This window comes from Jannaschia seosinensis, assembly GCF_001408515.1.
GTDB lineage: Bacteria > Pseudomonadota > Alphaproteobacteria > Rhodobacterales > Rhodobacteraceae > Jannaschia > Jannaschia seosinensis.
Genome location: NZ_CYPR01000240.1, coordinates 1 through 45,937 on the forward strand (window position 1 = coordinate 1; position 45,937 = coordinate 45,937).

41 protein-coding genes and 1 pseudogene are annotated in these 45,937 nt (G+C 66.9%); 14 read left to right on the forward strand and 28 right to left on the reverse strand.

Annotated elements, in window-relative coordinates; all coding sequences use genetic code 11:
* Together JSE7799_RS18155 and JSE7799_RS18160 are read right to left on the reverse strand one after the other, a co-directional pair.
* Positions 1-306 (reverse strand): annotated as a pseudogene (locus JSE7799_RS18155) (IS21 family transposase); the annotation flags it as partial.
* A 199-nt stretch (positions 307-505) separates the two neighbouring features.
* Positions 506-1,114, reverse strand: a complete 609-nt coding sequence (locus JSE7799_RS18160) for a thiamine phosphate synthase (RefSeq protein ID WP_055664872.1) — start codon at positions 1,112-1,114, stop codon at positions 506-508.
* An 83-nt stretch (positions 1,115-1,197) separates the two neighbouring features.
* On the opposite strand from JSE7799_RS18160, the gene JSE7799_RS18165 reads away from it, so the two are divergent.
* From JSE7799_RS18165 to JSE7799_RS18175, 3 genes are all read left to right on the forward strand, one after another.
* Entirely contained in the window at positions 1,198-1,932 is a 735-nt protein-coding gene (locus JSE7799_RS18165) for an RNA methyltransferase (protein WP_055664873.1), read from the forward strand.
* Positions 1,933-2,067: 135 nt separating this feature from the next.
* Positions 2,068-3,198: a heme A synthase gene (ctaA, locus tag JSE7799_RS18170; protein WP_055664874.1), complete on the forward strand. Its 1,131-nt coding sequence runs from the start codon at positions 2,068-2,070 to the stop codon at positions 3,196-3,198.
* Between the two features lies 1 nt (position 3,199).
* Positions 3,200-4,666 (forward strand): carboxypeptidase M32, encoded by a 1,467-nt coding sequence (locus tag JSE7799_RS18175; RefSeq protein WP_055664875.1) that lies wholly within the window; start codon positions 3,200-3,202, stop codon positions 4,664-4,666.
* Positions 4,667-4,703: 37 nt separating this feature from the next.
* Here JSE7799_RS18175 and JSE7799_RS18180 read toward each other — a convergent pair whose 3' ends face one another.
* From JSE7799_RS18180 to JSE7799_RS18215, 8 genes are all read right to left on the reverse strand, one after another.
* A complete protein-coding gene (locus JSE7799_RS18180) occupies positions 4,704-5,588 on the reverse strand; it encodes a dimethyl sulfoxide reductase anchor subunit family protein (RefSeq protein WP_055664876.1) in 885 nt (294 codons plus the stop codon).
* A 1-nt stretch (position 5,589) separates the two neighbouring features.
* Positions 5,590-6,366: a 4Fe-4S dicluster domain-containing protein gene (locus tag JSE7799_RS18185; protein ID WP_055664877.1), complete on the reverse strand. Its 777-nt coding sequence runs from the start codon at positions 6,364-6,366 to the stop codon at positions 5,590-5,592.
* 16 nt (positions 6,367-6,382) lie between these two features.
* Positions 6,383-9,187, reverse strand: a complete 2,805-nt coding sequence (locus JSE7799_RS18190) for a molybdopterin oxidoreductase family protein (protein ID WP_055664878.1) — start codon at positions 9,185-9,187, stop codon at positions 6,383-6,385.
* Positions 9,188-9,291: 104 nt separating this feature from the next.
* Positions 9,292-10,356 carry an acetate/propionate family kinase gene (locus tag JSE7799_RS18195; protein ID WP_055664879.1) on the reverse strand — a complete coding sequence of 355 codons (1,065 nt, stop codon included), beginning with the start codon at positions 10,354-10,356 and terminating at the stop codon, positions 9,292-9,294.
* Positions 10,353-11,282: a phosphate acyltransferase gene (locus JSE7799_RS18200; protein ID WP_055664880.1), complete on the reverse strand. Its 930-nt coding sequence runs from the start codon at positions 11,280-11,282 to the stop codon at positions 10,353-10,355. Before JSE7799_RS18200 ends, JSE7799_RS18195 begins: the two co-directional genes overlap by 4 nt.
* A gap of 47 nt (positions 11,283-11,329) precedes the next feature.
* Positions 11,330-13,102 (reverse strand): sulfoacetaldehyde acetyltransferase, encoded by a 1,773-nt coding sequence (gene xsc, locus JSE7799_RS18205; RefSeq protein ID WP_055664881.1) that lies wholly within the window; start codon positions 13,100-13,102, stop codon positions 11,330-11,332.
* An 88-nt stretch (positions 13,103-13,190) separates the two neighbouring features.
* Complete coding sequence (locus JSE7799_RS18210) at positions 13,191-13,409, reverse strand: hypothetical protein (RefSeq protein ID WP_055664882.1); 219 nt, start codon at positions 13,407-13,409, stop codon at positions 13,191-13,193.
* A gap of 39 nt (positions 13,410-13,448) precedes the next feature.
* On the reverse strand, positions 13,449-14,831 hold the full coding sequence (locus JSE7799_RS18215) for an aminotransferase family protein (protein WP_055664883.1): 1,383 nt from the start codon (positions 14,829-14,831) through the stop codon (positions 13,449-13,451).
* Between the two features lie 169 nt (positions 14,832-15,000).
* On the opposite strand from JSE7799_RS18215, the gene JSE7799_RS18220 reads away from it, so the two are divergent.
* From JSE7799_RS18220 to JSE7799_RS18230, 3 genes are all read left to right on the forward strand, one after another.
* The gene (locus tag JSE7799_RS18220; protein ID WP_055664884.1) at positions 15,001-16,002 is read left to right on the forward strand and encodes a taurine ABC transporter substrate-binding protein; all 1,002 of its coding nucleotides are present in this window, start codon (positions 15,001-15,003) and stop codon (positions 16,000-16,002) included.
* A gap of 79 nt (positions 16,003-16,081) precedes the next feature.
* Positions 16,082-16,885, forward strand: a complete 804-nt coding sequence (locus tag JSE7799_RS18225; protein WP_055664885.1) for a taurine ABC transporter ATP-binding protein — start codon at positions 16,082-16,084, stop codon at positions 16,883-16,885.
* 1 nt (position 16,886) lies between these two features.
* A complete protein-coding gene (locus tag JSE7799_RS18230) occupies positions 16,887-18,143 on the forward strand; it encodes an ABC transporter permease (protein WP_055664886.1) in 1,257 nt (418 codons plus the stop codon).
* On the opposite strand, the gene JSE7799_RS18235 is transcribed toward JSE7799_RS18230, so the two are convergent.
* The 3 genes from JSE7799_RS18235 to cobA all read right to left on the reverse strand — a co-directional run bounded on the left by JSE7799_RS18235 (position 18,140) and on the right by cobA (position 21,573).
* Positions 18,140-19,360, reverse strand: a complete 1,221-nt coding sequence (locus JSE7799_RS18235; protein WP_055664887.1) for an MFS transporter — start codon at positions 19,358-19,360, stop codon at positions 18,140-18,142. The genes JSE7799_RS18230 and JSE7799_RS18235 overlap by 4 nt on opposite strands.
* A gap of 52 nt (positions 19,361-19,412) precedes the next feature.
* Positions 19,413-20,657 carry a cobyrinic acid a,c-diamide synthase CobB gene (locus JSE7799_RS18240; RefSeq protein ID WP_055664888.1) on the reverse strand — a complete coding sequence of 415 codons (1,245 nt, stop codon included), beginning with the start codon at positions 20,655-20,657 and terminating at the stop codon, positions 19,413-19,415.
* Between the two features lie 67 nt (positions 20,658-20,724).
* The gene (gene cobA, locus JSE7799_RS18245) at positions 20,725-21,573 is read right to left on the reverse strand and encodes a uroporphyrinogen-III C-methyltransferase (protein WP_055664909.1); all 849 of its coding nucleotides are present in this window, start codon (positions 21,571-21,573) and stop codon (positions 20,725-20,727) included.
* Positions 21,574-21,658: 85 nt separating this feature from the next.
* Here cobA and JSE7799_RS18250 point away from each other — a divergent pair, with 85 nt between their 5' ends.
* The 5 genes from JSE7799_RS18250 (at position 21,659) to JSE7799_RS18270 (ending at position 25,489) form a co-directional block, all read left to right on the forward strand.
* Positions 21,659-22,690, forward strand: a complete 1,032-nt coding sequence (locus JSE7799_RS18250) for a cobalt-precorrin-5B (C(1))-methyltransferase (RefSeq protein ID WP_055664889.1) — start codon at positions 21,659-21,661, stop codon at positions 22,688-22,690.
* Complete coding sequence (locus JSE7799_RS18255) at positions 22,687-23,406, forward strand: precorrin-6A/cobalt-precorrin-6A reductase (protein ID WP_055664890.1); 720 nt, start codon at positions 22,687-22,689, stop codon at positions 23,404-23,406. Before JSE7799_RS18250 ends, JSE7799_RS18255 begins: the two co-directional genes overlap by 4 nt.
* Positions 23,381-24,004 carry a DNA-3-methyladenine glycosylase family protein gene (locus tag JSE7799_RS18260; RefSeq protein ID WP_144431809.1) on the forward strand — a complete coding sequence of 208 codons (624 nt, stop codon included), beginning with the start codon at positions 23,381-23,383 and terminating at the stop codon, positions 24,002-24,004. The genes JSE7799_RS18255 and JSE7799_RS18260 overlap by 26 nt, the downstream gene beginning before the upstream one ends.
* Positions 24,001-24,657, forward strand: coding sequence for an alpha/beta hydrolase (locus JSE7799_RS18265; protein WP_055664892.1), 657 nt, complete (start codon positions 24,001-24,003; stop codon positions 24,655-24,657). Before JSE7799_RS18260 ends, JSE7799_RS18265 begins: the two co-directional genes overlap by 4 nt.
* A 214-nt stretch (positions 24,658-24,871) precedes the next feature.
* The gene (locus JSE7799_RS18270) at positions 24,872-25,489 is read left to right on the forward strand and encodes an HNH endonuclease (protein WP_055664893.1); all 618 of its coding nucleotides are present in this window, start codon (positions 24,872-24,874) and stop codon (positions 25,487-25,489) included.
* A 58-nt stretch (positions 25,490-25,547) separates the two neighbouring features.
* Here JSE7799_RS18270 and JSE7799_RS18275 read toward each other — a convergent pair whose 3' ends face one another.
* From JSE7799_RS18275 to cysP, 14 genes are all read right to left on the reverse strand, one after another.
* Positions 25,548-26,483 (reverse strand): DMT family transporter, encoded by a 936-nt coding sequence (locus JSE7799_RS18275; RefSeq protein WP_083480677.1) that lies wholly within the window; start codon positions 26,481-26,483, stop codon positions 25,548-25,550.
* The gene (locus JSE7799_RS18280) at positions 26,480-27,769 is read right to left on the reverse strand and encodes a sensor histidine kinase (protein ID WP_055664894.1); all 1,290 of its coding nucleotides are present in this window, start codon (positions 27,767-27,769) and stop codon (positions 26,480-26,482) included. Before JSE7799_RS18280 ends, JSE7799_RS18275 begins: the two co-directional genes overlap by 4 nt.
* A gap of 108 nt (positions 27,770-27,877) precedes the next feature.
* Positions 27,878-29,155 carry a phosphopyruvate hydratase gene (gene eno, locus JSE7799_RS18285; RefSeq protein WP_055664895.1) on the reverse strand — a complete coding sequence of 426 codons (1,278 nt, stop codon included), beginning with the start codon at positions 29,153-29,155 and terminating at the stop codon, positions 27,878-27,880.
* Positions 29,156-29,213: 58 nt separating this feature from the next.
* Positions 29,214-30,092, reverse strand: a complete 879-nt coding sequence (locus JSE7799_RS20745; RefSeq protein WP_055664896.1) for a DMT family transporter — start codon at positions 30,090-30,092, stop codon at positions 29,214-29,216.
* A gap of 19 nt (positions 30,093-30,111) precedes the next feature.
* On the reverse strand, positions 30,112-30,393 hold the full coding sequence (locus tag JSE7799_RS18295; protein ID WP_083480679.1) for a PilZ domain-containing protein: 282 nt from the start codon (positions 30,391-30,393) through the stop codon (positions 30,112-30,114).
* A gap of 87 nt (positions 30,394-30,480) precedes the next feature.
* On the reverse strand, positions 30,481-30,888 hold the full coding sequence (locus JSE7799_RS18300) for a Fur family transcriptional regulator (protein ID WP_055664898.1): 408 nt from the start codon (positions 30,886-30,888) through the stop codon (positions 30,481-30,483).
* 35 nt (positions 30,889-30,923) lie between these two features.
* The gene (locus JSE7799_RS18305) at positions 30,924-32,312 is read right to left on the reverse strand and encodes a protein adenylyltransferase SelO (RefSeq protein WP_055664899.1); all 1,389 of its coding nucleotides are present in this window, start codon (positions 32,310-32,312) and stop codon (positions 30,924-30,926) included.
* Between the two features lie 53 nt (positions 32,313-32,365).
* Positions 32,366-33,301 (reverse strand): nucleoside hydrolase, encoded by a 936-nt coding sequence (locus JSE7799_RS18310; protein WP_055664900.1) that lies wholly within the window; start codon positions 33,299-33,301, stop codon positions 32,366-32,368.
* Positions 33,302-33,524: 223 nt separating this feature from the next.
* Positions 33,525-34,319, reverse strand: a complete 795-nt coding sequence (locus tag JSE7799_RS18315; protein WP_055664901.1) for a metallophosphoesterase family protein — start codon at positions 34,317-34,319, stop codon at positions 33,525-33,527.
* Entirely contained in the window at positions 34,319-35,251 is a 933-nt protein-coding gene (locus JSE7799_RS18320) for a diacylglycerol/lipid kinase family protein (RefSeq protein WP_055664902.1), read from the reverse strand. Before JSE7799_RS18320 ends, JSE7799_RS18315 begins: the two co-directional genes overlap by 1 nt.
* A gap of 155 nt (positions 35,252-35,406) precedes the next feature.
* Positions 35,407-36,129, reverse strand: coding sequence for an ABC transporter ATP-binding protein (locus JSE7799_RS18325; RefSeq protein WP_055664903.1), 723 nt, complete (start codon positions 36,127-36,129; stop codon positions 35,407-35,409).
* On the reverse strand, positions 36,126-36,929 hold the full coding sequence (gene cysW, locus JSE7799_RS18330) for a sulfate ABC transporter permease subunit CysW (RefSeq protein ID WP_055664904.1): 804 nt from the start codon (positions 36,927-36,929) through the stop codon (positions 36,126-36,128). The genes JSE7799_RS18325 and cysW overlap by 4 nt, the downstream gene beginning before the upstream one ends.
* Positions 36,926-37,789, reverse strand: a complete 864-nt coding sequence (cysT, locus tag JSE7799_RS18335) for a sulfate ABC transporter permease subunit CysT (RefSeq protein ID WP_370736669.1) — start codon at positions 37,787-37,789, stop codon at positions 36,926-36,928. Before cysT ends, cysW begins: the two co-directional genes overlap by 4 nt.
* 89 nt (positions 37,790-37,878) lie before the next feature.
* On the reverse strand, positions 37,879-38,862 hold the full coding sequence (gene cysP / locus JSE7799_RS18340) for a thiosulfate ABC transporter substrate-binding protein CysP (RefSeq protein ID WP_186202004.1): 984 nt from the start codon (positions 38,860-38,862) through the stop codon (positions 37,879-37,881).
* A gap of 356 nt (positions 38,863-39,218) precedes the next feature.
* On the opposite strand from cysP, the gene JSE7799_RS18345 reads away from it, so the two are divergent.
* The 3 genes from JSE7799_RS18345 (at position 39,219) to JSE7799_RS18355 (ending at position 43,474) form a co-directional block, all read left to right on the forward strand.
* Positions 39,219-41,018 (forward strand): cation:proton antiporter, encoded by a 1,800-nt coding sequence (locus tag JSE7799_RS18345; protein ID WP_055664905.1) that lies wholly within the window; start codon positions 39,219-39,221, stop codon positions 41,016-41,018.
* 261 nt (positions 41,019-41,279) lie between these two features.
* On the forward strand, positions 41,280-42,695 hold the full coding sequence (locus tag JSE7799_RS18350; protein ID WP_055664906.1) for a hypothetical protein: 1,416 nt from the start codon (positions 41,280-41,282) through the stop codon (positions 42,693-42,695).
* Complete coding sequence (locus tag JSE7799_RS18355; RefSeq protein WP_055664907.1) at positions 42,692-43,474, forward strand: alpha/beta fold hydrolase; 783 nt, start codon at positions 42,692-42,694, stop codon at positions 43,472-43,474. The genes JSE7799_RS18350 and JSE7799_RS18355 overlap by 4 nt, the downstream gene beginning before the upstream one ends.
* A 1,051-nt stretch (positions 43,475-44,525) precedes the next feature.
* Here JSE7799_RS18355 and JSE7799_RS18360 read toward each other — a convergent pair.
* Positions 44,526-45,722, reverse strand: coding sequence for an IS256 family transposase (locus tag JSE7799_RS18360; protein WP_055664908.1), 1,197 nt, complete (start codon positions 45,720-45,722; stop codon positions 44,526-44,528).
* Positions 45,723-45,937 lie beyond the last annotated feature (215 nt).

Consider the following 45,937-nt stretch of genomic DNA (forward strand, 5'->3'; position numbering starts at 1 on the left):
GTAGTCCTTCACGATCGTATAGCCGCCGGTGAAACCATGCTCATCGCGGAGCCGTTCGAACAACCGCTTCGCCGTGTGCCGCTGCTTGCGATGGACCTCGCGATCGCCATCCAGCCAGCCGTCGATGATCCCGGTGAACCCGTCCAGCTTCGGCCGCTTCACGGGCGCCGTTCGCCGGTATCCTGGAGGAATCGAGAACGCCAACATCTTCTGAACGCTGTCGCGCGAAATCCCGAAGTGATGCGCCGCCGCCCGCTGGCTCATGCCCTCCGCACAGGCCAATCGCACCTTACGATACAAGTCCACGGTGAAAATCCTCCCGCCCTCCCTGCCGCCAGAGAGGGTAAAGGTGGACGACTTTTACGCCGCCCGCAGCAGGCTCATCCCGCCGCTACCGTGGCAGACTTTTGCACCGCCGTTCTCACGAGGGACGGCACTCAGATGGCCCGTTTCCACAAAGCTAACGCGCTATCCGCCGTTCACACTTCAGCCAAAAAGCAATCGATCAGGAGAGGCTCCCGACCAGCCGCTTCAATTCCGCAGCGGCATCGTCATGGCGCCAGATCTCCTCGCCCAGTGCCACGAAATCTGCGACCGGAGACAGCGCCGCAAGCGTTTCCGCGTCGAGCGCGCCCTCGGCCACGACCGGCAGTTCGATCATCTCCGACCACCATGCGAACAGTTCCGGCTCCGCCCGCTCGCCGCTTCCCAACGCTGTCGCACCCGCAGGACCGAACGCCACGTAATCCGCTCCCGCGTCGCCCGCATTCATCCCGTCATGCCGCGACGTGCCGCAGAAGGCACCGATGATCGGATCCGGTCCCCAATCCGCACGAAGTTTGCGTAGCGGGCGCGTGTCGGTCAGGTGCACGCCGTCGAGGCCCAGCCGCTCCACCAGCGCCGGATGGTCCGCGATGACGAGGGGCACGTCGAACCGGTGCGCAACCTCGCGGCAGGCATCGGCGGCCCGGATCAGCTTGTCCTCGTCGCGGGTCGCGAGGTCGAGGCGCAGGCAGGCGACGGCGGTGGTGTCGAGCGCGGCGGCAAGACGTTCGGGAAAGGCCGCGTCGATCTCGGGCGGGGTGACAAGGTAGATTTGCGGCGTGTCGGTCATGATGTGGTCGTCCCCCGTCTTACGTCTGCGGCATATCTGCGGGCGGATTGCGCCGCAAGCGGACGCGGGGTAGGGCGCGCGGAATGAAAAATATCCCTGATTTCGTCCTGGTCCGCCCGCAGATGGGCGAGAATATCGGCGCCGCGGCGCGCGCGATGCTGAACTTCGGTCTCGACCGGATGTCGGTGGTTGCCCCCCGCGACGGTTGGCCCAACGAACGGGCCGTGGCGATGGCCTCCGGCGCGGGTCGCGTGCTCGATGGCGCCCGACTGTCGGCGACGACGGCGGAGGCGGTGGCCGATTGCGCGATGGTCTTCGCCACCACCGCGCGCGACCGCGACCTGACCAAGCCGGTCTACTCCCCAGAGGCCGCGATGATCGAGGCCCGCGACCGGATCGCACGCGGAGAGCGTGTGGCAATCCTCTTCGGGCCGGAGCGGACTGGGCTGGAGAACGACGATGTGGCACGCGCGAATGCCATCGTGTCGGTGCCGACCAATCCGGATTTCCCGTCGCTCAACCTCGCACAATGCGTGCTGCTGATGGGCTACGAATGGCGCCGCGCGATCGCGGCTCCCGCGGCGCAAACGATGGAGATGGCGGGCACCGACTTCGCCAATCATGCGGAGTTGGAGGCGCTGGCAGCCCATTACGAGGAGCGCCTCGACACCGCCGGCTTTTTCTTCCCCGAGGGCAAGGCGCCCGCGATGAAGCGGCATCTGCGCAATCTCTGGAGCCGGATGCCCCTGACACGCGCGGATGTGCAGACGTTCCACGGAATGATGCGCCAGATGGTCCGGTGGAAGGAGCGGGGATGATCCCCTCTGCCGATCGCAGGGCCGATGCCCCGCAATCCGGGCGGCGCCGCGATCCGCGCGGATGCGGCATTCCGGGGGGATGCGCACGGGCGCGGAATCTCCTAAATCATCGCTGACGCAGCGAGAGGACGGCACATGGCGAAACGCGCGATCTTCGAAGAGGTCGGCTCCACCGAGCGGCCCGCGACCCGGACCGGTGTGATCGACTCCGCCCGGCGCGGCGCACGTGGCGCGGTGCGGATATGGATGGCCATCCTCTTCGCGCTGGTCGTCGTGATAATTGCCGTGGGCGGGCTGACGCGGCTGACGGATTCCGGATTGTCGATCACCGAATGGCGCCCTCTGACTGGCGCCCTGCCGCCCCTGTCGGCCGAGGCGTGGGACCGGGAGTTCGAGCTCTATCGCGCGATTCCGGAATATCAGCTTCAGAACCGCGGCATGTCGCTGTCGGAGTTTCAATTCATCTACTGGTGGGAATGGGGGCATCGGCAGCTTGGCCGCGTGATCGGGCTGATCTGGGCGCTCGGCTTCGCGGGCTTCCTTATCACCCGCAGGATGCCGCCCGGCTGGACGGGGCGGTTGCTGCTTCTCGGCGCGCTCGGCGGGCTGCAGGGGGCGATCGGCTGGTGGATGGTGGCATCGGGCCTATCGGGAACGATGCTCGACGTGGCATCCTACCGGCTGGCGACGCATCTGGGCTTGGCCTTCGTGATCCTGTCGCTCATCGCGTGGTACATGCTGTCGCTGTCACGTCCCGAGGGCGCGCTGCTTCAAGCCCGGCGGCTATCCGATCGCCGCCTCATGACGGCGGGCAACTGGTTGATCGCGCTGATCTTCGTGCAGATTCTGCTCGGTGCACTGGTCGCGGGGATCGACGCGGGGCGCAACTACACGGACTGGCCCCTCATGGCCGGTGGCCTGACCCCGCCCGGCATGTGGGAGATCACGCCGTGGTGGCGCAACCTGTTCGAGAATGACGGCACGGTGCAGTTCTTCCATCGCGTCTGGGGCTACATCCTGTTCGCGGTGATCGTCGCCGTCTGGTGGCGTGCGCGCCACGCCGCGAACCGTGCCACCTCCGCGGCCTTCACCGCCGTCTTGGCGATGGCCGTGCTGCAGATGCTTCTAGGGATCGTTACGGTGATGCATTCCTCGCCGTGGTACCTCGCCCTCCTGCACCAATTTGGGGCCGTCGTCCTGATCGTCCTGGCGGTGCGCGCGCGCCATCGCGCCGGCTATCCCCTCATCCAGTCGCTCAGGACCTGACATGCCCGCATATGACGATCTGATGGCGTTCCAGCGCACGACCGAGGCGTTGGCGCAGGTGGCCGGGCGCACCGGCTGGGATCAGGAGACCTTCATGCCGAAGGGCGCCGCGCCCCAGCGGGCCGAGGAGATGGCCGCGCTGGAGGAGGTTCTGCATGCGCGCCGCACCGACCCGCGCCTTGGTGACTGGCTTGAGGAGGCGCATGCGCTCGATGCCGTGGCCGACGCCAATATTCGCGAGATCCGGCGCAATTATGAGCGCAATCGCAAGGTGCCCGCCCGCCTCGCCGCCGAACTGGCGCGCGTCACGTCGCTGGCACAGGGCCATTGGGCCGCGGCCCGCGCGTCCGAGGACGCAGCCGCCTTCCGGCCCGTCTTGGCGGAGGTGATCCGCCTGCGACGCGAGGAGGGGGCGGCGCTGGCCGACGGGGCCGATCCCTACGACGCGCTGATGCAGGATTACGAGCCCGGCGGGAACGCGGCAGAGATGGCCGCCATGTTCGACGCAATGCGCCCCCGCCTCGTGGCGCTGCGCGAACGCGCATTGGACAGCGAACCCGCGCCCACGATTTCCGGCACCTTTCCGGCGGCGGCCCAAATCGCGCTCGCGGCCGAAATTGCCGGACGGTTCGGCTACGACTTCCAGCGCGGGCGGCTCGATCTCGCCGTGCACCCGTTCTCCTCGGGCTCCGGCATCGATGTCCGCATCACCACCCGCGTGGACGAGGCGGACCCGTTCAACTGCCTGTATTCGACCATCCACGAGGTCGGGCACGCAAGTTACGAGCAGAATGTCGACCCCGTGCACCTCCTGACCCCGATCGGGCAAGGTGCTTCGATGGGGGTGCACGAAAGCCAGTCGCGCAGCTACGAAAACCAGATGGGCCGGTCCGAAGCCTTCTGTGGCTGGCTCTACGGGCGGATGCGCGACACGTTCGGCGATCTCGGCATCGGGTCCGAGCGGGACTTCTACCGTGCCGTCAACGCCGTCCGGTCGGGCCATATCCGCACCGAAGCCGATGAGCTGCACTATAACCTGCACATCATGTTGCGCTTCGACCTAGAGCGCGCGCTGATCCACGGTACGCTGGAGGTGGACGACCTCGAAGCCGCCTGGAACGAACGCTTCGCCCACGATTTCGGAGTTCCCGTGGACAGGCCGTCCAATGGCTTCATGCAGGACGTCCATTGGTCGATCGGACTGATGGGCTATTTTCCGACCTACTCGCTTGGCAACCTCTATGCAGGCTGCCTGATGCAAGCGGCGCGGGCGGCCGTGCCCGGAATCGACGACGCGCTGGCCGCGGGCGACCCGTCCCCGGCAACGGGCTGGATGCGCAACAACGTCCACCAATTTGGTGCGCTGCGCCGACCGGCGGACACGATCGCGCATGCCACCGGCGCGGCGCCCTCGGCCGGTCCGCTCCTCGACTATCTGGAGGCAAAATTCGGGGATCTGTACCCGTAAGAAGGCGCGCGTCCCGGAACGCCTTGGGCAGAGAAGGTCAGGCGTCCCGCCGCTGGTGCGCACCGTAATAGAGGCCGACGACATGCTCGGCCTCCGCAAAGAACAGCCAGCGCTGCACGCCGACGCCGATCAGATGCGACAGAACCGCGAGCGCGGCGGGAATGTGATGCGGCCCGCCGATGAGCAGGACCGCGATCGGCAGAACGCTCATCAGCGTCAGCGCAATCACGCGGAGCTTGACCACGTGCTTGCGGGCAATGCGAAAGACCATCTCCCGCGTGAGGTAATTGTCGCCGGTATGCGGTCGCTCCCAAAGGGTGACGCGGCCGTTCAGCCGGGTCGCGGTCTCTGCTGTGGTGCCCGAATGCGCGAGGCGACAATCACCGGACCACCAATGAAAACAGACTGTTGCGGCAAGAAGCGCAAGTAGCCACAGCGCCGGCGTGACCTGACCGGCCAAAAGCGCGCCGCCCGCCAATGCCGCGACGATATAGGTCGCAGGCGTGGCCGGCTGGTTCCATCGCGGGACGGCGCGAAGCTGCGCGTAGATCATCGACGTGGTGAACACGGTCAGAAGCGACAGGGCCGCGCCAAGCCACCCAACCGGTGCGACCCGAAGACCGGCAAAGACCTGCAACGCCGCATAGAGCGCCATGACGAGGAGCGCCGCGACCGCCGCCCACATCTCGCGCGACAACCACGACGTGCGCCATTCGCGGTAGGCTTTCCAAGCGTTTCTCTTGTTCTTCAAATGGAAGAAGGCTGAAAACAGCCCGCCAACGGCAAGCATGTAGGCGATCACGTAGAAGACGAAGGCGACCCAGCCGATAACGTCCGGCGCTCCGATGCCAAGGAAGAAGAGCAGGCCGAACCCCGCACCGGAGAGCGTCGAGAACAGGATGACAGAAGGCGCCGGGTGCATGTCAGAGACGGTCCAGCGCGCGGTCGAGCCACCCGAGAAAGCCGCCGGGCTCTTCGGTGACGGGCGCGAGGAATGGGGCCAGAACGTCCTCCTCCCCAGCGATGTCAGCACCTTGCAGCGTGTCCTTCACGCGCGGCGGCAGGTATTTGTTGACCGGGCGCGTCCCCTGTTCGGGCATGAGGTCGACGCCACCGCGTTCCGCGACCAAGCGGCTCACCGCGCTGTCCGGGTCGGCGACGTCGCCGAAATGGCGAGCCCCGGCGGGACAGGTGCGAACGCAGGCGGGCTGGCGCTCCTCCTCGGGGCGGGTCTCGTCGTGAATACGGTCCACACAAAGGGTGCATTTCTTCATGATCCCGGCGGCTTCATCGACTTCCCGCGCGCCATAGGGACAGGCCCAGGCGCACAGGCCGCAGCCCATGCAATCGTTCTCGTTGACCAAGACGATCCCGTCCTCGGCACGCTTGAAGCTTGCCCCGGTGGGGCAGACCGTGACGCAGGGCGCGTCGTCGCAATGCAGGCAGGATTTCGGGAAATGCACGGTCTGAGGCAATCCCGCAGCGCCGCCCGGACGCTCCGGCGTCACCTGAAAACTGTGGATCCGGTTGAGGAAGGTGCCGGAGGCGTCGCCGTAGGGGTCCTGGTCTGACAGGGGCGCGTTGGTCCCTTGCGTGTTCCACCCCTTGCACGCGATGACGCAGGCGTGACAGCCGACGCAGGTGTCGAGGTCGATGACGAGGCCGAGCTTGACCTTCGGCTCGGGGGGAAGCGCGGTCATCGGATGCTCCTGTCCATCACGTCACCTTCCAGCGCAGAAGCCGGGGACCGGTGCCGACCGGCGTGGCTTGCGCCGCCGGGGCGGGGCGGCTGCGGCCATCCTTCGGGGGCGCCACACGCTCGATCCTGACCTTCAGGTCGAACCACGCGGCCTGGCCCGTGATCGGGTCGGAGTTCGACCAGCGCATCCCGTCTCCCTTCGGCGGCAAAAGCTCGTGGATCAGGTGGTTCACCAGAAACCCCTCGTTCGATTCCGGCGCATCGTCCCGCAACGCCCAGGCGCCGCGCCGCTTTCCCACGGCGTTCCACGTCCAGACCGTGTTGGCGTTCAGCGCCGGCATATGCGCGACGGGCACCGTGATCTCCCCGTGCGGCGAGGTCACGCGCGCCCAGTCATCCTCCGCAAAACCGTGCCGCTCCCACAAGGCGGTCGGCAGGTAGAGCGGGTTGTACCCGTGGATCTGGCGCAGCCATGCATTCTGCCCGCCCCAGGAATGGTACATCGCCGCCGGCCGCTGCGTCAGGGCGGTGATGTCAAAGCCGCCCGCGGTATGCGCCTCGGAGGCATCCCACCAGATCGGCAGCGGGTCGAAGGTCGCACGGATCCGGTCGCGCAGGTGATCGGGCGGCTGCCGCGTGCCATGCCCCTCGGCGGCAAGCTGGAACCGGCGGAGCGGCTCGCACCACAGCGTCAGGAGGTAGGGCGTCGGGCGATCGTAGAGGCCCAACTCCACGGCCCAATCCTGATAGGCCATGTTCCACGGCTTCATGAACTGCGCATCCTCGGGAATATGCGCCGTGCAGAAGCCGCCATTCTCGATATACCGGTCGATCTGCGCGGAATTTGGAGCCCCGCGCCCGGTCTCCTCGCCGTCGCCGCGCCACCCCATCAGCGGCCCGATGCCCGGCCGACGCTCGTGGTTCACCATGTAATCGGCATAGTCGGAATAACGCGGCGCCCCGTCGTCGCGCAGGAAACCGGGCAGGCCGAGCCGCGCGCCAAGCTGGATCAGCGTTGTCTGAAAGCTCTGCACGTCGCGATCCGGCGCGACCACCGGCCAGCGGATCGCGTCCGCCGCCGCCTCCGCCTCGCTGATCGGCCGGTCGAGGAGCGAGATGCAATCGTGACGCTCCAGATACGTCGTGTCGGGCAGGATGAGGTCGGCGAAGGCCACCATCTCCGAGGAATAGGCATCGGAATAGATGATGTGCGGAATAACATAGGATCCGTCGGGCTTCGTATCCGCCAGCATCGCCATCGTGCCGGTCGTGTTCATCGACGAATTCCACGCCATGTTCGCCATGTAGAAGAACAGCGTGTCGATCTCGTAGGGATCGCCCGCATGGGCGTTCGAGACGACCATGTGCATCAGACCATGCGCGGACATGGGATTTTCCCAGGTGAACGCCTTGTCGATGCGGGCGGGCGTGCCGTCAACGTTCAGGCAGAGATCGTCGGGCCCGTGCACGAAACCCAGATGCGGACCGTCGAGCGGCGCGCCGGGCGTCACCTTGCAGTGGGGCTTCGGGTGGGCCGTGGCGGGTTTGGGGTAGGGCGGTTTGAAGCGGAAGCCGCCCGGCGTCTCGACCGCGCCCAGCAGGATCTGCAGCATATGGAGCGCGCGACAGGTCTGGAACCCGTTGGCATGAGCGGAGATGCCGCGCATGGCATGAAAGCTGACCGGGCGGCCCGTCATCGTAGCGTGGCGGCGGCCGCGGAAATCGGTCCATTCGCGCTGGAGGGTGATCTCCTCCTCGAAAGCCACGCGCGCGATCTCGGCGGCCAGCGCGCGAATGCGGGGGGCGGAAATGCCCGTCCGCTCCGCCACGGCCTCGGGCGCATAAGCGGGGTCGAGGTACTTGTCGATCATATGCGCAAAGACGGTGCGATGCGTGACGTCGCCCACCTCCCAAGTCCCGGCAAGGTCGGGATCGACGTCATGCGCGTCGAAGCAGCGCGGCTTCTGCTGGTCGCGACACCACACCAGAGCGTGTCCATCATCGTCGCGCAGCGCGAGGCCCTGACCCGGACCGGGCCGCGCATCGATCAGGACGGGCGCATCGGTGAAGTCGCGCAGATAGGCGAGGTCGATCTTCCCGGCCTTCATCAGGCAATGCACGAGGGACAGAATCAGAAGCCCGTCCGTGCCCGGCGTGATCCCGAACCAGTCATCGGCCACGGCGTTGTATCCCGACCGGATCGGGTTGATGCCGACCACCCGCGCACCACGCTCCTTGAGCCGGCCGAGGCCCATCTTGATCGGATTGCTGTCGTGATCCTCCGCCACGCCGAAGAGGAGAAACAGCTTCGTGCGCTCCCAATCCGGCTGGCCGAATTCCCAGAACGCGCCGCCCATCGTGTAGATGCCCGCAGCCGCCATGTTGACCGAGCAGAACCCGCCATGGGCGGCGTAGTTCGGCGTGCCGAAGGCCTGCGCCCACCACGAGGTGAAGGACTGGCTCTGGTCGCGGCCCGTGAAGAAGGCAAGCTTCTCGGGCGCGGCGTCGCGGATGGGGCCAAGCCAGGAGACGGCGAGGTCCAGCGCCTCGTCCCACGTGATCTCCTCGAACTGCCCGGAGCCGCGCGGACCTGTCCGCTTCATCGGCGCGCGCAGGCGGGCGGGCGAGTTGTGCGTCATGATCCCTGCAGCGCCCTTGGCGCAAAGGACGCCGCGATTGACCGGGTGGTCGCGGTTGCCCTCGATATAGGCGGCGCGGCCGTTCTTCATGTGCACGTCGATCCCGCAGCGGCAGGCGCACTGGTAGCAGGTCGTCTTGCGCACCTCGTCGAAGGACGGGGGGATCGGATCCTGTCGCGTCACATGACCTCCGCATTCTGCCGCGCCCCGCCGCCGTCGCGCGGCGAGCCCCGATACGAAGTAACCGTAGCCGGGCGATCCCTTCGTGGATAGGGCAGTCTGGAACTTTACCGCGCCAGAAGCCGCGCGGCATCTCGGGCGAGCGTCCGTTCCTCCTCGGCCGGAACGACGTGGACCGGGACGTGCCCGGCCCAGAGCAGGCCATCGACGATGCGGTCGCGGATGCCGGTGTCGTTCTCGCCGATGCCGCCGGTAAAGGCGATCGCGTCGAGCCCGCCCATCGCTGCGATGGCGCTGCCGGCATGGCGGACGGCCCAATAGGCGAAGTGTTCGCGGGCAAAGCGGGCGGCGTCGGTCTCCCGTGCGGCCAAATCGCGCATGTCCGACGCCCCGCCAAGCGCGCGCAGCCCCGAGGCGCGGTTCAGGCGGTCCGCCGCGCCGTCGATCCCGTGACGGCGCGCCATGTCGAGAACGGCCATCGGGTCCACGTCCCCCGACCGCGTGCCCATGGTCAGACCCGCGACCGGCGAATAGCCCATCGAGGTCGCCACCGACCGGCCGTCGCGGATCGCGCAGAGCGACGCGCCGTTGCCCAGATGCAGCGCCAGCAGCCGGTCCGGCAGGTCGCCGCGCGCCCGCAACGTCTCCGTCAGCCCGGCATAGGAGATACCGTGAAACCCATAGCGCCGCAGGCCCGCCGCGCGATCCGCCTCGGGCAGGGCATAGGTCGTGGCGAGGTCGGGCATCGTCGCGTGAAAGGCGGTGTCGAAGCTCGCCACCTGCGGCAGGTCGGGCGCCCGTGCGGCCAGCGCCCGGATCGGGGCGAGGTTGTGGGGGTTGTGCAGGGGGGCGAGCGGCACCTGCGCCTCGATCCCGGCGATGACGTCGGGCGTGACGCGGACCGTGCCGCCGAAGGCCGCGCCGCCATGCACGACGCGGTGCGCGGCGGCTGTCAAGGCATCCGCCGGATGACCCCGCTCCCGCAGGGCGTTCAGCACGAGATCGGTCGCCGCATCGTGATCGGACGCCTCGGCGGACGCCTCGGTGCCGTCGATCCCGAACCGTGCCGCGCCGCCGATCTCGGAAACCTGTCCCGACAGAACCTCCTGCAGGTCGCCATCGAACAGCGCGAATTTCAAGCTGCTGGACCCGGCATTGACGACGAGCATCATCGGTCTGCCGCCACGATCATGCCGAGCGCCGCCGAGGCCAGCCGCGCGGGCTCCTTCTGCGCCCGGCTCGTCAGCAGGATCGGCACGCGCGCGCCCATCACCACCCCGCCCGCGCAGGCGCCCATGCCGAAGGCGAGCGTCTTGAACAGGACGTTGCCGGTCGTGATTGCCGGCGCCACGAGGATGTCGGCCCGGCCCGCCACGGGATGGTCCCAGTGCTTGATCCGCGCGGCCTCCTCCGACAGCGCAAGGTCCATCGCCACCGGCCCGGCCACATCCGCCTCGGGCAGGGCGGTCGCGGCCCATTCGGCAATCTCCTGCGATTCTAGGGTGTTCGGGATGGACGGGATCGGATCCTCCGTCGCCCCCAGAAGTGCGGCACGCGGCCGCGCGACGCCCACCAGCCGCGCCAGCCGTACGGCATGGGCGAGACAGGCCTTCCGCGTGGCCACGTCCGGCTGCACGTTGAGCGCCGCATCGGTCAGCAGAAGCGGGCGCGGGTCGCCGGGCAAAGTGATGTGAAAGACATGACCGCACCGCACCGCCGGATCGCGCAGCCCCGCCTTGGAGGGCAAGAGCCCCATCAGGAAGGTCGAGGTGTGGATCTGCCCCTTCATGATCGCGTCCACCTCGCCGTCGCGCGCCAGCTTCGCGGCCGCGGGCGATGCCGTGTCGCCCGGCGCCTCGACGAAGCGGTAGGGCCGGATGTCCCATTCCATCTCGGCGGCGGCGGCGTCGATCTTGGCCCGGTCACCGATCAGGATCGGCTCCGCCATGCCCATTTCGCAGGCTTCGCGAATCCCCGCCAACGCGGTGACGGATCCCGCATTGACCAAGGCCACCCGCGGCGTGGGCAGCGCGCGCGCCCGGTCGAGAAGGGGATGCGGCACTTCGGCGGCGCGGGTGGACAGGAACGGATGGGTCATGGAGGTCTCCTACGTGGCGGTCCCGGTGCAACGCAGCAGGACGCGGATTATTCCACCGCCATGTCGGCCCGGTCGATCCCCGCCACGCGCACCGGCTTTTTCATCGCGTCGCGGCGGAACGGCTCGCCCAACTCCTGGTTCAGCATCACCTCGATCAGCGTCGTCCGTTTGTCCTGCATCTGGGTGCGGATCGCCTCCGACAGGGCGTCGGTCAGGGCCTCCATCGTGCGCACCTGCACGCCGAGCAGACCGCAGGCCTGGGCGATGCCGGCATAGCTGACCCTGGTGTCCAACTCCGTCCCGACAAAATTGTCGTCGAACCAGAGCGTCGAATTCCGCTTCTCCGCGCCCCATTGGTAATTGCGAAAGACGATCTGCGTGATGGCGGGCCATTCGTCGCGGCCGATCGCGGTGAGTTCGGTCACCGCGATGCCGAACGCGCCGTCGCCCGCGAACCCCACCACCGGCAGGTCGGGCCGCCCGATCTTGGCGCCGACGATCGACGGCAGGCCGTAGCCGCAGGGGCCGAACAGCCCGGGCGCAAGGTAATGCCGCCCCTCGTCGAAATCGGGATATGCGTTGCCGATGGCGCAGTTGTTGCCGATATCCGACGAGATGATCGCCTCGCGCGGAAGGGCCGATTGAATCGCGCGCCACGCCATGCGTGGGCTCATCCAGTCGGGCTTGTCGGCGCGGGCGCGCTCGTTCCAGGTCGTCCCGTCATCGTCCTCCTCATGATCGAGCGAGGAGAGCTCCTGCGCCCAGGCCGACTTGACCTGCGCGATACGGTCGGCGCGGGCCTCCCTGCCGTGGTCGCCGGCCGTGTCGGAGAGGTCCGCGAGGATGCCGCGCGCCACCTTGGCGGCGTCGCCGACGATGCCGACGCTGACCTTTTTCGTCAGGCCAATCCGGTCGGGATTGATGTCCACCTGGATCAGCTTCGCATCCGCCGGCCAGTATTCCAGCCCGTAGCCCGGCAGCGTCGAGAACGGATTGAGCCGCGTGCCCAGCGCCAGCACCACATCCGCCTCGGAGATCAGGCGCATCGCCGCCTTGGACCCGTTATATCCCAGCGGACCGGCAAAGAGCGGGTGCCCCCCCGGAAAGGCGTCGTTGTGCTGATATCCCACGCAGACCGGCGCGCCGAGCCGTTCGGCCAACGCCATCGACGCCGCGATCCCACCCTCCGACAGGACCACGCCCGCCCCGTTGAGGATCACCGGATTCTTCGCGCCGTCAAGGAGTTGCGCGGCGGCCTTTACGCTGTTCTCGCCGCCGGGCGAGACCTCCAGCACGACCGGATCGGGCAGGGCGACGTCGATCTCCTGCGTCCAGAAATCGCGCGGGACGTTGATCTGCGCCGGGCCCGACAGGCGTCTCGCCTTGGCGATCACCCGGGTCAGCACCTCGGCGATGCGGGACGGGTCGCGGACCTCCTCCTGATAGGCGACCATGTCCTCGAACAGCTTCATCTGCTCGACTTCCTGAAAGCCGCCCTGACCGATGGTCTTGTTGGCGGCCTGCGGCGTCACGAGGAGGAGCGGCGTGTGGTTCCAGTAGGCGGTCTTGACTGCGGTGACGAAGTTGGTGATTCCGGGGCCGTTCTGGGCGATCATCATGCTCATCTCGCCCGTGGCGCGGGTATAGCCGTCGGCCATGAACCCCGCCGATCCCTCATGCGCGGCGTCCCAGAAGGTGATGCCGGCGGCCGGAAAGATGTCGGAGATGGGCATCATCGCGCTGCCGATGATTCCGAAGGCGTGGCGGATGCCATGCCGCTGCAGCACCTTCACGAAGGCTTCCTCGGTGGTCATCCGCATGGGGGTTCCTTCCCTGATGTCCCGCGAAGGTGTCCGGCAGCGGGCCGCCCGGGTCAAGCCCGGCGGCGCCTTGTCATCTTCGGGAGCTTCAGTCCGCGCCGCGGGCCAGCAGGATCAGCGTCCCGAACGGCGTGGTCAGGATCGTCAGGTGAACCCAGATCAGCGTCAGGGGAAGGATGCCCAACGCCTCCAGCGCGCTGCCGGTGCCGCGCACGTCGAGGATCAGGATCGCCTCCAGCAGCACCGTGGACGCCACGATGCCGATGGCGAGACTGTCGAGCATGAGCTGGAGCGGACCGTCCTTCATTCCCGAAAGGTAGCGCGGTCCCCCCAGCCTGCAAAGGGCCTAGAAGACCCGGCCCAGCGCACGGTCGACGGAATCGGTGATCGCGTCGATATCGTCCGCCGTCGCGATCAGCGCCGGACTGAACAGCAGGGTGTTGTTGAAGCCGGGCATGGAGCGGTTGGACGCGCCGATGACAACGCCCTGTTCCATGCAATCGGCGACGACGGCCTTGACCCGCGCCTCCTCGGCGGGCGTGCGGTCGGTGCGGTCGGAAACCAGCTCCGCCCCGCAGAACAGCCCCTTGCCGCGCACGTCGCCGATCACCGCATGCCGCTCCGCCAGCTCGTGCAGGTTGCCCATGAGCCGCTCGCCCATCGCGGCGCAATTCGCCAGCAGGTCCTCGCGTTCGATGATCGCCATGTTCTCGAGCGCCGCCGCCGGACCCGCGGTGCAGCCGCCGAAGGTGGAGATGTCGCGGAAATAGCCCAGGTGATCGTCGGGCACGTCCTTGAACATCTCGAACACCCGCTCGGACGTGACCATGCAGGAGATCGCGGCATAGCCCGAGGCCACGCCCTTGGCCATCGTCACGAAATCGGGCTCGATCCCGTAATGCTGGTAGCCGAACCATTCGCCGGTCCGGCCCACGCCGCAGACGACCTCGTCGAGATGCAGGAGCAGATCGTATTTCCGCACGATCTCGCCCACCCGCTCCCAGTAGCCCGGCGGCGGAAGGATGACGCCGCCACCCGCCGTGATCGGCTCGAGGCAGAGCGCGCCGACCGTGTCGGGCCCCTCGCGCAGGATGACCTCCTCGATCGCGTCGGCGGCCCGGCGGCCGTAATCGGCGCCCGACACGTCATCCCATTGCTTGCGGTATTCCAGGCAATGCGGCACCCGCACGAATCCGGGCGTGAAGGGACCGTACTGGGCGTTGCGCTCATCCTGGCCGCCGGCGGACAGGTTGGCGATGGTCGTGCCGTGATAGTCGCGGTCGCGATAGAGGATCTTGTACTTGCGGCCGCCATGCTGCCGGGCGGAGATCTGGCGGACCATCTTGAACGCCTTCTCGTTCGCCTCGGATCCGGAATTGGCGTAGAACACCCGGCTCATCCCCGGCATCTTGGCGATCAGCCGCTCGGCAAAGCGCGCGCCGGGAACGGAGCCCAGCGTCTGCGCGAAGTAGTTCATCTTCACCAGCTGATCGCGCACCGCATCGGCGATCTCGGTGCGCCCGTAGCCCACGTTGACGGTCCAGACCCCGCCCGACACGCCGTCGAGATGCTCCTTGCCGTGCTGGTCCCAGACGCGCATGCCCTTGCCCTCGACGATGATGCGCGGGTCGGTCGTCTCCAGCGATTTGTGCGGCATCAGGTGGTGCCAGATATGCGCCCGGTCGGCGGCGACGATATCGGACAGGTCGTTCATGTGCAGGTCGTCCATCGGGCCCTCCATTGGCGCAAGCGTTGTGCAGATGCTCATGCCAAAACCGCGACGAACGCAAGTTTTGCGTCCGCCGGTACGCTTTTTCTTGCCGTAGGGGCACGTATCTGGTCCGCTGCCGCAAACGGGACCAAATGACGCACGCGCCCATTCCGGCAGGAGAGACGACATGACGATCCGCAGAATACTGGCCTGCAGCGCCGCGCTGGCCCTGCCGCAGGCCGCGCTGGCCGAGGCGCATCTCGACGAGATCACGGTGGCGTATTTCCTCGAATGGCCGATGCCGTTCCAATACGCCAAGGCCCAGGGCACCTACGAGGAGGAGTTGGGCGTCGACATCAACTGGGTCGCCTTCGACACCGGCACCGCGATGTCCGCCGCGATGGCGTCGCGCGACGTGCAGATCGCCGTGAGCCAGGGCGTGCCGCCCTTCGTGGTCGCCACATCGGCGGGGCAGGACCTCAAGATCGTGGACGTCGCGGTCAGCTATTCCGACAATGACAACTGCGTCGTGGCCGACACGCTCGAAATCGACCGGGACACCGCCGATGAACTCGCGGGGCTGCGCGTTGGCGTGCCGATCGGGACGGCGGCGCATTACGGCTTTCTCAGCCAGATGAACCATTTCGGCGTCGATCCCGCCTCGATGCAGATCGTGGACATGGCCCCCGCCGACGGCGCGGCGGCCTTCGCGCAGGGCTCGCTCGACATGGTGTGCGGCTGGGGCGGAGCGCTGCGGCGGATGAAGGAATACGGCAACGTCCTGCTGACGGGTGCGGAGAAGGAGGAGCTGGGCATCCTCGTCTTCGACGTCACCTCGGCCCCCGCCGAGTTCGTGGCCGATGCGCCGGGGCTTCTGGCCGACTTTCTGCGCGTCACCGCCGAGGCGAACGCGCGCTGGAATTCCGGCGAGGCCGCGCAGGCGGAAATGCTCCCCGTCATCGCACAGGATGCGGGCATGGATCTCGACGCCGCGCGCGAGACGATCGCCACCTTCGTCTTCCCCTCAGCCGAAGCGCAGCTCGAGGAGAAGTGGCTGGGCGGCGGGGCGCAGGATTTCATGAAGGGTATGGCCGGCGTGTTCACCGAAGCCGGCTCCATCTCCTCGGCCCTCGACACCTATGCCGACACCGTCGATGTCGGCCCCCTGAGGGAGGCGGTCGGCCGCTGACCCGCCGGAGCGCAGCCGCTTTGCAACCTTGGGAACGGGCGCCGCATCGCGGCCCGTCCCTTCGCGCGATGGGGGATTGATGTCCGGACTGAAGATCGAGCATGTCTCGATGCGCTTCGACCTGCCGGGCGGGGGGCATGTGCAGGCGTTGCAGGACGTCACGCTCGACCTCGCGGACGGGGAACTCGTCTCCGTCCTCGGCCCGTCCGGCTGCGGCAAGACGACGCTTCTGAACATCGCGGCCGGCTTCCTCGCGCCGACGGCGGGGCAGGTCACGCTGGACGGCGCGCGCGTGCGCGGCCCCTCGGCGGAGCGGGGGATGGTGTTTCAGCAAGGCGCCCTGTTCGAGTGGATGAGCGTGCGCGAGAACGTTGAATTCGGCCCCCGGATGAAGGGCATGCCGCGGGCCGAGCGGGCGGAGAAGGCAGATCATCTGCTCGATGTGACCGGCCTCGGCGACTTCAAGGAGAAGGCGATCTACGAACTCTCCGGCGGCATGCAGCAGCGCGTCGCGCTGGCGCGGTGTCTGGCCAACGATCCGGACGTGATCCTGATGGATGAGCCTCTCGGCGCGCTCGACGCGCTGACCCGCGAGAAGATGCAGGGGCTTGTGCTGCGGCTCTGGCGCGAGACGGGCAAGACCATCATCCTCATCACCCACTCGGTGGAGGAGGCGCTGCTGCTCGGCGAACGCCTCGTCGTCATGGCGCCGCGGCCCGGACGGATCCACCGCGAATACCGTCTGCCCTTTGCCGCCGCGGGCGTCGATGCCGATCTGCGCGAGATCAAGCGCGATCCCGAATTCGGCACCCGGCGCGACGAGATCCTGTCGATGATCTGGGAGATGGAGGAAGAGATCATGGGCCGGACGGAGCGCGCGTGACATGACCGGCCTCATCCTTCTGGCGCTCTACGTCGCGCTGTTCGTCGCGGCGATGACGATTGCCGGGATGTTCACCCGGCGGCGGCGCAACGACCTGACCGCGCTCAAGACCGTGACCTTCGGCGACGAAAGTGCGGTGCGCCCGAACCGGGTCGCCTCGGTCGTCTCGGTGCTGGTGCTGTTTCTGCTCTGGGGCGCGTTCACCGGTTCGGCATGGGCGCCGGTGCATGTGCCGGGGCCGTTCCTCGGGCAGGGAAGCTTTACCTACACCGCGCGCGACGCAACCGGCGCGACGGACGAGGCCGAGGTGGTCTTCGTCGTGCACGAGGTCGGCACCGAGGCCGAGGCCCCCGAAATCCCCGAAGGCGAGGGCCTCGCGCTCAACGACACCGGCACGATCGGCGCCTACCGCTCCAAGCTCTTCCGGGTGACCCGCAACGACGCCCCGGGGGTAGAGGTCGTCGCGGTCGATGGCCAGCCGATCGCGCCCGGCGGAGTTGTCGCCATCGAGGGCGGCACCGTGTCGATGACGCCGAAGGGCACGCTGCACGTGACCCCCGCCACCGGCTACCGGATGGAGTCGATCTGGCTACCTGCGCCCGAGGAGGTCGTCGGCGCCTTCATCGACATCTCGCAAAACGGCTTCCAGAACTACACGCTGATCGAACATCTGGGCTGGTCGCTGATCCGCGTGCTGGCGGGCTTTGCCATCGGGGCCGCCGTGGGAATCCCGCTGGGCTATGCGATGGGCCTGTCTGGCTGGTTCCGCGGCTGGTTCGATCCGATCGTCGAGTTCATGCGCCCGGTGCCGCCGCTGGCGCTCATCCCCCTCGTCATCATCTGGTTCGGCATCTGGGAGACGGGGAAGATCGTGCTTCTGTTTCTTGCCGCGCTTTGGATCATGGCGATTGCGGCGCGGGCGGGCGTGTCGGGCGTGAACATCGCCAAGATCCACGCGGCCTATTCGCTCGGCGCGAATCGGTGGCAGATCCTGCGCCATGTGATCATCCCGAACTCCCTGCCCGAGATCTTCACCGGCGCGCGGGTCGCGATGGGCGTCTGCTGGGGCACGGTCGTCGCGGCCGAACTGGTCGCGGCGCAGAAGGGGGCCGGCATGATGATCATCGCCGCCTCCAAGTTCCAGCTGACCCAGATCGTTATCATGGGGATCATCCTGATCGGGTTGGTCGGCTACGGTATCGATATCCTGATGCGCAAGGCGGAGACCTGGCTGGTGCCGTGGCGGGGGCGGAGCTAGACCTCCCGCCGACCGACCCGCAACCAGATCAGCGCGGCACCCGCCAGCGTCAGGAACGGCACCATCGCGACGTTCACCGCGGTCCAGCCCGTCACCGCATCCGCCGCCGATCCCATCAATCCGCCCGAGCTGAGCGAGGCGAGTGTCACGAGGCCGAAGACCAGCGTGTCGTTCAGGCCCTGCGCCGTGCCCCGCTCATGCGGCGCGTGATGCGCCGTCAGCATCGAGGTCGCGCCGATGAAGCCGAAGTTCCACCCCACGCCCAGCAGGACCAGCGCGAGGTAGAAATTCACCAGCGCGATGCCCGACAGCGCCGTCACTCCCGCCAGCGCAAGGAGGACGAGCCCCGCCCCGATAATCTTTACCGCGCCGAAGCGGGCGACGAGATGGCCGGTGAAGAAGCTCGGCCCATACATGGCGACGACGTGGAACATCACGATGTTGGACGCATCCGACACCGCAAACCCGCAGCCGACCACCGCCAGCGGCGTCGACGTCATCACGAGGTTCATCAGCGCATAGGCCACCATCGCGCAGATGATCGAGACGAGGATTGCCGGGTCGCGCAGAAGTTCCGCGCGTGTCCGTCCGCGCGGCGCGTCGGCGGCGGGTGCGACAGGGCGCGGAATGTCCAGAAGCGCGAACAGCCAGACCGCCCCGAGATTGATCAACAGGATCGCCGCATAGGTGCCGAGGAACGGGATCACCGTCGCCGTCTCGGTCGAGGTCACGACCGTTCGCGCGATGAGGGCCGAGACCAGACCGCCCGCCATCACGTAGCTGATCGCCTTGGGGCGGAACGCGTCGGAGGCGGTATCGGTCGCCGCGAAACGGTAGAAGCCCAGCGAGGACATGAAGATGCCCGTCATGTAGGCTCCCGCCAGGAACAGCGCGAAGATCCCGGTCACCAGCGCCACCATCGACATCGCCGCCCCCGCCGCCCCGGCTAGTGCGCCGATGACGAAGCCGAGGCGCCGGCCGCGCCGCTGCATCAGCGGGCTGAGCCACGGCGCCGTCGTCATTGAGCCGAACACGATCAGCGAGATCGGCAGCGTCGCCAGAAGCGGTGTCGGCGCAAGCGTCAGTCCGATCAGCCCCGCCACGGTGAAGCTGATGGGAAGCTGCGAGCCCAGGATCGCCTGCGCGGCGACGAGGACGGCGACGTTACGCTTGGCGCGGGAATCGTCGAACGGGGCGGTATCGGTGAGACTGGTCATGGAGACACGACTACGCCTGTCGGTTCCGCCGGGGAAGCACGGGATTGTGTCGCTACGATCGGGTGATGAGGTGGAGGAAGGATCCCGACGCCGCACCTTGCCGCAGCCCGGCCGGCGCGAGGGCGGTGCCCTCGGCATCCGTGACCTGCGTGAAGAGTGGTGCGCCCTCCTCGCGGGTGACGGTGGCATAGTGGAATTCGTGCGCCGCCCAGCACCCGCCCATCGGACCGGTCTCGGCCCATGCGCGGCGGTAGCCCAGATGCAGGCGACGCGCGGCAAAGCTCGTCTCCAGCCGCAGCAAGCCCGCCATCGCATGCCTGTGGCCGTCGGCATCCACCACCCCGTCGCCCATCACCATGTAACCGCCGCATTCGCCGAAGACCGGACGGTCGCGCAACGAGGCGAGAAACGTGCCATTCGCCGCGATCCGGCCGGCGTGAAGCTCGGGATAGCCACCGGGCAGGAGGACGAGGTCGGCCGCCGGCGCGGGGTCGTCGGCCAGAGGGGAGAAGGTGCGGATCTCCGCACCCGCACGGTGCCAGCCGTCGAGCAGGTGGGGATAGGCGAAGGCGAAGGCCGCGTCGCGGGCCAGCGCGATCCGTTGCGCGGGCGGATCGATACGCGGCGGCGGCGCATCCGGCAGGGGCGCAGCATGACCCGCCAGCGCGTCGAGGTCTACGTGGTCGGCCATGACGCGCCCGGCATGGGTGAGGAAGGCATCGAGATCGGAATGCTCCTCCGCCTGGACGAGGCCGAGATGGCGCGATGGCGTCACGAGTTGAGCATCGCGCGGCACGGAACCCAGCACGGGAAGCGGGCAGGCCCGGCGCAACATCGCCTCGTGTCGGGCGGAGCCGACGCGGTTCAGGATCACCCCCGCGACGCGCACATCCGGGTCGTGCCCGGCAAAGCCTGCAACGAGAGGGGCGACGGATTGCGCCATCCGCGCCGCATCCACGATCAGAATGACGGGCAGCGAGAGCATGCGCGCGAGGTCCGCCCCCGCGCCGCGCCCGTCGGGCGGCGCGCCGTCGAACAGGCCCATGGCCCCCTCGATCAGCAGAAGGCCCGGACCGGCGGCAAGGCCCCCGATGGTTTCGGGCGCCATGGCCCAGGCGTCGAGATTCGGGCAGGGGGCGCCGGATGCGGCCTCGTGGAAGCGGGGATCGATGTAGTCCGGGCCGGATTTCGCACCGCGCACGGGCGTGCCCCGGTCGCGAAGCGCCCGCAGCAGGCCCAGCGTCACCGTCGTCTTGCCCGCGCCCGAGGACGGCGCGGCGAGGATCAGGCCGGGCATCGGGGCGGGCAATTACCCATGGGTAATTGGTGCAAGTCATGGAAATCGTGGCAGGAAAAAATGAGGATCACCCGGTTTCAGCTGGCCGCCGGAGGCCCAGCGGGTCGAGATCGCGCGGCACGGCCCCCTCCGCATAGGCCCGCCAGTCGAGCGCCTGACGCAGCGCCACGGCCATGCCGATGCAGATGATTGCCGGCGGCTCCAGCCCCGCCGCGGCGATGTCCGCCGCGACGCGTTCGAGCGTCGTTTCGATCGTGCGCTGATCTTCGAGGGTGGCGGTGGTGGTGACGGCGACAGGCTCCGTCGGCGCGCGCCCGGCGGCGATGAGCTTGCCGGCGATTTCGCCGATATGCTTCATGCCCATATACATCACGATGACCTGGCTGCCCCGCGCGATGCCGGCCCAGTCGAGGGCCGTCGGCGTCAGCCCCGCCCGGTCGTGACCGGTGACGAAGGTGACCGACTGGTTCACGTCGCGATGCGTGACCGGGATGCCCGCATAGGCCAGACCGGCGATGCCGGCGGTGATGCCCGGCACGATGCGGATGGGGATGCCGTGCTGCACCAGTGTCTGCGCCTCTTCGCCGCCGCGCCCGAAGACAAAGGGGTCGCCGCCCTTGAGCCGCAACACGCGCCGCCCCGCGCGGGCGAGGTCCACCAGCCGCAGCGAGATGTCGCGCTGCTTGGCCGAGGGTTTGCCGCCGCGCTTGCCGGCATAGATCCGCTCCGCCTGCGGCGCCCAGTCGAGGATCCCCTCATGCACGAGCGCATCGTAGACGATCACGTCCGCCTGCCGCAGCGCGTTGAGCGCGTGGAGTGTCAGCAAACCCGGGTCGCCCGGCCCCGCACCGCACAGCCAGACCCAGCCGGGCATCAGCTCGGGCCAGTCATGGGAGGTGGGGAGTCGGGCATCCATGACCCCTCTATGCCGCGTGCGCGCGCCGCGCGAAAGCCGGGAGGCGACCATTGGCGGCGCGGAGCCGTCGTGCGATGGATTGCAGATGGACGAGACTCCGAAGCTTCGCCGCGGCTGGACCACGGGCGCCTGCGCGACGGCCGCGTGCAAGGCGGCGCTGGAGGGCTTGTGGGGCGGGACGATTCCGGACCTGGTGACGATCCGCCTGCCGCGTGGCGAGACGCCGACATTCGCGCTGTCTCACGCGGTGGGCGGGGCCGACTGGGCCGAGGCGGGAATCGTCAAGGATGCCGGTGACGATCCGGACGTGACGCACGGGGCGGAGATCCGGGTGCGGGTGTCGGCCTCCTCCGGTGGCGTTGTGTTCCGCGCGGGCGAGGGGGTCGGAATCGTGACGAAACCCGGGCTGCCGATCGCCGTGGGCGAACCCGCGATCAACCCGGTGCCCCGTGCGATGATCGACGAGGTGGTGGCCGAGGCGGCGGGCGAATTCGGGCGCGCACCCGACGTGACGGTGACGGTGTCGGTGCCCGGCGGGGCGGCCTTGGCGGCGAAGACCTGGAACCCCCGGTTGGGGATCGAGGGCGGCCTGTCGATTCTCGGAACGACGGGGATCGTGCGGCCGTTTTCCTGTGCGGCCTGGATCGCGTCGATCCATCGCGGGGTGGATGTCGCGCGGGCGAGCGGCCTGACCCATGTGGCGGGCTGCACCGGGGCGACGAGCGAGCGGGTGGTGCAGGCGCTGCATGGCCTGCCGGATCACGCGATGCTCGACATGGGGGATTTCGCGGGGGGGATGCTGAAATATCTCGCACGCCATCCGGTGCCGCGCATCACGCTGGGCGGCGGGATCGGCAAGCTCACCAAGTTCGCGCAGGGTGCGATGGACCTGCATTCCGGACGGAGCCAAGTCGATTTCGCCGTGCTCTCGGATTGGGCCGGGATCGACCTGACCGGGTGCAACACGGCTCTGGAGGCGGTGGGGCGTGTCCCCGCGCTGGCGGACCGTGTGGCCGAGGCTGCGCGCGCGCGGGTGTGCGGGATGTTAAAGGCGGAGGTGGACGTCGTCGTCATCGACCGGGCGGGCGCCGTGCTGGCCCATGCGCGGACTCGGTGAAGGGGCGCGTTCTGATCCTTGGCGGAACGGCGCCGGCGCGGCTGGTTTGTGCGGAGGTGTCAGGGCTCGATGTGGTTGCGTCGCTGGCCGGGGTGACGGACGCGCCGGCGCGGCTGGCCGTGCCCGTGCGGATCGGGGGCTTCGGCGGCGAGGCAGGATTTCGTGCCGCCCTCGGCGGCGTGTCGGCGGTGCTGGACGCGACACACCCGTTCGCGGCGCGGATCTCGGCGCGTGCGGTGCGGGTCTGCGGTGAGATGGGGCTGCCCTACCTGCGGCTGACGCGCCCGCCTTGGCCCACGCGGGCCGGCTGGCGGCACCATGCGGATGGCGAGGCCGCTGCGGCGGCGATCGCTGCGGGGGCCCGCGTGTTTCTATCGACCGGGCCGGGGTCGTTGCCAGCCTTCGAGGAGCGCAGGCTGGACATTACCTGCCGGCGCATCGATCCGGCGCCGGAGCGGGCGGGCGTGCGATGGATCCTTGGGCGCCCGCCCTTCACGCTGGAGGCGGAGACGGCGCTGTTCGCCACGCTGGGCATTACCGATCTGGTGACGAAGAATGCCGGCGGGCCGGCGCCAAAGCTCGACGCGGCCGGGGTGCTCGGGCTACGGGTGCACGTAATCGACCGGCCACGGGGGCTGGGGGGAGAGGAAACGCATGACATCGACCGCGCCATCGCCTTCGTCCGCACCCATGCGGCGGATCGAAACCGAGGCTGACGTGGCCGAGGGCGCGGCATGGCTCGCCGCGCGGGATCCCCGTTTCGCCGTCGCGCTGGAGACGGTCGGGCCGCTGCCGCTGCGCCGCCGGGAGGACGGGTTTCGCGCGCTTCTGGGTGCGATCGTGAGCCAGCAGGTCAGCGTCGCCTCCGCCAATGCCATCGTCGCGCGCTGCGAGGCGGGCGGGCTGCACGATCCCGCGATTGTGGTGGCGGCCGAGGATGAAGTCATGCGCGAGGCTGGCCTGAGCCGGCAGAAAATCCGCTATATCCGTGCGCTGGCGGCGGCGGGGATCGACTACGACAGGCTGCGGAAGGCCTCGACGGAGGAGGTCGTCGCGACTCTGACCGAGGTGCCCGGCATCGGTCGCTGGACCGCGGAGATCTATGCGATGTTCTCGCTCGGCCATGCGGATGTCTTCGCGCCGAACGATCTGGCCCTGCAGGAGGGGGCGCGATTGCTCCTCGACCTGCCGGAGCGACCGAAGGAGCGGGCCCTGCGCGAAATCGCCGAAGCCTGGAGCCCGTGGCGTGCGGTTGCGGCGCGGCTGCTCTGGGCCTACTACGCTCACGTCAAGACGCGCGAGGGGATCCGATGACGCTTCGACACGAACGGCTCGGGCCGGAAAATCCGGATCGGCTGGTGATCTTTCTGCACGGTTACGGTGCGAACGCGGCCGACCTGATGGCGCTGGCGGAGCCGTTGACGCCGCATCTGCCGGGGACGGCGTTTCTTGCGCCCGACGCGCCCGAGGCGTTGCCGGGGATGGCGGACGGTTTCCAGTGGTTTCCGATTCCATGGATCGACGGCTCCTCCGAGGAGGTGGCGCAGGCGGGGATGGCGCGGGCGGTCGACGACCTTGATGCGTGGCTCGAGGAGGTGATCGCGGCCGAAGGCGTGACGCCGGCGAACGTCGTCCTGTTCGGGTTCAGCCAAGGCACGATGATGGCGCTTCACGTCGCGCCCCGTCGGGCGGAGCAGATGGCGGGGGTGGTCGCCTTTTCCGGGCGTCTTCTGTCGCCCGAGACGCTGGCCGAGGAGGGCGTGTCGCGGCCGCCCGTGCTTCTGGTCCACGGGGATGCCGACGAGGTCGTCCCGGTCCAGCACCTGCCCGAGGCGGCAGAGGCGCTGGAGGCGGCGGGATTCGAGCGCGTCTATGCCCATATTATGAAGGAGACCGGCCACGGCATCGCGCCCGACGGTCTTCAGGTGGCGCTGGCCTTCATGCGCGACGTCTTCGGAATGGAGTAGCCGCCACCGACGCGCGCGTTCTCGCAAAATCGGCACGATAACCCGGCAAGTCCGGCGGGCGCGGATTGCCGCGTCGCAAAACCGTCACGACCGCGTGGCAGGCAAGCTTCATCTGGAGCCTTGCTGTTCTTTCAGGCCAAGATATAGTCAAACTTGAATGGGGCCGCGCGCCCGGTCGGTTCGGGCGTGCCGCCTCGGTGAGAGGTCGCGAGAGATGTCTGCCCTGATCGACATTTCAGAGACGGCGCCCGGAGGAAATTTCCGGACCGCCTTTACCCGCGCACCGGCGGGGCTGAAACAATTTCCGGCGCTGGTTTTGAACGCCGATTACCGTCCGCTGAGCTATTACCCCCTGTCATTGTGGTCTTGGCAGGATGCGGTGAAGGCGGCGTTCCTGGACCGCGTGGACATTGTCGCGGAATACGACGACGTCGTCCGCTCGCCCACCACGGTGATCCGAATCCCGTCGGTGGTGGTGCTGCGGGATTACGTGGCGCCGCGCAAATCGGCGGCTTTCACGCGGTTCAACCTGTTCCTGCGCGACGAATTCACCTGCCAGTATTGCGGGGCGAAGGGCGATCTGACCTTCGACCACGTGGTGCCGCGTGCGCGTGGCGGCGTGACCTCGTGGGAGAACGTTGTGGCGGCCTGCGGGCGCTGCAATCTGCGCAAGGGGTCGAAATCTCTCAAGCAGGTGGGGTTCACGCTCCGCAAGGCGCCCCGGCGGCCGTCGGCGCCGCAATTGATGAACTTGGGACGGAAGTTTCCGCCAAACCACCTTCACGACAGCTGGATGGACTTCCTTTACTGGGACGCTGAGCTGGAGGCGTAAAGTTCAAGGGTGGCTCCGGGTGAAGCCGAGCGCGGCATGGCGACGGCGTCGCGCGCGTTCAGGCCCGGCTTTCCCGCCAGAGCACGTAGAGCCCGGCCGCGACGGTCACCGCGATACCGAGAAGCGCGACGGGATCGGGCACGTCGTCGAAGACCATGAGCCCGATCAGCGCGGCAACCGGGATCTCTACGTATTGCAGCGGCGCGAGCGTGGCGGCGGGCGCGTGGCGCAGTGACCACGTCATCATCAGGTGCCCGCCGGTGCCGAGAGCCCCCATCAGCAGCATCAGCGGCCAGAGATCGCCGGGAGCGACGAGGGCCATTGGCCCGTGCCGCGGCAGGACGACATAGGCGGCGACCAGCGCGAGCAGGCCGATCAGGCCCGATGCGGCCTGCATCGTGATCGGATCGGCCTCGCGCGCCAGACGCCGCGTCACGAGGATGAAGATCGCGAAGACGAAGGCGACGGCGAGCGGGTAGATCACCGGCCAGCCGACCGTGATGAGATTCGGCTGCATCACGAGGAGTGTGCCCCCGAACCCCACGCCGCAGGCGATGAGACGGCGCGGGCCGACCGTCTCGCCCAAGACGACGGCGCCCAGAAGCAGCAGGATGAACGGCATCACGAAGGCTATCGCGATCGCATCCGCCAGTGGCAGGTGGATCAGCGCCATCGTCATCAAGTAGATCCCCGCAATCTGCAGGGCCGTGCGCAGGAGCGTCAGGCGCCAGCCAAGGGCCGACATCCGCCAGTCGCGCCCCATTGCCGCGACCAGCGGAACCAGCATCGACGCCTGGACCGCGAATCGTATCGCGACGAGTTGCAGGACCGGGATCGTCATGGCCAACGCCTTTGCCGTCGCGTCGGACGCGGGGGCAAGCACGCAGAAGCCCAGCATCAGCACGAGGCCCAGCACGGGCCGGTCGACTTGGCCGGGCAGGGGGGCGGCGATGGGCGCCGGGCCGGGGGCCGCCGCAGGGCCTGGTCGCGTCATCCGCGCAGGCGCAGCTTGGCCGTCGTCCCGTGACCGGGCGCGCTTTCGAGTTCGAACCGGCCGCCGGATTGTTCGGCAAAGGTACGCACCATGGCAAGGCCGAGGCCCGTGCCCTTGCCTTCGGGCTTGGTCGTCACGAACGCCTCGGTGGCGTGTCGGAGGACCTCGGGCGTCATGCCCGGCCCGTCATCGGTGACGGTGATGATGATCTCGCCAAGCGTCTGTTGGTCGCCGGAGCTGACACGTTGCGCGGTGATCGAGACGATTCCGCCGGAAGGCATCGCGTCCTTGGCATTGACGATCAGGTTCAGGAGCGCCGCCTCCAGTTGCGCGGGATCGGTGCGCAGGCTGAGCCGGGGTTCGGAATTGACGTCGAGAACGACATTCGCCGGCAGAACGCGCCGGGCGAAGGTGATGAGCCCGGCGAAGAACTCGTCGAGCAGGACGATCTCCGGATCGGTCGGTCTCCGGCGGCTTGTGGCAAGAAGCTGCCCCACCAGCTTGCCGCCGCGATCGGTCGCCGCGCCGATCTCGCGCAGGAGCGGGCCGCGCTCCGCCTCGGGAACTTCGGGAAGCAGGTCGATATTGCCGCGCATGACGGTCAGCAGGTTGTTGAAATCATGCGCGATCCCGCTGGTCAGGCGACCGACCGCCTCGCCCTTCTGCGCATGGGCCAACTCCTCGGTGCGGCGCGACAGCCGGGCGCGATCATCGGCCGTCGTCAAGGCGACGCGCGCGAAGTAGATCGTCACGAGCCCGGCCGCCATGTGCAGGAAGATCCGGCTGGGATCGTCGTAGCCGCTCATCAGGCCGACGCCGAAGGTCACCGCCTGCGCACCGGAGCCGACGATGATGACGCCGATCCGCGTCGCATCCACGGAGCGGGTGTCGTAGCCGATGCAATTGAGCGCCTGGCCGAATGTCAGGACCATCGCGGCCCAGGCGCCCAGGAACAGGGGAGAAAACGCGCTGATGATCGGGAGGGCGATGAAGGCCGAGATCGTTATCGCGTGATGTGCGAGAAGCCAGCCCAGCATCGGCCGGGTGATGTGCTGCTTCTGCGAAACGCGACGGGCGTGGGAGATATAGGTGAGATCGGAAACGAAATAGACGGCCAGCGGCAGCAGCAGCCACGGCGTCATGCCATAGGCCAGCATGAGCGTGACGCCGGCGCCGACCATGCCGAGACGGAGCGGACGATCCTGCGTCTGCTTCGTCTCGATGGCAAGAAAGGCGGAAACCCGGTGCCGAAATTGCAGATCCGCTTGGGTTGGGAGATACATCATGCGAACGCTCCGTTGGCGTTCACGCTATAGATAAGCGAAAAATCGCACAAGCAGACTCCGCCGCGGCAAAGACGCGCCCCGATGAGGCGCGCCCGCACACGATTACGATCACGATCGCAGGATCGACCGGCCAGCATAGATCGCGGTCTCGCCCAACATCTCTTCGATGCGGATAAGTTGGTTGTATTTGGCCAGCCGATCCGAACGCGCCAGCGAGCCGGTCTTGATCTGCCCGCAATTCGTGGCGACGGCGAGATCGGCGATCGTTGCGTCCTCGGTCTCGCCGGAGCGGTGCGACATCACGCAGGTCATGCGGTTGCGGTGGGCGAGGCTGACCGCTTCGAGCGTCTCCGAGAGGGTGCCGATCTGGTTCACCTTTACGAGGAGCGAGTTCGCCGCGCCCTTGTCGATGCCGTCGGCCAGGCGCGACGGGTTCGTCACGAAAAGGTCGTCGCCCACGAGTTGCACCTTGTGGCCCAGCGCCTCGGTCAGGCGAACCCAGCCGTCCCAGTCATCCTCGGCCATGCCATCCTCGATCGACAGGATCGGGTAGTCGCGCACCAGCGCGGCGAGGTATTCGACGTTCTCTTCGGAGGAGAGGACTTTTCCTTCTCCGGCAAGATGGTACGCGCCGTCCTTGAAGTATTCGGTGGCCGCGCAATCGAGGGCGAGCATCATGTCCTCGCCCGGCTGGTAGCCGGCCTTTTCGATGGCCTTGAGGATGAAATCGAGCGCATCGCGCGTGCCGGGCAAGTCGGGTGCGAAGCCGCCCTCATCTCCGAGCCCCGTCGACAGGCCCGCCGCCGAAAGCTCTCCCTTGAGTGTGTGGAATACCTCGGAGCCCATGCGGACGGCCTCGGCAATCGAGTCGGCGGCCACCGGCATGATCATGAATTCCTGGATGTCGATCGGATTGTCGGCATGTTCGCCGCCATTGACGATGTTCATCATCGGTACCGGCAGGACGCGCGCGGCGGTGCCGCCGACGTAACGGAACAGGGGCAGGGCGCTGGCCTCCGCGGCGGCCTTGGCGACCGCCATCGAGATGCCGAGAATCGCATTCGCGCCCAGCCGGCCCTTGTTGTCGGTGCCGTCGAGTTCGATCATCGCGGCATCGATCGCCTCCTGCTCGGTCGCATCGAACCCGACGAGCGCATCGGCCAGTTCGCCGTTCACCGCGGCGACCGCCTCGAGCACGCCTTTGCCCTTGTAGCGCGACTTGTCGCCGTCGCGCCGCTCCACCGCCTCATAGGCGCCGGTCGATGCGCCCGAAGGGACGGCCGCGCGGCCCATCGTGCCGTCTTCCAGGTAGACATCGACCTCGACGGTTGGATTGCCCCGGCTGTCGAGAATCTCGCGGGCAAGGATGTCGGTGATCGGGAACATTTCAGGCCTCCGAGGGCGTTTTTCAGGTGATCGTGCACAGTCCCCTTAGCGCGCTCCGTCAGTCAAGGCCAGCGGTGCGCAGGCGCGCCTCACGGATCAGGGTGTAAAGGCCCGCCGCCACGACGATGGCCATACCGACGATCGTCGCCGCGTCCGGCCGTTCGTCGAAGACCGTTGCACCGACGATCAGCGCGAAGACCATCCGCGAATAGCGGAAGGAGGACACGACGGAGATGTCGCCCACCCGCGTCGCCGCGACGATGGAAAGATAAGCCAGCATACCGACCGCCACGCAGCAGGCGAGGATGGTGAATTGCGCCGCATCGGGCATGCGCAACGGCGCGTCCATCGCCGTCTGGAGGACAAGTCCGGCGGGGACGAGCGCGGCGAAGGCATGGAGGCTAAGTCGCGCGCCTGAGACGATGCCCGGCATGGTTCGCGTGATCAGATCGCGAGCGGCGAGCCCCAGCATCCCCGCCACGGCCAGCAGAACCGCCGGATCGAATTCGGTCGTTCCGGGGCGCACGATCAGCAGAACCCCCGCGAATCCCACCGAGATCGCCGCCCATCTGCGCCAGCCGACCGCCGCACCCAGAAACAACGCCGCCCCCATCGCCACGACGAGCGGCGTGGCCTGTATCACGGCGGAGGCGAGCGAGAGTGGGACCAGCGCGAGAGCGGAGACGAAAAAACAGGTGCCCGTCATCTCGCAGCCCGAACGCATCAGGACCTTCGGGCGAAGGTAATGCGCCGACCACAGGCCTTGGCCCGTGGCAAAAAGCCAGAGCGCGAAGGCCGCCGCACCACCGAGCCCGAGCATCCAGATGATTTGCGCCGGGGCGAAGACGCCCGACAGCCCCTTGATAAGCGCATCCTCGATCGCGAAGCCGGCCATGGCGCCGACCATCAGGACCGCGCCGCGTAGCGATTCAGTCATGCAGATTGCCTTGCGCGGCCTAGAAACCTGCGGACATGCCGGAAATTTCCATCTGTTCGCTCTGCGACAGCGGCGCCTCGAGCGTCAGGCCCGCGTGCTTCCCCTGCACCCAACGCACCATTGCCTCCCGCTCGAAGCGCGGCGTGGCGAGCACCACGCGCATGTCCAGTGCAAGTCCGTCCGGGGCGGTGATCTTCGCCCCGCTTTCGGACACGTCGAGGACAGAAACGGTCAATTTCTTGCTGCCGACGCGGAGCCAGACCTCCATCGAGGCGGGACGTCGGGGCGGTCGGTAGAACATTGGCGGACTCACGGCTGTTTCCGCAATTCTCTAATCCGCTATTCCCTAAGACGAGGTTGACGTCGCGCCGGGCCGGCACCCGGCCGCTCAATTCCGTTTCGTCCCGAACAACTCCAGCCGGTGCCCCTTGAGGTCGTAGCCCAACCGCCGCGCTATCCGTTCCTGCAAGGCCTCGATCTCGGGGTCGACGAATTCGATCACCGCACCGGTCTGCATATCGATGAGGTGGTCATGATGATCCCGCTTGGCATCTTCGTAACGCGCGCGCCCGTCCCCGAATTCCCGCCGCTCAAGCAGGCCCGATTCCTCGAACAGCTTGACCGTCCGATAGACCGTCGCAACCGAAATCCCCGGATCCCGTGCGGCGGCGCGAGCGTGGATGGTCTCGACGTCGGGATGATCGTCGGCCGCCTCGAGCACCTCGGCCACGATGCGGCGCTGGCCGGTGACGCGCAGGCCCATCGTTTCGCAGCGATCGAGAATTTTCGTGCTCATGCCATCCTCCTAGCGGCGGCCGATCCGGGGGGCAATCACGTGCCGCAGAAGGTCCGCATCACCCGCTCCTCCGCAGTCGCCGGACGACGATAGGCAACGTTCTCCTCCGTTTCGCGCCATGGGTCGGCAAGCACGGCGTTGAGCGCGTGGAACGCAGCCAAGTCGCCAGCGTAACCCGCGGCAATAGCCTCCTCAACGCGATGGTTGCGCGGGATGATCGCGGGATTGGCACGGGCCATCGCGTCGCCGTCGGGGTCGCGCGCCTGCCAGCGGGCAAACCAGTCGTCGAAGCGGTCGCGGTTCATCACCTGGTCGCGCGCCGCATCCGGCGCCACGGTCAGGGCACGGAACGTGTTGGTGAAGTCACCCTCACCCTCGGACATGATATCAAGGAGTTCCATTGCGAGGCTCATGTCGTCGACGCCGATCTTGGCGCTCATGACTCTCCCCCAGGAAGCCTCATAGAGATCTCGAAAGCCGTCAAGAACCTCCGTCGCCTCGGCAATGGCGGTCTGACGCTCTCCCATCAGCGGAAGCAGTGACGTAGCAAGTTGCGCGAGGTTCCACAGCGCGATGTCCGGCTGGTTCTTCCAGGCGTAACGGCCGAACTGGTCGATGGAGCTGAAGACCGTGTCGGGATGATAGGTCTCCATGAAGGCGCAGGGACCGTAATCGATCGTCTCGCCGGAAATCGTCATGTTGTCGGTGTTCATCACACCGTGGATAAAGCCGAGGCCCATCCACCGGGCGATCAGATCCGCCTGGACCCGCATCACATGACGCAGCAGGTCCATCGGCCCCTCGGCGTCGGGTGCATGGCGGACGATCGCGTGTTCAAGCAGGAGACGCAGCGCATCGGTGTCGTCGCGGCTGGCAAAGACCTGGAACGTGCCGACGCGAATGTGGCTGGCCGCGATGCGCGTCAGGACGGCACCGGGTTGCGGCCCCTCCTGCCGCAGCACGTCCTCGCCCGTTCGCACAGCGGCAAGCGCCCGGGTGGTGGGCAGCCCGAGCGCAGCCATCGCCTCGCTGACGACATATTCGCGAATGACCGGCCCAAGCGCCGCACGTCCGTCGCCCATCCTCGAATAGGGCGTGGGGCCCGACCCCTTGAGCTGCACGTCGTAGCGGCGTCCGTCATGGACGTGCTCGCCCAGCAGGATTGCGCGGCCATCGCCGAGTTGCGGAGACCAACCACCGAACTGATGCCCGGCATAAAGTTGCGCGAGCGGATCGGCCCCTTCGGGCAGGCGATTGCCGGCGAAGATCTCGGGCGCACCGCGAAGCGCCGCGGGGTCGAGCCCAAGCTCCCGCGCCAACTCCTCGTTCAGCGCAATCCACTCCGGCGCCGCGACCGGCTTTGGCGCCATCTTTGTGTAGAACCGCTCAGGCAGGCGGGCGTAGCTGTTGTCGAAGGCGAACATGGTCTTCCTCTGGCGAAAAATACCTCGGGGAGCGCGAGGGGCTGGCCCCTCGCTTACTTCAGCCGGGCAATCCGCTCCGTCAGAAGCGAAAAGAACCCGTCGGCATCGACGTCCCCGATGAACAACGCATTGGGAGCCCGATCGGTTACGCCCCACCAATCGGCAACGGTCATGCCGCGGGTCAATGGCGAGTCGACTTCGATCTCGACGTTGATCTCCCGCCCGGAAAACAGGTCCGGGCGCAGAAGCCACGCGATCACGCTGGGGTCGTGGAGCGGGGCACCTTCCGATCCGTATTTCTCCTTGTCGAAGCGCTCGAAAAAGCCGGTCCAGCCTGCGACCACCTCACCCACGCGCCCGGCGCGGCGGAAGGCGGCGTTTCGCGCCTGCGTCGTCAGCACCTTGTGCGTCACGTCCAGCGGCAGGACCGTCAGCGGCACGCCGGAGCGAAACACCGTCTGCGCGGCCTCGGGGTCGACGTAGATGTTGAACTCCGCCGCGGGGGTGATGTTGCCGACCTCGAAGTAGGCGCCGCCCATCAGGACGATCCGCGCGATGCGGGGCGCGATGTCGGGTGCGCGGGTCAACGCGGTGGCGATGTTCGTGAGCGGCCCGAGGGGGCAGAGCGTCACCGATCCTTCCGGCTCCGCGCGTATGGTCTCGATGATCCAGTCAACGGCGTGGCCGTCGGCCAGTGGCGTCACGGGGTCGGGAAGGTCCGCGCCGTCGAGGCCGGTCTTCCCGTGCACATGCTCCGCCGTGACCAGATCACGCGCGAGCGGGCGATCGCAGCCGGCTCGGACGGGTACGTCGCTTCTGCCCGCGAGTTCGCAGACCTTGAGTGCGTTGCTGGCCGTCAGGTCCAGCGGAACGTTGCCCGCGACGGCCGTGATGCCGAGAACCTCCAGCTCCGGCGAGGCGAGGGCGAGCAGGATGCCCACGGCGTCGTCCTGGCCTGGATCGGTGTCGATGATGATTTTCTGTGTCATGGTGCACAAGAGAGCGGCACGCCTGAAAATGTCCAGAGCACGGGGTGTTTCGCGGTGGCGATTTCCGTCACGTTTGTTCAGACTGAGATGTCATTTGCGGGAAGAGGATGACGCGTGACGGACGGGCTACTCCATAGCAGGCTCTGTCGTTTGGAGGCGCGTCTGGGTATTCGGATCCTCGGCACAACTTCCTGCGTGTTGGGGTCGAACATCGCGTGAAGCTTCAGGACGTCGCCTGCCACGCGCCGTCGATCTTCTCGAAATCGGCGGATTGGCCGGGGGCGAACTCGATCTGGCCTTCGCCCGCGATCCATTGTTCCACCTTCACCTTTCCGTCCTCGATCGACAGAAGGTTGAAATCGTTGGGCTGCCCCCGAAGCCGGGTGGACAGGCCCGTCCCGGCCTGAACGAAAAGAACGCCGGCCTGTGTCGCAAAGGGGCGGGCGTGCCACGTGTGCAGGTGTCCGGACAGGACAACATCGGCACCGCATTCGCCGAGACGCGTCAGCGCGCGGTCCGCGCCGCGCATCAGACGCTTCTCGACGTCGGAGCCATGTTCCAGCGGATGGTGCAGCATCGCGATCTGCGTCCGCGCGGGTTCGTCGTCCGTGAACCCGTTGCAGACCCGGCGTATTGTGTGGCGCCCGATGCGCCCGCGCTGCCATGACCAGCGGTTGACGGTATTGATCCCAACCACCGCGACCTCCTCATCCTCCCAGGATGGCTCAAGTTCGGGATGGATGTATTTCCGATATCGCGCCCAAGGGTACAGGAAGCGGATGAACAGGTTGTCCAGCGGTGTGTCGTGGTTGCCCGGGACGGAGAGAACCGGTGGCTGCAACTGGGCCAGGAACGCGCGTGCGGCGCGGTACTGACCCAGACGGGCCCGCTGGGTGAAGTCGCCGGAGATCGCCACCAGATCGGGGGCGAGGCCGTTGATCGTTCGGATCAGCGGGCGGAGCAGGTCCGGACGGTCGCGCCCGAAGTGGAGATCGGAGATGTGGAGGACACGCCGCATCAGGTGCCCTCCGGCGGTGCGATCACGCGGAGCGCCTTGGACAGGACCCGGAAGCGGAAGGGGGAGGACATCTTTTCCCGCTCACCGTCGCGGGCCACCACGCGGCGTCTGCTCTGGGTTTCGATATCGATGACCTCTCCGGTGAAATACTCGAAATCGCGGCCCTCCTTCATCGACCCCCAGGCGAGGCGGATGGCCATCCGGAACAGCCCCCAGCGGGACGAATCCGGTGCGAGGAAAAGCGCGAAACGTTCGGCGCGGACATCGTCGCTGCCCTTCAGGCCGAAGAGGTCGAGCTGGTAGGCGCTCCGCGCGACGAAGGCGAGGGGCGTCTTCTTGCGGACCACGCGCCCATCGACCGATACGACCAGCGACAGGGGCCGGTGGAAGCGGGTGAAGGTTGCGATCACCGACCAGTGGGCCGCCAGCCGCGATCGGCCCCAACGACGGTAGGTGCCTTCACGCTGCGTCAGGATCGCGGGATAGAGGCCGAGGCTCGCATTGTTGAGAAAGAGGCGGTCGTTGACCTCGCCCACGCTGATCTCTCGCGTTTGTCCGGTGGCGATAAGGTCGATGCCTTCGTCGATCTCCTCGGGCAGGTTCAGGCCGCGGGCGAAGAAATTGAACGTTCCGCGGGGCAGGATCCCCAAGGTGCAGCCATGACGCAAGGCCGCTTCGGCAATTGCGCCGATGGTGCCGTCGCCGCCGGCGGCGACGATCGTGTCGTATTCCACGGCCGCGCGATCCGCTTCGGCCGAGATGTCGCGGCCCTTGGAGATCTCGCGCAGGACGAAGCGGCCGGGATAACGCGCCATCGCTGCCTCGATCTGCGCACGGGGATTGCCGTTGCGCTTGCCCGATCCGGGATTGAGCAGGATGCACGCGGGAGGCGGCGACGCCTCGGTGTCGTCTTCGGTGTTCGCTCCGCGCATTTTCATCCTGCTCCAGAAAACTCGACGGAGGAAACGCGCGGCGGCGGTTTTCGTTCGATCCCTCGTGTTTCGGGTTCATCGCCGATCCCGCGGGGTTTGTACATCATCGCCGCATCATCGACCTCGGGGCCGCCACGGCCCGGCCCCGTGCGCGGCTAGCCCGCGGCGATGAATTGCCGGACGAAGTCGCTTGCCGGGTTTTGTTGCAGCTCCTCCCGGGTGCCGACCTGTTCGATCAGGCCGCCATTCATGACGGCGACGCGATCCGCAATTTCGAAGGCTTCGGATTGGTCGTGGGTGACGAGGAGTGCGGTCACGCCCACCTTCCGCTGCAGATCGCGAACGGAGCCGCGCAGGCTGCGCCTGACCTGCGCGTCGAGGGCGGAAAAGGGTTCGTCCAGGAGGAGGAGCCGGGGGGAAATGGCCAGCGCACGCGCCATCGCGACGCGCTGCTGCTGGCCGCCGGAAAGCTGCGCGGGGTATCGGTCGGCGAGTTCCGGCATCTCGATCAGGTCGAGCAACTCGCACACCCGGGTGCGGCGCTCGGCCTTCGATGGACGATCTCTGCCGCGCATGATCCTGAGGCCGAAGGCGATATTGTCGGCGACGCTCATGTGCCGGAAGAGGGCATAGCTTTGGAACACCATGCCGAAACGGCGCGCGCCGGCGGGTTTGTGGGTGATGTCGGTGCCATCCAGCAGCAGCTTGCCGCCGTCGGGCTGCGTCAGGCCAGCGATCAGGTTCAGAAGCGTCGTCTTGCCGGAGCCGGACGGGCCCAGCAGGGCGAGGAACTCGCCGTCGCGGACGTTCAGCGAGACGTCCCTGAGAACGGCGGCGCCGTCGAAGGTCTTCGTGATCCGGTCGATCTCGAGGCTCATGGCTTTGCCCCCGTGGCGGGATGGGTGATGGAGATGAGGGCCCGCAGCACGAGTGTCAGCAGGGCCAGAAGCGCGAGGACGGTCGCGGCTGCGAACGCGCCCGTCGTGTTGTAGTCGTTGTAGAGAAGCTCGATCTGGAGAGGCAGCGTCATCGTCTGGCCCCGGATCGCGCCTGAGACCACGCTGACCGCGCCGAATTCGCCGATGGCACGCGCGGTGGCGAGGATGGCGCCGTAGACCAGCGCCCAAGTGATGTTGGGAAAGGTCACCAAGCGGAAAATCTGCCAGCCATTCGCACCGAGAGTCAGGGCCGCACGCTCCTCGTCTTCGCCAGCGACGGACAGGACCGGGAGCACCTCGCGCACCACGAAGGGGCAGGTGACGAAGAGCGAGACCAGAACGATGCCGGTCAGGTTGAACATGAGCTGGATGCCGTAGGGTTGCAGCGCGCTGCCGACCGGGCCGTAGGCACCGTAAATCAGCAGGAAGCACAGGCCCGCCACGATCGGCGAGATCGCGAACGGGATCTCGATCACCACCAGAAGCGCGCGGCGGCCGGGAAAGCGGAACCGCGCGATCGCCCAAGCGGCGCAGAGACCGAAGACGATGTTCACGGGCAGGACGATCAGCGCGGTCAGGATCGTCAGGCGGATCGCGGCGAGCGTCTCCGGCTCGGTCACCGCCTGCGCCCAGACGGAGACGCCTTCGGCGAAGGCGCGCGTGAAGATCGCGGCCACCGGCAAAATGATCACGATCAGTGACAATAGCACGGCGAGGCCGATCAGGATTGGGCGGTTCATGCGCCGCCCTCCAGCCTGCGGTAAAGCCGCGTCTGCGCGACATTGATCGCCACCAGCAGGACCAGCGACAGCGCCAGCATCGTACCGGCAATAGCGGAGGCGGCGGGATAGTCGAATTCGTCGAGGCGGATCACGATGAGCAGGGAGGCGACCTCGGTCTCGTAGGGCAGGTTGCCCGCGATGAAGATCACGGCACCGAACTCACCGAGGCTGCGCACGAAGCTGAGCCCCGTTCCGGTCAGGATGCCGGGCGAAAGCTGCGGAAGGGTGATGCGCTGGAAGGTCTGCCAAGGCGAGGCGCCGAGCGTGGTGGCGGCGTCCTCCTCCCGTCTGTCGAGTTCCTCGATCAGGGGCTGGATGGCGCGCACGGCGAAGGGGATCGAGGTGAAGGCCATGGCGATGACGATGCCCCACCACGTATAGGCCACCTGCCAGTCGAGAGGTTCGAGAAGGCCGCCGATCCATCCGTCGCGCGCGTAGAGGGCGACGAGCGCGATGCCCGCCACCGAGGTCGGCAGCGCAAAGGGCAGGTCGACGAGCGCATCCAGAAAGGCACGTCCGGGAAAGCGGTAGCGCACCAGCACCCAAGCCAGCAGCAGGCCGAACGCTCCGTTGAACACGGTCGCCAGCAGCGCCGCGGAAATCGTGACCCGAAGCGCGGCGAGGGTGCGGGGGTCGCGCATGACGAAGAGGTAGTCGGACAGGTCGAGCTGCGCGAACTGCCACGCGAGGCCTGACAGCGGCAACAGGATGATCAGCGTCACGAATGTCATCGTCACGCCCAGCGTCAGCCCCAGACCCGGAAGCGGGGACCGGCGCCGCCGCCGGAGGGCGTCCATCGTGGTCTGCAGGATCGGCATGTGGGCGGGCGGCTCCGGAAGGGGGCAAACGGAAAATCGCCGCGCCCCCGGATCGGGAGACGCGGCGGGTCGGCGTGAGGGTCAGGCGATCAATTCCGCAGAAGCTGATCCAACGTGCCGCCGGAGCCGAAATGCGTCTCCTGCGCCTCGGCCCAGGAGCCGAATTGCTCCTCCACGGTGAAAAGCCCCACTTCGGGGAATCGGTCGACATTCGCCTCGACCACGGTCTCGTCATGGACGCGGTTGTTGAAGGAGACCAGGATTTCCTGGCCTTCGGTGGTGTAGAGGAAGTTCAGGTAGTCGCGCGCGACATCCTGGGTGCCGCGGCTTTCGGCCACGCGCTCCACCACGGCGACGGGAAACTCGGCCAGCAGCGAACGGTCGGGCACAACGGCCGCGTATCCCTCGGTCTGCTCCGAGATGTTCAGCGCCTCGGCCTCGAACGTGACGAGGACATCGCCGATGCCACGCTCAACGAAAGTGGTCGTGGCGCCACGGCCGCCCGTGTCGAACACCTCCACGTTGTCGAGAAGGGCGTTCATGTATTGGCGGACACGCTCCTCGTCGCCGTCGAACTCGTCCATCGCCCAGGCCCAGGCCGCGAGGTAGGTGTAGCGCGCGTTGCCCGAGGTCTTGGGATTGGGGAAGATCACGCTGACATCTTCGCGCACAAGGTCGTCCCAGCCGTCGATGTTCTGCGGGTTGCCTTCGCGCACCATGAAGGCGGGCAGCGAGTAGTAGGGCGAGGCGTTGTTGGGAAACTGATCCTGCCAATCCTCGGCGACGAAGCCGGCATCGGCCAGAATCTCGACGTCGAGAACCTGGTTGAACGTCACGAGGTCGGCCTGGAGGCCCTGCAGGATAGCGCGCGCCTGCTTGGACGATCCGGCATGGCTCTGGTTGATCGTGAGGTCGCCTTCGCCGTCCCATTGGCTGGTGAAGGCAGGATTGATCTCGGCGTAAAGTTCACGGGCGATGTCGTAGGACACGTTCAGGATTTCGGTGTCCTGCGCCTGGGCGCCTGCGACGCTGCCGACGGTGACGGTCGCGGCGAGTGCAAAGCTGCGGAACATGGTTTTCTCCGTGTGTGCGAATTCGACGGGCATCTGGAACATATGTCCCGCTGCGGCTAGTGGATACTCTGCAATCAGGGACAGTTTCTTGCCTGCTGGCGGATTTGGCGGACGCGCGTTCCGCCTTGCGCCGGAACATGGAACGGCAGTCGGGTCACCACCGGCCGACGCAGCGGCATTTGTCGTTGCCTCCGTGATCTACTGGCCCAGTTCGGTCTTGGGCCCTGTGCCTGGACATGCCGAAACGTTGTTCCGCGTGGCCTACAGTCGGGCCCTTTGACAAGTCTGGCGGCAGACATCAAAGCCGGCGGCTCTATCGTTCGCACCCGCGCATACCGCGCCTTTGAGGAGATCAGATGGAATTCGCCACGGCGATCGCTGTCCTATGCGTGATATTCGGGGGCTTCGCCTCACAGTGGATCGCGTGGCGCGTCAATATCCCCGCCATCGTCCTGCTCCTTGTTCTTGGCCTCGGCGTGGGGCCGGGGTTCGGTCTCATCGATCCGAGCGCCGTCTTCGGCGACACGCTTCAGCCATTGGTGAGCCTGGCGGTGGCAGTCGTGCTCTTCGAGGGCGGTATGGCACTTAATTACAAGGAGTTGCGCGAAACGGGCTCGGGGGTGCTCCGGCTAACACTGGCGGCCGTTCCGCTGAGCCTCGGGCTCGGGGCGCTGGCCGGATTTCTGATCACCGACATGAGCTTTGGCATCGCCATCCTGTTCGGAAGCATCCTGATCGTCACCGGGCCGACCGTCATCCTCCCGCTCCTTCGGCAGGCGCGTCTCAAGCCACGACCGGCCGCGTTCCTGAAGTGGGAGGGAATCGTCAACGATCCGGTCGGCGCGATGGTGGCGGCGGTCACCCTCGAGATCCTCGTGCTTCGACAGCATGCGGGCGCAGAGGTCGCGGACTTCTGGGGGACGTTGATCTTCGGCCTCGTCATCGGGGTCGCGCTGGGGGTCGGTGCGGCCTATCTGGTCTGGTATTCCTTCCGGAAGGATCTGGTACCCGAGTTCCTGAAATCGCCCATGATCCTGACTCTGGTGCTGACGATCCATCCTTTCGCCAACATCATGCTTCACGAATCCGGGCTCGTGGCGGTCACCGTCTTCGGCGTGCTGCTCGCCAACATGAACGTGGCCGGAATGGGCGACCTGACGCGGATGAAGGAGGCGCTCGTCGTCATCATCGTCTCGGCGCTCTTCATCGTTCTGGCCTCGGATCTGGAGGTCGAGGTGCTGACCCGCCTGTCCCTGCCGCTGCTCGCGGTGACGGCGGCGATCGTCTTCATCGTCCGGCCGGTCACGATAATGCTGGTTACGATCGGGTCGGGCATGTTTCTGCGTGAGCGCTTGCTGGTTTCCTGGATCGGCCCCAGGGGGATCGTCGCCGCCGCGGTCGCCGGTTTGGCCGCGATCAAGCTCGATCCGGAGGTTTACCCTTCCGTTGTGTTGCTCCAGCCGGCCGTCTTCTCGGTCATCGCGGCGACGGTGCTGCTTCACGGTTTTTCGCTGCGGCCGCTCGCGCGTCGGCTGGACCTTGTGGCGACGCGCCGGCCCAGCATTCTGATCGTCGGCGCAAGCCCGTGGACAACGAACCTTGCGCAGCAGCTTCACAACAACGGCGTGCCGGTCACGCTTGCCGATACGTATGCCGAGGCTTTGGAGGATGCGAAGAAAGACGGTATCGATGTCCTTCGGGCCGAGGTTCTGGCCGAGAAGGGCGAGGAGGCGCTGCGGGAACGGGCGCATGACTACGTTCTCGCGGCGACGCCCGACGAGATCTACAACGCGCTCGTCTGCGCAAGCCTGAGCCCTGAAATAGGACGCGAACGTGTGCTGCAACTCGCCGCCGGCGACGGGCGGCTCCTCGACGAAAGCCGGGGCCTGAGCCGTGATCTGCGCGGCAAGATCTGGGCCGACGAGACGCTGAATTACCGGCAATTCGAGGAGCGCTTCGAGAAGGGCTGGAGGGTCGTGCCGATCGAGATCGACTCCGATCAGCTACCTGAAGATGGCTACGCATCCGAGACGGTGGTCCCGCTCATTCTCGTGCGGTCCGACGATTCTCTGGTGCTGTATTCTCCCGAAGGTACGAAGGCGCCGAATGTGGCGCAGGGCGACGTCCTGTTCGTATTCGAGGCGCCGACGGAGTGAGTTATGTTCGACCGTGCCGGGACGTCGCCCGGAGACGGCGCGGGCCTTGTCAGAAACGGGCTAGCGGGCTGAACGGGTAGCGCGTCTCACCACAGGCGGATGGCAGGCGGCGTCGGTCGTCGTTGGAGAAGCGCAATCCGTCGGGATCAAACCCGCACATTCGGAGACTTTCACGCGCCTCGCCGGGTCTGCTCCAGGGTCGGGACGGGAAGGGGGAACCAACCTCTGCTTCGCCCGTTCGTCGGTGAGCAAGGAGATTGAATGACCCGCACCCCACCCCCCGGCATCGCGTTATTCGACTCGACGAGCGGCTTGGCGGATGGGCTGGCCCATTCCCTGAAGGGCAGGGGATTTCCGGCGCTGGGGCAATCGGGCCTGGTGGCGCGGCTTGCGCCTCTCGCGAACCGGCTGCCGCGGCGGTTGCGGCAAGCGGCGTTTGCGGCGGGCGGTCCATCCGAAGCGATCTCGCCGCGGCGCGTCGACAGCGTCGATGCCGAGGATATCGCGCAGTGGGTCACGGATCTCTATCCGAAGCGCCGCTATCCGGCCGTGATGATCGGCTCCTCGAACGGTGCGCTGGCGCATGCATGCGCGGCCATGGGCATTCCGTGGCTGCCGCAGACGTTCCTGACACTGGTGCAAAAGCGCCCGCAGGACCCCGACGACGCCGTCGCCGCGATGCAGGCGGGGCATTCGGTCGCCGAGACGCTGCTCAAGGCCAACCCAGGGATTTCCGTTCACCACATGCACGACCCCAATCAGGATCGCCGCATGACCCCCTTAGTGAGCTATTTTCGGCTCAAGCACCGCAGATTACCCAAAGCCTACCGCACCTTCATCGACGAAAACCTCGAGCCGGGCGGGACCGTGTATGTCGTCAATTGCGAGCAGACGTGGCCGCTAACCAAGCTCTCCGACCGTTACTTTTTCCAGTTCGGTGCGGTGGGCGGAGCTTCGTGGGAGGATTACTTCGAGGGTGGCGAGAGGGTCCGGAACTATTTTCGGGACCTCGGCAAGGACCGACAGCGGTGGACACCTCCCGCACCGAATTACGAAGGTGCCGAGGCGGAATGGGGCTATGAGCCAGAGCTTGACCGGGACCTGGACGCGGTCGCGAAGGAGAAGGGCCTCCGGCAGGCCCGGCTGAGCTTTGGCGAACCGGAGGATCCAAGTCCGGTCGTGGCCGATCTTTTCCAGGAGCATTACCGCGCGAACGGCATCACGCCGCGGCGGCTGCTGGTCCCGTCGTTCATTCTGCAGGACCCTTACTGGACCCTGCGCACGGCGTCGGTTCCGTTCTGGATGGTGTTCAACATCGCGTCGTCGCAGCCGAAAATCCGCGACTACATCGCGCGGTCGGGCTCGTTCGAAGAGATCGCGATGATGCTGTTCCCGAACGGAACGCCGGCAATCGGGCAAGGGTCGATCGAAAGTTGGCGATCGATTCTGAACGAGGCGCGCGTCACCGGTCGGTTTATCGGCGTGGAGGAAGACGTCTATCCCAGCGACCTCGCGGGTTTGCGCCGCTACCACAAGGAATTGAAGTCGCTCGAACCGCACATCCCGATGCCGCCTCCGCTCGCACTGGAGCGTTTCGAGGCCGCAATCGGACATGCGGATCATCTGCGGTTTGACGTGATCCGGTCTGACGGCGCCGGGGCAGGGCGTTCACCATGAGCCCGGCCAGCCAAGCTCCCGCCCTGGTCGAGCGGACGCTTGACGTCAACGGGTACCGCACATTCGCGCGGACTTCCCCCGGCCCGGATGCGGAGCGGTTGCCCGTCGTCCTGATCCACGGCCAAGGGGTGTCGAGTTTTTTCGTCGCGCCAAGCGGCCGCGAACTCGCCCGAAGCTTTCCGGTCGAGATTCCCGATCAACCCGGTTTCGGCCGAAGTGCCGGTCCCACGCGGGCGCTGGATGTGGATGGCTTGGGCGATTTTATCGCCGCCTACCTCGCGGCGCGGGGAATCCCGCGTGCCGTTCTGGTCGGAACCTCATTCGGATGTCAGGTGGCGGTGGCCTGCGCCGCGCGTCATCCAGAACTGGTGGCGAAGCTCGTGCTGCAGGGGCCTGCCGCAGCGCCTGCGGACCGGGGGGCGATGAAGCTGGTCTATCTATGGTGGCAGAATGGACGCCAGGAGCCGACCGATATGAAATTGCTTGCTGCCGAATATCGTGCCGCGGGGTTTCGACGCGTTTACGACACCTTCAATCACTACCGTCGCTACCCGATCGACAAGGTTCTGCGGCGGGTCGAGGTCCCGGTGCTCATCGTTCGCGGAGCTGACGACAAACTGGTCTCCGAAGCTTGGGCGGAGCGTCTTGCGCAAGCAGCTCCGAGTGGGAGGCTCGCTCTTGTTCTCGGCGTGGCACACACGATGAGCCGCTTCTGGCCGGTGGAGTTGGCTCAGGCTACGGAAGATTTCATCCTCGACGGCGGTGGCGAGCGTTATTAACGTCTTTGCGTCTATTGGTCTTGGCTGAAATTGGCGCCCCACACTGCTTCTGCGGTCTGATCAGGCGGATGGGGTGAGCGGGGGAGATTTGGACGTTCTTAACGACTGAATGCGCTTACTTCCGACGCAAAGGGGCTCTCCCATGCCACGCAGTCTGCGCCTTCTGCTCACGCTTTTTCCACCATTCAGTATTATGGGCCGAACTAGCTTCTGCGGCAGCGCACGTTTCTAGCGGGTGACGGCTGCTGTCGTCCTCACTCCTGCTGTTGGGCAATGCCCTTCCCCATCTCGCTGGAATTTCTACCGCAGGAGTCCGGGCGCGCTTCGGTAAAGGCTGTGATCTAAGCGCCTGGCGGCGGTGCCGGGCATGCAATCGGTTGAGTGAGAAAGGCTGGGGCGGGCGCAGGTGCTTTAACTTTGTCAGCGAGTCGCCCCCTTGCGCCGTGGCGACGGGAGCTTGCGTCGGTCTCCGTTTCCAAGGGTCATGAAGGCGCCAGGCAGCGAGCTGCGGCAGCTTACAGCTGCTTGCGTCACAAGCCTCGTGAGGCGGAGGGAGACCGACGGCGAAGGGACTTTGTTTCCGTAGCGGCCGCGAAAGCTGGCGAGCGACGCAGGGGCGATTCTTGAGACAGCGGCGCGGTAAGCGCATTTCAAGCGGTCGCCTTTGTCGGGGGGCCGAACGGGAGCATGCCTCCCGATGCGGACCCTCCGCCGAAGATGTAGCCGATCGCGACGCGCACGGGACTTGGCGCATCCGGCGCGCTGCGTCCAATTTCGGTGCCCGGGCTGGGCTGCCACTTGTCACGGCCATCGCGCCTCTCGCTTTGCCGCCCGGGGCGTTTCGCAGGTTTGGTACGGGTTTTGCGGCCCAGCGTCACATTCTGGTAAGAAGCAGCGACGCACAGCCAAGACGAAGACGACGTCTGCGTCTGCATGAGCCAAGCTGCGGTTGTGAGGAAAGGGGAGACAGGTCTGGCGAAGCGCTCATGAGCCAGATAGTGCCCCATTGCGTGGTGTAGGAGCGCCGACCTTCGGAGAGGTCCGAAGCTGATCAGGTGGCCACGGTGGGCAATCTGACGTCTGCATTGTCGGTGACGCGCGCGAAGCTTTCAAGCGACATGTACCGCCGGGCGACTGTCCATTCGTCGTTTGTCTCGAGCATCAGAGCGCCGACCAGGCGAACAATGGCTTCGTCGTTTGGAAAGATCCCGATGACATCGGCGCGCCGCTTGATCTCGCGGTTTACTCGCTCGATTGGGTTCGTGGATGCGATCTGGGTCCAATGCTCGCGCGGGAAGTCCATGTAGGCCAGGACGTCGTCGCGGGAGGCGTCCATGAACACGCCGAGCTTTTCCTGCTTCTCGCGAAGCGCATCCGCGACCACTTCCCACTGGGCTTCGGCCTCGGCCTTTGTCTCCTGCGCGAAGATCGTCTTCAGCATCGCCGCCACCGCCGTACGCTGCTTGGCCGGGGCATGGGCAAGCGCATTGCGCATCCAGTGAACGCGGCAGCGCTGGTGGGGCGCGTCGAACACCCGACGCGCAGCCGCCCGCAGCCCCTTGTGATCGTCGGCAACGACCAGCTTCACGCCCCGCAGGCCGCGATCGGCCAGCGAGCGGAGAAAGCCGGTCCAGAACGTCTCGGCCTCGGAAGGGCCGGTGGCCACGCCCAGCACCTCACGTTTGCCGTCCTCGTTCACCGCAATGGCCACTATCGCGGCGCGGCTGACAATGCGCCCGCCGTCACGCACCTTCAGGTACGTGGCATCGAGCCAAAGGTAGGGCCACTCGCCCTCCAGCGGCCGCGACAGGAACGCGTTCACCCGCTCATCGATCTCACCGCAGAGCCGGCTGACCTGGCTCTTCGACATGCCGCCAGCGCCCATGGCCTTCACCAGGTCGTCCACCGAGCGCGTCGAGATGCCTTGCACGTAAGCCTCCTGGATCACAGCCACGAGTGCTTTTTCGGCTGTCCGACGCGGTTCAAGAAAGCTCGGCAAGTAGCTTCCCTTCCTCAGCTTCGGGATCTCCAGCGATATCCGTCCGGCGCGGGTGTCCCAGTCCCGCTCGCGGTATCCATTTCGCTGAACCTCACGCGACGGCGAACGCACGCCCTTTGCTACGCCAGTTCTGGTCTCAATCTCCGCTTCCATGATCCGCCTGGCCGCGAAAGCCAGCATCTCGCGCACGAGATCGCCATCGGCCTCCTTTTCAACCAGCTCAAGCAGCGCCATTCTGTCGTCGGTCATCGTCGTCTCCGTTCTTGGTTTCGAGTCTCGCAACCCGAACCTTCTCGAAGATCGACGGCGACCACCAGCGTCACACCCGGCCGCGCGCTACGCTACGCCAAGGGCTTCGCCCGCGGCCTCCTACGCCAACCGCTGGGACACTATCTCTGAAGGCGAGCGCTGGAAAGATAAAAAAATCCTATAGCCGATCCGCGCAACAGAGCCTGTCTCTCAAG

Excerpts from the sequence above, each read along its gene's own strand:
- JSE7799_RS18210 (WP_055664882.1), bottom strand. The coding sequence starts at position 13,409 with ATGAAGGACGGTCCGCTCCAGCTCATGCTCGACAGTCTCGCCATCGGC.
- JSE7799_RS18260 (WP_144431809.1), top strand. The coding sequence starts at position 23,381 with ATGCGGCGGATCGAAACCGAGGCTGACGTGGCCGAGGGCGCGGCATGG.
- cobA (WP_055664909.1), bottom strand. The coding sequence starts at position 21,573 with ATGGATGCCCGACTCCCCACCTCCCATGACTGGCCCGAGCTGATGCCC.
- JSE7799_RS18180 (WP_055664876.1), bottom strand. The coding sequence starts at position 5,588 with ATGCACCCGGCGCCTTCTGTCATCCTGTTCTCGACGCTCTCCGGTGCG.
- JSE7799_RS18220 (WP_055664884.1), top strand. The coding sequence starts at position 15,001 with ATGACGATCCGCAGAATACTGGCCTGCAGCGCCGCGCTGGCCCTGCCG.
- JSE7799_RS18325 (WP_055664903.1), bottom strand. The coding sequence starts at position 36,129 with ATGAGCCTCGAGATCGACCGGATCACGAAGACCTTCGACGGCGCCGCC.
- JSE7799_RS20745 (WP_055664896.1), bottom strand. The coding sequence starts at position 30,092 with ATGACTGAATCGCTACGCGGCGCGGTCCTGATGGTCGGCGCCATGGCC.
- JSE7799_RS18270 (WP_055664893.1), top strand. The coding sequence starts at position 24,872 with ATGTCTGCCCTGATCGACATTTCAGAGACGGCGCCCGGAGGAAATTTC.
- JSE7799_RS18195 (WP_055664879.1), bottom strand. The coding sequence starts at position 10,356 with ATGATGCTCGTCGTCAATGCCGGGTCCAGCAGCTTGAAATTCGCGCTG.
- JSE7799_RS18175 (WP_055664875.1), top strand. The coding sequence starts at position 3,200 with ATGCCCGCATATGACGATCTGATGGCGTTCCAGCGCACGACCGAGGCG.
- JSE7799_RS18200 (WP_055664880.1), bottom strand. The coding sequence starts at position 11,282 with ATGACCCATCCGTTCCTGTCCACCCGCGCCGCCGAAGTGCCGCATCCC.
- JSE7799_RS18185 (WP_055664877.1), bottom strand. The coding sequence starts at position 6,366 with ATGACCGCGCTTCCCCCCGAGCCGAAGGTCAAGCTCGGCCTCGTCATC.
- JSE7799_RS18225 (WP_055664885.1), top strand. The coding sequence starts at position 16,082 with ATGTCCGGACTGAAGATCGAGCATGTCTCGATGCGCTTCGACCTGCCG.
- JSE7799_RS18275 (WP_083480677.1), bottom strand. The coding sequence starts at position 26,483 with ATGACGCGACCAGGCCCTGCGGCGGCCCCCGGCCCGGCGCCCATCGCC.
- xsc (WP_055664881.1), bottom strand. The coding sequence starts at position 13,102 with ATGCGGATGACCACCGAGGAAGCCTTCGTGAAGGTGCTGCAGCGGCAT.
- JSE7799_RS18315 (WP_055664901.1), bottom strand. The coding sequence starts at position 34,319 with ATGCGGCGTGTCCTCCACATCTCCGATCTCCACTTCGGGCGCGACCGT.
- JSE7799_RS18300 (WP_055664898.1), bottom strand. The coding sequence starts at position 30,888 with ATGAGCACGAAAATTCTCGATCGCTGCGAAACGATGGGCCTGCGCGTC.
- JSE7799_RS18345 (WP_055664905.1), top strand. The coding sequence starts at position 39,219 with ATGGAATTCGCCACGGCGATCGCTGTCCTATGCGTGATATTCGGGGGC.
- JSE7799_RS18265 (WP_055664892.1), top strand. The coding sequence starts at position 24,001 with ATGACGCTTCGACACGAACGGCTCGGGCCGGAAAATCCGGATCGGCTG.
- JSE7799_RS18215 (WP_055664883.1), bottom strand. The coding sequence starts at position 14,831 with ATGGACGACCTGCACATGAACGACCTGTCCGATATCGTCGCCGCCGAC.
- ctaA (WP_055664874.1), top strand. The coding sequence starts at position 2,068 with ATGGCGAAACGCGCGATCTTCGAAGAGGTCGGCTCCACCGAGCGGCCC.
- JSE7799_RS18350 (WP_055664906.1), top strand. The coding sequence starts at position 41,280 with ATGACCCGCACCCCACCCCCCGGCATCGCGTTATTCGACTCGACGAGC.
- JSE7799_RS18240 (WP_055664888.1), bottom strand. The coding sequence starts at position 20,657 with ATGCCCGGCCTGATCCTCGCCGCGCCGTCCTCGGGCGCGGGCAAGACG.
- JSE7799_RS18235 (WP_055664887.1), bottom strand. The coding sequence starts at position 19,360 with ATGACCAGTCTCACCGATACCGCCCCGTTCGACGATTCCCGCGCCAAG.
- JSE7799_RS18165 (WP_055664873.1), top strand. The coding sequence starts at position 1,198 with ATGAAAAATATCCCTGATTTCGTCCTGGTCCGCCCGCAGATGGGCGAG.
- eno (WP_055664895.1), bottom strand. The coding sequence starts at position 29,155 with ATGTTCCCGATCACCGACATCCTTGCCCGCGAGATTCTCGACAGCCGG.
- JSE7799_RS18250 (WP_055664889.1), top strand. The coding sequence starts at position 21,659 with ATGGACGAGACTCCGAAGCTTCGCCGCGGCTGGACCACGGGCGCCTGC.
- JSE7799_RS18320 (WP_055664902.1), bottom strand. The coding sequence starts at position 35,251 with ATGCGCGGAGCGAACACCGAAGACGACACCGAGGCGTCGCCGCCTCCC.
- cysT (WP_370736669.1), bottom strand. The coding sequence starts at position 37,789 with ATGCCGATCCTGCAGACCACGATGGACGCCCTCCGGCGGCGGCGCCGG.
- JSE7799_RS18310 (WP_055664900.1), bottom strand. The coding sequence starts at position 33,301 with ATGACACAGAAAATCATCATCGACACCGATCCAGGCCAGGACGACGCC.
- JSE7799_RS18280 (WP_055664894.1), bottom strand. The coding sequence starts at position 27,769 with ATGATGTATCTCCCAACCCAAGCGGATCTGCAATTTCGGCACCGGGTT.
- JSE7799_RS18355 (WP_055664907.1), top strand. The coding sequence starts at position 42,692 with ATGAGCCCGGCCAGCCAAGCTCCCGCCCTGGTCGAGCGGACGCTTGAC.
- JSE7799_RS18160 (WP_055664872.1), bottom strand. The coding sequence starts at position 1,114 with ATGACCGACACGCCGCAAATCTACCTTGTCACCCCGCCCGAGATCGAC.
- JSE7799_RS18305 (WP_055664899.1), bottom strand. The coding sequence starts at position 32,312 with ATGTTCGCCTTCGACAACAGCTACGCCCGCCTGCCTGAGCGGTTCTAC.
- cysW (WP_055664904.1), bottom strand. The coding sequence starts at position 36,929 with ATGAACCGCCCAATCCTGATCGGCCTCGCCGTGCTATTGTCACTGATC.
- JSE7799_RS18295 (WP_083480679.1), bottom strand. The coding sequence starts at position 30,393 with ATGTTCTACCGACCGCCCCGACGTCCCGCCTCGATGGAGGTCTGGCTC.
- JSE7799_RS18230 (WP_055664886.1), top strand. The coding sequence starts at position 16,887 with ATGACCGGCCTCATCCTTCTGGCGCTCTACGTCGCGCTGTTCGTCGCG.
- cysP (WP_186202004.1), bottom strand. The coding sequence starts at position 38,862 with ATGTTCCGCAGCTTTGCACTCGCCGCGACCGTCACCGTCGGCAGCGTC.
- JSE7799_RS18360 (WP_055664908.1), bottom strand. The coding sequence starts at position 45,722 with ATGACCGACGACAGAATGGCGCTGCTTGAGCTGGTTGAAAAGGAGGCC.